Below are 55,590 nucleotides of genomic sequence, written 5' to 3'. Positions count from 1 at the left end.
GGCTATCGCGGCACCACCCATGACGGCCGCCTGGCGGACCTGGCGGAGCTGATCCGCGTGGTCGCCGCCGTCGACGGTATCGAGCGGATCCGCTACACCACCTCGCACCCGCTGGAGTTCTCCGACAGCCTGATCCAGGCCCACGCCGAGGTTCCGCAGTTGGTCAAGCACCTGCACCTGCCGGTGCAGTCGGGCTCGGACCGGATTCTTTCGGCGATGAAACGCAACCACACGGCGCTGGAATACAAGTCCAAGCTGCGCAAATTGCGCGCCGCCGTGCCGGGCATCTGCATCAGCTCGGACTTTATCGTCGGCTTCCCCGGCGAAACCGAGAAAGACTTCCAGCAGACCATGAAACTGATCGAAGACGTCGGTTTCGACTTCTCCTATTCGTTCGTCTACAGCCAGCGCCCCGGTACGCCTGCGGCGGATTTGCCGGACGAAACCTCGGAAGCGGTGAAGAAAGAGCGCCTCAACGCCCTGCAACATCGCCTGAACCAGCAGGGATTCGAGATCAGCCGACAAATGGTCGGTACGATCCAGCGCATCCTGGTGACCGATTATTCGAAGAAAGACCCCGGAGAATTGCAGGGCCGCACCGAGAATAACCGTATCGTCAACTTCCGCTGCGACAATCCCCAGCAGATCGGGCAGTTTATCGACGTGCACATCGACGCGGCACAACCCCATTCACTGCGCGGCTCGATGCTGTAATGAGAGCTTTCACCCCCGGGCTGCTAGCGTTATCCTTGATTTCATCTCAATTGCCGTCGGGCGGCTAAAAACGACCTTGAACGCACCCATCGAACCTCATCGTTTCATCCTCGAGCCTTTCGAGGCTCGCCGCTTCGCCAATCTGTGCGGGCAGTTCGACGAGCATTTGCGCTTGATCGAACAACGCCTGGCCATCGAGATCCGCAATCGCGGCAATCAGTTCGAACTGATCGGCGAACCCAAGCTCACCTCCTCCGCGGAAAACCTGCTGCGCCGCCTGTACCGGGAAACCAAGGGTACCGAGCTGTCGCCGGACATGGTCCACCTGTTCCTGCAGGAATCGGGCGACGAAGACCTGCGCAACAACCCGGTGGCCGAAGCCAGCGTGGCCCTGCGCACCAAGAAAGGCATGATTCGCCCCCGCGGCCTGAATCAGCAGCTCTACGTGAAGGAAATCCTCGGCAACGACATCAACTTCGGCATAGGCCCGGCCGGTACCGGCAAGACCTACCTGGCCGTGGCCTGCGCCGTGGATGCCCTGGAGCGCGAGCAGATACGCCGCATCCTGCTGGTGCGCCCGGCGGTCGAAGCCGGTGAAAAACTCGGCTTCCTGCCCGGCGACCTGGCCCAGAAGATCGACCCGTACCTGCGCCCGCTCTACGACGCCCTGTATGAAATGCTCGGCTTCGAATACGTGGCCAAGCTGATCGAACGCCAGGTTATCGAGGTCGCGCCGCTGGCCTACATGCGCGGCCGGACCCTGAACAACAGCTTTATCATCCTCGACGAAAGCCAGAACACTACCGTCGAACAGATGAAAATGTTCCTGACCCGTATCGGCTTCGGCTCCACGGCGGTGATCACCGGCGACATCACCCAGGTCGACCTGCCCAAGGGCACGAAATCCGGGCTGGCCCACGTGATCAAGGTCCTCAAGGACGTACCGGGCATCAGCTTCACCCATTTCATGCCCAAGGACGTGGTCCGCCACCCGTTGGTGCAGCGGATTGTCGAAGCCTACGAGCGCTTTGAAAACAGTGCCGAAGCAGACACCCAGGGTGCCCGCCGCGATGCTTGAGCTTGATCTGCAACGGGCCTCTGACGCCCCCGCTCCGACCGACGCCGAGTTTCGCCGCTGGTGCGAACTGGCCCTGCGCCAGCGCACGGCCGACTCCGAGCTGACCATCCGCCTGGTGGATGAAGCCGAAGGCCGCGAGCTCAACCACACCTGGCGGCACAAGGACTACGCGACCAACGTGCTGTCCTTCCCCGCCGACGTGCCGGACGAATTGCTGGATATCCCGCTGCTGGGCGACCTGGTGATCTGCATTCCGGTGGTCGCGCGTGAAGCCGGCGAACAAGGCAAGGCACTGGAGGCCCATTGGGCCCATCTGGTCATTCACGGCTGTCTGCATCTATTGGGCTACGACCACATAGATGACGAGGAAGCCGAGGAAATGGAAGCACTGGAACGAACGTTGCTTGCCGAATTGGGTCATCCCGACCCCTATATCGACGATGAACACTGATCACTCCACCACCAAGGGATACGAGTAAATCGCTATGAGCGAAGATCGATCGAGCAACGGGCAGAAGTCCTGGCTGGGTAAACTGACCCAGGCTTTTGCCCATGAGCCGAAAAACCGCCAGGAGCTGCTGGAACTCCTGCGCGAAGCCCACCAGAACAAATTGCTGGACAGCGAAGCGCTGGCCATCGTCGAAGGCGCCATCCAGGTCGCAGACCTGCAGGTCCGGGACATCATGGTCCCGCGCTCGCAGATGATCAGCATCAAGGCGACCCAGACACCCCGCGAATTCCTCCCGTCGGTCATCAACGCCGCGCACTCACGCTACCCGGTGATCGGCGAAAGCCATGACGATGTCATGGGTGTGTTGCTGGCCAAGGACCTGTTGCCGCTGGTGCTGCAGGAAAACGGCGACGCCTTCAACATCAGGGACCTGCTGCGCCCGGCGACCTTCGTCCCCGAGTCCAAGCGCCTGAACGTGCTGTTGCGCGAGTTCCGCGCCAACCATAATCACATGGCCATCGTCATCGACGAGTACGGCGGCGTGGCGGGCCTGGTGACCATCGAGGACGTGCTGGAACAGATCGTCGGCGATATCGAGGACGAGCACGATGTCGAGGAAGACAGCTACATCAAGCCCCTGCCCAGTGGCGACTTCCTGATCAAGGCGCTGACGCCGATCGAGAACTTCAACGAGTTCTTCGACAGCGAATTCTCCGATGATGAGTTCGACACCGTTGGCGGCCTGGTGATGAGTGCGTTCGGGCACCTGCCCAAGCGTAATGAAATCACCGAAATCGGCGCGTATCGTTTCCGCATCCTGAATGCCGACAGCCGTCGCATCCACCTGATCCGCCTGACCCCCATTAGCCGCTAAGGATTCACATGCTGCGCTTAACCCGCCCCGGCTGGCCCGGTAATCTGCTGGCCGTGGTGGCCGGCGCACTGACCACCCTGGCCCTGGCGCCGTACGATATCTGGCCCTTGGCGTTGCTGGCGGTGGGCGTCTTCTACGCCGGCCTGCGCGAGCTGTCGCCGCGCCAGGCACTGGGGCGCGGCTGGTGCTTCGGGTTCGGCCTGTTCGGCGCCGGTACCAGCTGGATCTACGTGAGTATCCATACCTACGGCGATGCTTCGGTGTTGCTGGCGGGTTTCCTGATGCTCGCGTTCACAGCGGCCATCGCCTGGTTCTTTGCCCTGCCCGCCTGGCTCTGGGCACGCTGGATACGCCGCAACGAAGCGCCGCTGGCCGATGCCCTGGCCTTCGCCGCCTTGTGGGTGGGCCAGGAAGCCTTTCGCGGCTGGTTCCTGACCGGCTTCCCCTGGCTTTATTCCGGCTACAGCCAGCTCGACGGCCCACTGGCGGGGCTCGCGCCGCTGGGTGGCATCTGGTTGATCTCCTTTGCCCTGGCCCTGACCGCGGCGCTGCTATACAACGCCCGCCGACTGCTCCAGGCCGGACGCATGGGCTTTATCGCCGTGGGTGTGGTGCTGCTGCTCGGTCCCTGGGTGGCGGGGATCGCGCTCAAGCATCACGCCTGGACCAGCCCGGCGGGCGAACCGCTGACGGTGGCGGCGGTGCAGGGCAATATCGAGCAGAGCATGAAGTGGGATCCTGCACAGGTCGATGCCCAGTTGGCGCTATACCGCGACCTGAGCTTTCGCTCCAAGCGCGTGGACCTGCTGGTCTGGCCGGAAACCGCCGTGCCGATACTGAAGGAGTCGGCCGAGGGTTATCTGGCGATGATGGGCCGCTTCGCCGCGGATCGGCATTCGGCGCTGATCACCGGCGTACCGATCCGCCAGGTGGTGGACAACGAGAAGCGCTACTACAACGGCATCACCGTGACCGGCGAAGGTGATGGCACCTATCTGAAGCAGAAGCTGGTGCCGTTTGGTGAATATGTGCCGCTGCAAGAGCTGCTGCGTGGGTTGATCGACTTCTTCAACCTGCCAATGTCCGACTTCGCCCGTGGCCCGGCTGACCAGCCGCTGTTGCAGGCCAAGGGTTACCAGATCGCCCCGTTCATCTGCTACGAAGTGGTCTACCCGGAGTTCGCCGCCAGCCTGTCGGCGCGCAGCGACCTGCTGCTGACCATCAGCAACGACACCTGGTTCGGCACCTCGATCGGCCCCTTGCAGCATCTGCAAATGGCCCAGATGCGTGCGCTGGAAGCCGGACGCTGGATGATCCGGGCGACCAACAACGGTGTCACCGGCTTGATCAACCCATTTGGCGAGATCACCACGCGCATCCCGCAGTTCGAACAGGGCATCCTGTACGGCGAAGTGGTGCCGATGCACGAGCTGACGCCTTACCTGCAGTGGCGTTCGTGGCCGCTGATCATCCTGTGTGGCTTGCTGTTCGGCTGGGCCTTGCTGGCCAGCCGCATTGCCAAGACGGTCTGAACCCGACCAAACACCGCATAACCTTGTAGGAGCAGGGCTTGCCCGCGAAGGCGGCCTCAAGACCGCTGAAAGCTTCGCGGGCAAGCCCTGCTCCTACAGGTTCGGTGTTTTCTTCAATACTGCGATCTAACGGTAGAACAGTCTGTATCCCACCTGCCCCACCGCTTCATTGATCAACTGCCCACTGCGCCAGATCGCCTTGAACTCCGGCATCCAGCCTCCTGCCGGCCTCGCATTGTCCTGCCCGAAAAAGCCCACCGGCGCCGGCACCACGGTAAAGCCGGCCTTTTCAAAGCTCCACATCGCCCGCGACATATGCGCGGCATGGGTCACCACCACCACGCGCTTGATCCCCAGCGGTGCCAGCAGCTCATAACTGAACTGGGCATTTTCCCAGGTCGTGGTGCTGCGCCCTTCTTGCCAACGCACCGCCACGTCGAAATCACTCTGCATCGACGCCGCCATCAACGCCGCCTCACTCGGCGGCGTACCGTAGTGCAGACCACCACTGGTCAGCACCGGCAACCCCGAAGCCTTCGCCAACCGCGCTGCATAACGCTGGCGCTCCAGACCGATGCCGGTCGGCTGATCGTCGCCCCACGCCGGATCACCGCGCTCACGCCCCGACCCCAACACCACAATGGCATCGGCCCGCTGCGCCAGCCCCGCCCACTCACTGCGCTCAAGCGGCGGCACCGTCTCCAGTGCCCGCGCGCCCCACTCCACCACCACCGGCAGGCTCATCAACCAGAACCCGCCCAGGCCAAGTGCAAAACACACACCCGCCAGGCGCGGCCGAGTGCGTCGAAACCACCAGGCGCACAACAGCAACAGCAACAGAAGGCCGGGAGGCATGAACAATTGTTTAAGGATGTAACGAACAGGCATCGGGCACCTCCAGAAGATGCCCGAAGCCTAAGTGCATCGGGGTCAATCAACAACCTCTGGAACAATGACTTCAAACCGAAGCCAGGTTAGCGACAGACAACAGCACGCCGCCGGGCGAACCTTACTTGACCCCCGCGGACTTGAACTTCGCCGAACCGGGATTGGGCATTTTGTCTTTCAACCAGATGATCTCGGCCGAACGGGGTGGCACCTTGTACTCCAAAACGGAAAACGGCACAGGCACATCCTGCCCACTGAGATCCAGATAGGCCCTGATCAATTCAAACTCGGCATGGCTCAAGCCACGCAACTCCAACTCGGCGGGCCGCTCATCACGCAAGCGCGCCGCCGTACTGGCTGCGTCCAGGGCATGCCCCAGACGGACGATCAAACGTTCGTACAACTCGGGTTTCATGACATATCGCTGCGACTCCACCATCCGCTCACCTCATTGAAGATAAGAATCACTCCCCCTCTTCCAAGCTTAGCGGTGTCCGGCAAACCAGCCGACCGCCGCGACCAACGGCTTGGGCGGTGCAATCAGGGTTTCCCTCGATAGAGCGGCGTCATGTATGCTACGGCGCTTCCTGTAACTCCACTTCCAGCACCGCCTGACGGATGCGTTGAAGAGGATTAGGCCACCCTTTCCAGTACAAGTAGCCATGCACGAACACTATCAGCCCCGTGAAATCGAAAACGCCGCCCAATCGTTCTGGGATGCGCAAAAGTCCTTTGAAGTCAGTGAACAGCCAGGCAAGGAGACGTACTACTGCCTGTCGATGTTCCCTTACCCCAGCGGCAAGCTACACATGGGGCACGTGCGCAACTACACCATTGGTGACGTGATCGCGCGTTATCAGCGCATGCAAGGCAAGAACGTCCTGCAACCCATGGGTTGGGACGCCTTCGGCATGCCGGCGGAAAACGCCGCGATGAAGAACAATGTCGCACCGGCCAAGTGGACCTACGAAAACATCGCCTACATGAAGACCCAGCTGCGCAGCCTGGGCCTGGCGGTGGACTGGTCCCGCGAAGTGACCACCTGCAAGCCGGATTACTACCGTTGGGAACAATGGCTGTTCACCCGCTTGTTCGAAAAAGGCGTGATCTACCGCAAGAACGGTACCGTCAACTGGGACCCGGTGGACCAGACCGTACTGGCCAACGAGCAAGTGATCGACGGCCGCGGCTGGCGTTCCGGCGCGCTGATCGAAAAGCGCGAAATCCCGATGTACTACTTCAAGATCACCGCCTACGCCGATGAGCTGCTGGAAGGCCTCGACGAACTGCCGGGCTGGCCTGAACAGGTCAAGACCATGCAGCGCAACTGGATCGGCAAGTCCCGTGGCATGGAAGTCCAGTTCCCGTACCACGTCGACTCCATCGGCGAAGCCGGCAGCCTGAAAGTCTTCACCACCCGTCCGGACACCCTGATGGGCGCGACCTACGTCGCCGTGGCCGCCGAGCATCCGCTGGCGAGCCTGGCCGCGCGCAACAACCCCGAGCTGCAGGCGTTCATCGCCGAATGCAAGGGCGGCAGCGTCGCCGAAGCCGACGTCGCCACCCAGGAAAAGAAAGGCCTGCCGACCGGCCTGTTCGTCGAGCACCCGCTGACCGGCGAGCAACTGCCGGTGTGGGTCGCCAACTACGTGCTGATGCACTACGGCGACGGTGCGGTCATGGCCGTACCGGCCCACGACGAGCGTGATTTCGAGTTCGCCCACAAATACAACCTGCCGATCAAGTCGGTGGTGCGCACCAGTTCGGGCGATACCAACCCGGCACCGTGGCAAGACGCCTATGGCGAGCACGGCAGCCTGATCAACTCCGGCGAGTTCGACGGCCTGGACTTCGCCGGCGCCTTCGACGCCATGGAAGTCGCGCTGATCAAGAAAAACCTCGGTGCCTCGCGCACCCAGTTCCGCCTGCGCGACTGGGGTATCAGCCGCCAGCGCTACTGGGGCTGCCCGATCCCGATCATCCACTGCGACACCTGCGGTGACGTGCCGGTCCCGGAAGACCAACTGCCGGTCGTACTGCCGGAAGACGTGGTGCCGGACGGCGCCGGTTCGCCACTGGCGCGCATGCCCGAGTTCTACGAGTGCAGCTGCCCGAAATGCGGCGCACCGGCCAAGCGTGAAACCGACACCATGGACACTTTCGTCGAGTCGTCCTGGTACTACGCCCGCTACGCCTCGCCGCACTACGAGGGTGGCCTGGTCGATCCGAAAGCCGCCGACCACTGGCTGCCGGTGGATCAGTACATCGGCGGTATCGAACACGCGATCCTGCACCTGCTCTACGCACGCTTCTTCCACAAGTTGATGCGCGACGAAGGCCTGGTCAGTTCCAACGAGCCGTTCAAGAACCTGTTGACCCAGGGCATGGTGGTCGCCGAGACCTACTACCGTCGCGAAGCCAACGGCGGCTACACCTGGTTCAACCCGGCGGACGTCGAACTCGAGCGCGACAGCAAGGCCAAGATCATTGGCGCCAAGCTGATCAGCGATGGCCTGCCGGTGGAAATCGGCGGCACCGAGAAGATGGCCAAGTCGAAGAACAACGGCGTCGACCCACAATCGATGATCGAACAGTACGGCGCCGACACCTGCCGCCTGTTCATGATGTTCGCCTCGCCGCCCGACATGAGCCTGGAATGGTCCGACTCAGGCGTGGAAGGCTCGCACCGCTTCCTCAAGCGCGTCTGGCGCCTGGCCCAGGCCCATGTGACCCAGGGCCTGCCGGGCAAGCTGGAACTGGCGACACTGAGCGATGAGCAGAAAGTCATTCGTCGCTCGATCCACCTGGCGATCAAGCAAGCCAGCCAGGATGTCGGCCAGCACCACAAATTCAACACCGCCATCGCCCAGGTGATGACGCTGATGAACGTGCTGGAAAAAGCCCCGCAAGGCACCGCGCAGGATCGAGCCCTGGTCCAGGAAGGTCTGGAAACCGTGGCCCTGTTGCTGGCCCCGATCACCCCGCACATCAGCCACGAGCTGTGGAACCGCCTGGGGCACGATGGCGCCATCATCGACGCCAGCTGGCCGGTGCTGGATGACAGCGCGCTGGTCCAGGACAGCCTGCAACTGGTGATCCAGGTCAACGGCAAGCTGCGTGGCCAGATCGACATGCCGGCCAGCGCCAGCCGTGAAGAAATCGAAGCGGCGGCGCGGATCAACGAAAACGTACTGCGCTTCACCGATGGCCTGACGATTCGTAAAGTGATCGTCGTGCCTGGCAAACTGGTCAATATTGTCGCCAGCTGAACAGGATCGGGCGCCTGCTGTTGCGGGCGCCTTGCAAGACTTCCGCGGTCGCACCGTCGACCCACAGGGTTTCAAGGGGAGCAACAAGATGATCAAACGCAATTTGCTGGTAATGGGCCTCGCCGTGTTGCTGAGCGCCTGCGGCTTCCAGCTGCGCGGCACCGGCACCAACCAACTGACCATCAAGGAACTGTCGGTCAGTGCCCGTAACGCCTATGGCGACACGGTCAAGCAGTTGACCCAGGTCCTCGAGCACAGCGGCGTCAAGGTCTACAGCGGCGCGCCTTACAAGCTGGTCCTGACCGACGAGCAGGAAACCCAGCGTGACGCGACCTACTCGGGCTCCGGCCGCAACGCCGAGTACGAGCTCAATACCGCGCTGTACTATGAAATCCGTGGCGACCACGACCTGCAACTGCTGACCGGCAAGCTGCAAATACAGAAGTACTACGTGCACGACGGCAACAACATCACTGCCGGCGACGCCGAGGCGGGTCAGCTGCGCAAGGAAATGCGTCGTGACCTGATTCAACAGATGGTCCTGCGCCTGCAACTGCTGACACCGGAGCAACTGGACGCCCTGCAACAGACCGCCGACAACAAGGCCAAGGCCGATGCCGACGCCCTGGAAGCCGCGCGCAAGTACGAAGCGTCGCAGCCGCAGCAATCGCCGCTGCAACTGCCTAAGCAATAAGCCTGTCGGGGCGCCCTGGGCGCCCCGCCGTTGCCCGCCTATGAAACTCGCCCCCGCCCAACTCGCCAAACACCTGCAAGGCAGCCTTGCGCCGGTCTACGTCATCAGCGGCGACGATCCGCTGCTGTGCCAGGAAGCCGCCGACGCCATTCGTGGTGCCGCTCGCCAACAGGGTTTCGACGAACGCCAGGTGTTCAGCGCCGACGCCAACTTCGACTGGGGCACGCTGCTGCAAGCCGGTGCCAGCATGTCGCTGTTCGCCGAAAAACGCCTGCTGGAACTGCGCCTGCCTTCGGGCAAGCCCGGGGACAAGGGCGCCGCGGCACTGATCGAATACTGCTCGCGTCCGGCCGAAGACACCCTGCTGCTGATCAGCCTGCCCAAGCTCGATGGCAGCGCCCAGAAGACCAAGTGGGGCAAGGCCCTGGTCGAAGGCCAGGACACCCAGTTCATCCAGATCTGGCCGGTGGACGCCGCGCAGCTGCCGCAGTGGATTCGCCAGCGCCTGTCCCAGGCCGGCCTTTCGGCCCAGCAGGACGCGGTGGAACTGATTGCCGCACGGGTCGAAGGCAACCTGCTGGCCGCTGCCCAGGAAATCGAAAAGCTCAAGCTGATGGCCGAGGGTGGACAGATCACCGTGGAAACGGTGCAGGCGGCCGTGGCCGACAGTGCTCGTTTCGATGTGTTTGGCCTGGTGGATGCGGTGCTTAACGGCGAAGCCGCCCATGCCCTGCGGATGCTCGAAGGGTTGCGCGGCGAAGGGGTCGAGCCGCCGGTGATTCTCTGGGCCCTGGCCCGGGAACTGCGGCTGCTGGCCAACCTGTCGCTGCAATACAGCCAGGGCACACCGCTGGACAAGGCCTTCAGCCAGGCCCGTCCCCCGGTCTGGGACAAACGCAAGCCGCTGATGAGCAAGGCCCTGCAACGGCACTCGGCACAACGCTGGAGCCAGCTGTTGCTGGACGCGCAACGCATCGACGCGCAGATCAAGGGCCAGGCGGCGGGCTCCCCATGGAGCAGCCTGAGTCGGCTGAGCCTGTTGATGTGTGGACAACGCCTGGCATTGCCAGCGGAATAACCGCCAGCATAGCCAAATGCCCCCACTGGACAGACAGCCACATCTGCCCGATGATTCGCACTCTTCAACACACCTCAAGAGTGCAAGTCCATGAGCAAGCCGTCCCGGCAGCGTCCCAATAAAGCCAAATCCATCATCGCCCAGCCACTGTTCCGCAGCCGTCAGGAACAACCGGCGAAGGGCAAAGGCAGCTACCGCCGCGAAGCCTTCCAGTCTAAAAGCTGGGAGGCTTCTTACTTTCTGGCGGCCTGAAAGCATAGAGCGCCATCACGACTCCACCCCCTCAAGCATGGTAAGGTCAGCACCTGATTCGCATTATCCGGACCCGCGCATGCCCTTTTGCCTTACCCTTCGTCGTCCCCTACGTCGACTGTTCGCCGCCACCAGCTTCATCCTGTTAGTTGCCTGCGCGGAAAAGCCGACCGCCGCCGATGCCGAGCCGCTGCAAACCCTCCCCGCAGCCCCGGTCACTACCCAACCACAGGTCAATGACGACCTGACTATCCAGCCTGCGCAAAGCTTCGATGAATGGATGTCCGCCTTCCGTATCGAAGCCCTGAGAGCCGGCATCACGCCCGCCATCTTCGATACCGCCTTTGCCGGTGTCACCCCGGACATGAGCGTGATCAAGGCCGACCGCAGCCAGCCGGAATTCACCCGTCCGGTCTGGGAATACCTCGACGGCGCCCTGTCCCCCGTGCGTGTGCGCAAGGGCCAGGCCCTGCTGGTACAGAACAGCGCACTGCTGGCGAGCATTGAACAACGTTATGGTGTCGACCGTGAGGCCCTGGTGGCGGTATGGGGCATGGAAAGCAATTTCGGCCAGTTCCAGGGTGACAAGTCGGTGATCCGTTCGCTGGCGACCCTGGCCTATGAAGGCCGCCGCCCGGGATTCGCCCAGGCCCAGTTGCTGGCGGCGCTGCAGATTATCCAGCATGGCGATATCCAGCCTGAGCAGATGCTCGGTTCCTGGGCCGGAGCCATGGGCCAGACCCAGTTCATCCCCACCACCTACAACAGCTACGCGGTGGACTTCGACGGTGACGGTCGCCGCGATATCTGGAACGACTCGGCCGATGCGCTGGCCTCCACCGCCAACTACCTGCAAAGCTCCGGCTGGCAGCGTGGGCAGCCGTGGGGACTGGAAGTGGTGCTGCCACAGGCCTTCGACTACGCCCAGGCCGACGGCACGATCCGCAAGACGGTGAACGAGTGGCTGCAAATGGGCATTCGCTTGCCAGCCGGCGCCGTATTGCCAAATGGCTCGGCCTCACTGTCCGCCGCCCTGCTGCTGCCGGCCGGTTATCGCGGCCCGGCGTTCCTGGTGCTGGATAACTTCCGCGCCATCCTCAAGTACAACAATTCGTCGTCCTATGGGCTGGCGGTGGGCTTGTTGTCCCAACGCTTCGGTGGTGCGGGTCTGATTCGTGGCGACTGGCCGAAGGATGACCTGCCGTTGAGCCGTTCCGAGCGGATCGAGTTGCAGACCCTGCTCAGCACCAAGGGTTATGACGCCGGCAATCCCGATGGGATTATCGGGGCGAATACCCGCAAGGCGATTCGTGGGGCCCAGCAAGTGTTGGGCTGGCCGGCGGACGGCTATCCGAATCACAAGCTGCTGGAGAGCTTGCGTAGCCGGTAGAAGCGCACTGCCCTCTCCTCTGTAGGAGCTGGCTTGCCGGCTCCTACAAGGAATGCGATCAGCCGTGAGATTGTGGATAAAACCAGGTTATTCGGCGCGCACTACATCCTGCTCCAACACCAACTGCCGCGCATCGGCATCCAACCTCACCTGCGCCCCCAGCGGCAACGTCAGGTTCGGGTCGCAATGCCCGCTGCGCCAACCCGCCAGCACCGGAATGCCCAAGGGTCCCAGTTCCTGCTTGAGCAAGCGCGCCAGCGCATCCGGGTCGACCCCGGCGAAATCCCCCACCAACACGCCCCTCAGGCCTTCCAGCTTGCCCGCCAGGCGCAGGTGTGTGAGTAACCGGTCAACCCGGTACAGCGGCTCATTGACGTCCTCGATCAGCAGGATCAAGCCATTGGTGTCGATTTCATAGGGCGTGCCCAGCGTGGAGCAGATCAACGACAGGTTGCCGCCTTGCAAGCGCCCCGAAGCGGCACCCGGAACCACGGTGGTCAGTGGAAACGCCGCGGGATGCTCGAACACGCTACCCGCGCGCACCTGCCCGGTCAGCAGGTTGAACAACGAGGACTCGGTCGGTGGCAGCTTGTCCCCGAGCAGATCCGCATTGAACAACGGTCCATGAAAGGTCATAAACCCCGCATAACGGGCAATCGCCAGGTGCAGCGCAGTGATATCGCTGTAACCGACCAAGGCTTTTGGATGTTTTTTAAGTAATTCGAAATCAATGTCGTCCAACAGACGCGGACAACCATAACCCCCGCGCAGGCAGAGAATCACATCGATTTCAGGATCGGCAAAGGCGTCGTGCAAGTCGCGCAGGCGGACTTCATCACTGCCGGCCAGGTAACCGTCCCGTTGCGAGACACCCGGAAAGATCCGCAGCTCATAACCGCGGGCCTGAACCCACGCCTGCGCCCTGAGCACGTCAAGGGCAGCAGGACCGGCAGGGGCGATCAAACCGATCACCCCGCCCTGCCGTAGCGCCGGCACCGCGCTCTGGACCTGATAGGAAGCCTGCACGGGTCGACGACGGTTCAAGGGTTACGCTCCCAGCAGTTCAGCCTTGACCAGCTTGGCCTGCTCGTCGGCATGGTAGGACGAACGCACCAACGGCCCGGAAGCCACGTTCTTGAAGCCCATCTTGTAGCCTTCCTCGGCGAACCAGGCGAAGACGTCCGGGTGCACGAAACGCTGCACCGGCAAGTGACTGCGGGACGGCTGCAGGTACTGGCCGAGGGTCAGCATGTCGATATCGTGCTCGCGCATGCGCTGCATGACTTCGATGACTTCCTCGTCGGTTTCGCCCAGGCCCAGCATCAAGCCGGACTTGGTCGGAATGTGCGGCATCATCTGCTTGAAGCGTTGCAGCAGGGTCAGCGACCACTGGTAGTCGGAACCCGGACGCGCGGCCTTGTACAGGCGTGGCACGGTTTCCAGGTTGTGGTTGAACACATCCGGCGGCTCGGCGGCGGTGATTTCCAGCGCGATGTCCATGCGCCCACGGTAGTCGGGGACCAGGGTTTCGAGCTGCACGTTCGGCGACAGCTTGCGGATCTCGCGGATGCAGTCGGCGAAGTGCTGGGCGCCGCCGTCACGCAGGTCGTCGCGGTCCACGGAAGTGATCACCACGTACTTCAGGCGCAGGTCGGCAATGGCGATGGCCAGGCTTTGCGGCTCGTTGACGTCCAGGGGCTTCGGCCGGCCGTGGCCGACGTCGCAGAACGGGCAACGACGGGTGCAGATATCACCCATGATCATGAAGGTCGCGGTACCGCCGCTGAAGCACTCGCCCAGGTTCGGGCAGGAAGCCTCTTCGCAGACGCTGTGCAGCTTGTGCTTGCGCAGCAGTTGCTTGATACGGTCGACTTCCGGCGAAACCGGGATGCGCACGCGAATCCAGTCGGGTTTCTTCGGCAGTTCGGTGGTCGGAATGATCTTCACCGGGATACGTGCGACTTTCTCGGCGCCACGCAGCTTGACGCCGGTTTCGACTTTCGCACGGGCCGGGCGCTCGGAAACGTCCAGCGCCGGGATCAGGGTTTGCACAGCGTCTTGCGCAGTAGTCATATCAATCGATTCCGCCCGTGAGGGTCGTCTGCTCAGCATAGTCGAGGTGTTTGACGAGCTGCGCGCGCAGCCGGGCACTTACCTCGGCAAATTCAATCGGTCCTGTGTGGTCGCGCAGCTGGGTCATCGCCAGCCCCGCATAACCGCAGGGGTTAATCCGTCGAAACGGCCCAAGGTCCATGTCGACATTCAGCGCCAGGCCATGGAACGAACAGCCGTTGCGAATCCGCAGGCCCAGGGAGGCGATCTTCGCCCCGTCGACATACACGCCGGGGGCGTCGGCCTTGGCCTCGGCGTTCACGCCATAGCCGGCCAACAGATCGATCAGGCAACGCTCCATCCGGCTGACCAGTTCGCGCACGCCAAAACCCAGGCGGCGAACATCCAGCAACAGATAGGCCACCAGTTGGCCGGGGCCATGATAAGTCACCTGGCCGCCGCGATCGACCTTGACCACCGGAATATCTCCCGGCAGCAGCACATGCTCGGCCTTGCCGGCCTGGCCCTGGGTGAACACCGACGGATGCTGCACCAGCCAGATTTCGTCCGGTGCGTCCGCGTTCTTGCGCCCATCGGTAAAGCGCTGCATGGCATGCCAGACCGGCTCGTAAGGGGTCTGGCCGAGCTCGCGAAAGCCCAGCACACCGCCCATCACAGCACCATGTGCACGAAGCCGGTAGCTCGCAGCTCGCTGTTGATGTCGTACAGCTGGTCCTGGCCGGTGGCCACGATATGCAGCTGGATCGTGGTGTACTTGCCGTTGGTGCTCTGGCGCTCGTCCACCCGATTATCGTTGATCGTGGCGTGTTTCTTGACGATCTCGAGGATCTTGTCCTTGTTGCCCACACCCGTGTCGCTGATGACCTTGACCGGGTAGTCGGTAACGGGGAATTCGATTTTCGGTGCTTTTACTTCAGTGTCTGTCATGACAATAACGGCCTCGTAAGCCCAGGCAACGGACATACCTCACGCCCGGGTCAGGCGCGAGGTACGCAAATCGACACTTTCTGTTAGCGGTCGACCTCAGTTGAACATGCCGTAGAAGAACATACGGATGCTGTCCCACAGGCGACGGAAGATACCACCTTCCTCGACCGCGTCCAGCGCGATCAGATCGGCGCTGTGTACCACTTTGTCGTCCAGTTTGACTTCGACTTTACCGATCACGTCACCCTTGGCAATCGGTGCGACCAGTTTCGGGTTCATGGTCATGCTGGCGGCGAGCTTCTTCAGCTGGCCTTTAGGCATGGTCATGGTCAGGTCTTCGGCCAGGCCGGCCTTGACCTGGTGGGTGGTGCCTTTCCAGACAGGTGCCTGGGCCAGTTCGGCGCCCTTCTGGTAGAAGGTCTGGGTTTCGAAGAAACGGAAACCGTAGGTCAGCAGCTTCTGGGTTTCAGAAGCACGTGCCGATTCGCTGTTGGTGCCGAACACCACGGCGATCAGGCGCTGGCCGTCACGTACCGCCGAGGCCACCATGCAGTAGCCGGCCTCTTCAGTGTGGCCGGTTTTCAGGCCGTCGACCGTTTTGTCACGCCACAGCAGCAGGTTGCGGTTAGGCTGCTTGATGCCGTTCCAGAAGAACTCTTTCTGCGAGTAGATCGCGTAGTGCACCGGGTCGAGACGAATGATCGCCCGAGCCAGGATCGCCATGTCGTGGGGCGAGGAGTAGTGATCCGGGTTCGGCAGGCCGGTCGGGTTCATGAAGTGGCTGTTGGTCATGCCCAGTTCGCCAGCCGTCTTGTTCATCATGTCGGCGAACGCGTCTTCGCTGCCGGCGATGTGCTCGGACAGCGCCACGGTGGCATCGTTGCCGGACTGGATGATGATGCCGTGCAGCAGGTCGCTGACGGTCACCTGGGAACCGACCTTGATGAACATCCGCGAGCCGCCGGTGCGCCAGGCGTTTTCGCTGACGGTCACCATATCGTTCTCGCCGATCTGCCCGCGACGGATTTCCTTGGTCGCGATGTAGGCACTCATCAGTTTGGTCAGGCTGGCCGGGGGCAGGCGCTGGTCGCCGTTGTTCTCGACCAGCACGTTGCCGCTGGCGGCATCCATGAGTACGTAGGCTTTGGCGGCCAGTTGCGGCGAGGCCGGCAGGGCCATTTCATCGGCGGCCCAGGCGGCAGGCGCAACGATCAGGGGTACAAGCAGGCACAAACGTTTGGCAAAGGTGGTGATGTTCATCCGTCTCTCGAAATCGCTAATGGAAACTTGCCCTCGCGGGCAAAAATAAATCCGGCAGTTTTCCAACTGCCCCGTGTCAGGTTGCTCGCTCCACCACCCTTTCCAGGCTTTTATTATCAAACGAACCAACAACCCAGGACCCGGCCCCTGAAAAGCAGCCTAATCCACAATTGTGCCTGTGTTACTCCGACGTCACCAGACTTGGCGAACCGAGATTGGCCAGACGTACGCTGTTCTGCACTTGCTGGACCTCACCCGGCGTGCCGATCGGCCCCATCCGTACCCGATGCAGGGTCTGCTGGTTGCGCACGATCGAGCTGACGAAGACCGGCGCTTTCACCATCGAGCTTAGCTTCGACCTCAACAGTTCGGCAGCGTCCGGGTTGGCGAAGGCGCCCACCTGGAGATACTGGCCAGAGGCTGGTGCAGAACCGTTTTTTTTTGCGTCAGCCTGTACGGGCACAACGTCGGTGGCGTGTTGCTGCGGTGGCGGCGTCCACTGCTCGATCGTCCCGGTGGACGCGGTCAGGGCTGGAACCTGGGACTGCGCCACTTGCGGTTCGTTGAGCATCAGCGGCGCCGGCCGCCCCTTCTGGGCCCACCATTCCTGCGGGTCGATTCCCTCGACCTTGACCCGCGCCGTGCCGATCTCGGCATAACCGAGCTTTTTCGCGGCGGCGTAGGACAGGTCGATGATCCGATCCGAATAGAACGGCCCACGGTCGTTGACCCGCAGGATCACGCTGCGGTTGTTGTCCAGGTTGGTCACCCGCACATAGCTGGGCAACGGCAGGGTCTTGTGCGCGGCACTCATGCCGTACAGGTCATAGACCTCGCCATTGGCGGTGTTCTGGCCATGGAACTTGGTGCCGTACCAGGACGCCGTGCCCTGGGCCACGTAGCGCTTGGAGTCGGTCAGCGGGAAATAGGTCTTGCCCAGCACCGTGTAGGGGTTGGCCTTGTACGGCCCGGTGTGCAAGGTCGGCGTGGCATCCGGGATCCGCGACACATCGACGTCCCACCACGGCGCGCCGTCTTTATGGGCACGGTTGATGTCCAGGCCCGGCTTGGCGCGGATGGTATTGGAGGAGGACGACGACTGATAGGGCGAGCGGCTGGTCGAACAACTGACCACCAGCACCGCCAACGCGGTGTAAGCCAACAGCTTCAGTGGTTTTGGAATCGGCAAAGCCTGCATTACTTGACGCCCCGTGCTTGGACCAACAGGTCAGACAGCTGATGCACGGCCATGGCGTACATTACGCTGCGGTTATAGCGCGTGATCGCATAAAAATTCTTCAGGCCCATCCAATATTCCGGGCCATTGTCGCCGTCCAGGCGAAACGCCGTCACTGGCATATCATCGCGCAACGCATCATGACTCGACCAGCCCAGCGCCCGCAACTCCCCAACGGTCTTGACCGGCTCGAGACCCGGGCTCAGGCCCTGGTCGACCTGGTCGCCGCGCACATCCGCGCGGCTGACCACCGGTTCCCCGGCGACCCAGCCGTGGCGCTTGAAATAGCTGGCCACGCTGCCGATGGCGTCGTCGGCGTTGGTCCAGATATTGATATGGCCGGTGCCGTCGAAATCCACCGCATAGGCGCGAAAACTGCTCGGCATGAACTGCGGCAGGCCCATGGCTCCGGCGTAGGAACCCTTGAGGCTCAGCGGGTCGAGCTGCTCTTCACGGGCCAGCAGGAGGAATTCACGCAACTCCTTGCGGAAAAAATCGGCCCGCGGCGGATAGTCGAAGCCCAGGGTCGACAAGGCGTCGATCACCCGGTAATTGCCGGTGTTACGGCCAAAAAAAGTTTCCACGCCGATGATCGAGACAATCACCTGGGCCGGCACGCCGTATTCCTGCTCGGCACGGGCCAGGGCCGCTTCATGCTGGCGCCAGAAATCGACGCCACGGGCCACCCGGGCCTCGGTGATAAAGATCGGCCGGTATTCCTTCCACGGCTTGACCCGTTCCGCCGGGCGGGAAATCGCGTCGAGAATGCTCTGCTTGCGCTCGACCTGACGGAACACCTCCATCAGTTGCTCACCGGCAAAGCCGTAGTCGCGGGTCATTTCCGCGACGAACTGGGCCACTTGCGGCGAACCTTCGTAGTCACCGGCCAGCGCGCCCGTTCCTGCCCCCAGACAGCCGACCAGGCCTATCCAGGGCGCACACCGAGCCGCCCAACCGCGCAATACTTGCATTGAATTGTTCACCTTGCTCAAACCTGTGCGATCCACTTGCGGTGGGTATGGATCGACATCAAAACCCCAAACGCTGACAGCAGTGTCACCAGCGAAGTTCCGCCATAGCTAATGAATGGCAACGGCACCCCCACCACCGGCAGCAGACCGCTGACCATACCGATGTTGACGAAAACATACACAAAAAACGTCATGGTCAGGCTGCCGGCCAGCAGTTTGCCGAACAGCGTCTGGGCCTGGGCGGTAATCACCAGCCCGCGCCCGATCAGCAGCAGGTAGAGCAGCAGCAAGGCGCAAATACCCACCAGGCCGAACTCTTCGCCCATCACCGCGATAATGAAATCGGTATGGCTTTCCGGCAGGAAGTCCAGGTGCGACTGGGTGCCCAGCAGCCAGCCCTTGCCGAATACACCACCGGAACCGATGGCGGCCTTGGACTGAATGATGTTCCAGCCGGTGCCCAGCGGATCGCTTTCCGGGTCGAGGAAGGTCAGGATCCGCTGTTTCTGGTAGTCGTGCATGATAAAGAACCACATGCCCACCGCCACCGGGATCGCCGCCGCCAGTACGCTGATGATCCAGCGCCAGCGCAGGCCGCCCATGAACAGCACGAACGCACCGCCGGCCAGGACCAGCAGCGAGGTGCCGAGGTCGGGCTGGCGGACGATCAGGATAAACGGCACGCCGATCAGCATCAGGCTGATGGCCACGTGCTTGAGCTGCGGCGGCAGGGTGCGCTTGGACAGGTACCAGGCGATGGTAGCCGGCATCAGGATCTTCATGAATTCCGACGGCTGGAAGCGGATCACCCCGGGAATATTGATCCAGCGCGTGGCGCCCATGGCGTTGTGCCCCATGACATCCACCACCACCAGCAGCATCACCCCCAGCACGTAGGTCAGTGGCACCCAGCGCGCCATGAAGCGCGGTTCGAGCTGGGCGATGACGAACATCGAGACCAGGCCGATGCCGAAGGAGGTGGCCTGCTTGATCAGCAGGTCCCAGCTCTTGCCGCTGGCCGAATAGAGGACGAACAGGCTGCCGGCCGCCAGGGTCAGCAGCAGGACCAGCAAGGGGCCATCAATGTGCATGCGTTGCAACAAGGTGGCCCGGCGGCGCATCACATCTTCACTGGAGAGGATGCGGTCGAAATTGGCGATCAAGGCATCACCTGCAAGGGGGTTGAGTCGGCATATTCGGGTTTGAGCTTGCCATCCGGGCCGAGCAACCAGGCGTCCATGACCTGGCGAACCACCGGCGCGGCGACGCCGGAACCGGATTCACCGTTCTCGACCATCACCGCCACGGCAATTTTCGGGTTGTTGGCCGGGGCGAAGCCGACGAACAGGGCGTGGTCGCGATGACGTTCCTGGACTTTCGAGCGGTCGTACTTCTCGCCCTGCTTGATCGCCACGACCTGGGCGGTCCCGCTCTTGCCGGCGATCAGGTACTGCGAACCGACGGCCGCCTTGCGCGCGGTGCCACGGGCACCGTGCATCACTTGCTGCATACCATGGCTGACCTTGTCCCAATCCGCCTGGTTACGCAGGACGATATCCGGCATCGGGTCTTTATCCAGCGGTTTCTGGCCTTCGATGGTCTTGGCCAGGTGCGGACGGTTCCACACGCCCTTGTTCGCCACCAACGCCGTGGCCTGGGCCAGTTGCAGGGGTGTGGCCTGCATATAGCCCTGGCCGATCCCGAGGATCAGGGTTTCGCCGGGGAACCAGGCCTGACGCCGGGTGGTGCGCTTCCATTCGCGCGAAGGCATCAGCCCCGGCGATTCCTCAAACATGTCCAGGGAGACCTTCTGGCCCAGGCCGAACTTGTTCATGTAGGTGGACAGCCGGTCGATGCCCAGCTTGTGGGCCAGGTCATAGAAGTAGGTGTCGTTGGAACGCATGATCGCCGTGTCCAGGTCCACCCAGCCATCGCCGGTGCGGTTCCAGTTGCGGTATTTGTGATCGTAGTTGGGCAGTTCGTAGTAACCGGGGTCGAAAACCCGCGTCGTAGCGTTGACCACGCCGCTGTCGAGCCCGGCAATCGCCACCGCCGGCTTGATGGTCGAACCGGGCGGATAAAGGCCGCGCAGCACCCGGTTGAACAGCGGCCGGTCGATGGAATCGCGCAACTCGGCGTAGGCCTTGAAGCCGATCCCGGTGACGAACAGGTTCGGGTCGAAACTCGGCTGACTGACCATCGCCAGCACCTCGCCGGTGGCCGGGTTCAAGGCCACCACGGCGCCACGACGGCCGCCGAGGGCCTCTTCGGCGGCCTCCTGCAGCTTGATGTCCAGACTCAGGACAATGTCCTTGCCCGGCACCGGGTCGGTGCGCTTGAGCACCCGCAGGATACGCCCGCGGGCGTTGGTCTCGACTTCCTCGTAACCCACCTGGCCATGCAGCTCGGCCTCGTAGAAACGCTCGATGCCGGTCTTGCCGATATGGTGGGTGCCGCTGTAGTTCACCGGGTCCAGGGCCTTGAGCTCCGCTTCGTTGATCCGCCCCATATAGCCCACCGAATGCGCGAAGTGCGCGCCCTGGGGATAATGGCGAACCAATTGCGCGACCACCTCGACGCCCGGCAGGCGGAACTGGTTCACGGCCACCCGGGCGATCTGCTCTTCGGTCAACTCGAACAGGATCGGCACCGGCTCGAACGGCCGCCGGCCCTGGCGCACGCGTTTTTCGAAAAGGACGCGATCTTCCGGGGTGAGCTGCAGGACCTCCACCAGCACATCCAGCACCTGGCGCCAGTCCCCCGAACGCTCACGGGTCACGCTCAGGCTGAAGCTGGGCCGGTTATCCGCCACTACAAGGCCATTACGGTCGTAGATCAGGCCACGGCTGGGCGGAATCGACTGGACATGGACGCGGTTGTTTTCCGACTTGGTCGAGTGATAGTCATACTGGATCACCTGGAGGAAATACAACCGGGCGATCAGCACGCCGATCAGCGCCACCACCACAATTGCGCCGACCACGACACGGTTACGCACCAGACGGGCGTCTTTCTCGTGGTCCTTGAGGCGAATCGGCTGGGTCATTCGGCAGGCTTATTTATGGTAAGGATGCCCGGACAGCACGGTCCAGGCGCGATACAGCTGTTCACCGATCAGGATCCGCACCAAGGGGTGCGGCAAGGTCAGCGGCGACAGCGACCAGCGCTGATCGGCCCGCGCACAGACCTCCGGCGCCAGCCCCTCGGGACCGCCGACCATGAAGTTGACCGTGCGCGAATCCAGCCGCCAGCGATCCAGCTCGACCGCCAACTGCTCGGTGCTCCACGGCTTGCCATGGACCTCCAGCGTGACGATCCGCTCGTTCGGACCGACCTTGGCCAGCATCGCTTCGCCTTCCTGACGGATAAAACGCGTCACGTCGGCGTTCTTGCCCCGGGTATTGAGCGGAATTTCCACCAGTTCCAGCGCCAGTTCGGATGGCAGACGCTTGGCATACTCGTGCCAACCCTCTTCCACCCACTTGGGCATGCGTGAACCGACAGCAATCAGGCGCAGGCGCACAACGCCACCTTATTCCTGGTCTTTGTTGAGCTTGATGAAATGCTCATGGGTGTTTTCCGGGCTGTGGTGCGCGGCGCTGGCCGAACGGCTCTGCTCGGCACCCTGCCACAAACGCTCCAGGTCATAGAACTGGCGAGCGCTGGCGGTCATCATGTGGACGATCACGTCGTCCATATCCAACAGTACCCAGTCGCTGTCGCCCTTGCCTTCTTCACCCAGCGGCTTGATGCCCAGGGCCTTGACCGCTTCGCGGACCTTGTCCAGCATCGCGCCGATCTGGCGGTTGGAGGTACCGGTGGCGATGATCATGAAGTCGGTGATGCTCTGCTTTTCACGAACGTCGATCACCAGGATGTCCTGGCCCTTGACGTCTTCCAGGGCGGCTACGGCAATCTTGACCAGCTCTTCACCCTTGAGGGGCTCACCGCTGAGGACTTTCTCCGGCAGCGGAGCACTCTTGAACGTGCCTTTGCGCTTTACTTTGTTTACGTCGTTGTTGGTCATAAAAAACTCGTTTTGCTCATATGTTCGGGCGCTTCAATACACGACTATTCGTGCTTTCAAGCGCGCCGTTTCAGTTCGACGCACGGTACAGCCCGTGCGCATCGATATAGGCCAGGACCGCGTCAGGCACCAGGTAACGTACCGACTTACCGCTGGCCAGCAGTTGACGGATCTGGGTGGCCGACACCGCGAGGGGTGTCTGCCAGACGAATGTAATATGCCCGCCAGGCCCCGGCAGGGCCTTCGGGTCGCTGACCGACCGCGCGGCCAGCAGGTTGCGCAAGGCATCCGGCGGTTCGCTGTCGGCATCCGGGCGTTGCAGCACCAGGATATGGCAATGCTGGAGCAATTCTTCCCAGCGGTGCCACGTGGGCAGGCCGCAAAATGCGTCCCAGCCCAACAACAAGAATAACTGGTCCTCAGCGGCCAGCTCGGCGCGCATCAGTTCCAGGGTGTCGATCGTGTAGGACGGCTTGTCCCGTTGCAGCTCGCGGTCGTCCACCACCAGCGGGCTGACGCCGGCCACCGCGCAATCGACCATGGCCAATCGATCAATGGCCGAGACCTGCGGTGTATCCCGATGGGGCGGCCGGGCACTGGGGGTCAGGCGCAACTCATCGAGGTCCATCAGCTCCGCGACTTCCAGGGCACTGCGCAAATGGCCGATGTGCACCGGGTCGAAGGTTCCGCCGAGCACGCCAATGCGCCGGGGCGGAACCTGGCGCGGGCTGACGACGGCTGGCGGACGTTTACTCACTCGCTCAGACCGCGGCCTGACCGCGCAACTGCCCGTCGCCGACCACGATGTACTTCTCGCAGGTCAGGCCTTCCAGCCCTACCGGGCCGCGGGCGTGCAGCTTATCAGTAGAAATGCCGATCTCGGCACCCAATCCGTATTCGAAGCCGTCGGCGAAGCAGGTCGGGGCATTGAGCATCACCGAACTGGAGTCGACTTCGGCCATGAAGGCCCGGGACTGCGCCAGGTTCTCGGTGACGATGGCGTCGGTATGGTGCGAGCCGTAGTGGTTGATGTGCTCGATGGCCGCGTCCAGCCCGTCGACCACCCGAATCGACAGGATCGGCGCCAGGTATTCGGTGCTCCAGTCTTCTTCGCTGGCGGCAATGGCCTCGATCACCGCCCGGGTCCGCTCGCAACCGCGCAGCTCGACGCCCTTGGCGCGCAGGCGCTCGGCCATGGCCGGGAGGAATTCGGCGGCGACCGCCTTATCCACCAGCAAGGTTTCCATGGCGCCGCAGATGCCATAACGGTAGGTCTTGGCGTTGAAAGCGATGTCACGGGCCTTCGCCAGGTCGGCGTGGGCGCTGACATAAACATGGCAGATGCCGTCCAGGTGCTTGATCACCGGCACCCGCGCCTCGCGGCTGACCCGCTCGATCAGGCCCTTGCCACCGCGCGGCACGATCACGTCGACGTACTCGGGCATGCTGATCAGCGCCCCGACGGCGGCGCGGTCGGTGACTTCCACCACCTGCACCACGGCCGCCGGCAGACCGGCTTCGTCCAGGCCGCGCTGGATACAGGCGGCAATGGCGCGGTTGGAATGAATGGCCTCGGAGCCGCCGCGCAGGATGGTCGCGTTACCCGACTTGAGGCACAGGCTGGCGGCATCGATGGTCACGTTCGGCCGCGACTCGTAGATGATGCCTATCACGCCCAGGGGCACGCGCATCTTGCCGACCTGGATCCCCGAAGGCCGGTAGCTCATGTCGCGGATCGCCCCCACCGGGTCCGGCAGGCTCGCCACCTGGCGCAGGCCGACGATCATGCCGTCGATGCGCTCAGGGGTCAGGGCCAGACGTTCAACCAGCGCCGGCTCCAGGCCATTGGCACGGGCGGCGGCCAGATCGAGTTCGTTGGCGGCACTCAGCTCGGCGCGGGCAGCGTCCAGCGCGGCGGCGGCGGCCAGCAGGGCGCGGTTCTTCTGCGCGGTGCTGGCACGGCCGATCACGCGGGAAGCCTCGCGGGCAGCGCGACCCAGACGGGTCATATAGTCGAGAACGGACTCAGTCATGGCTCTTAAGGGGGACTTGGCAAAGAGGAAAGCGGCCGATTATAGCTGTCGCGCCGCCTCACGGACAGCGGTGCCGGGCGGATGGTCGAAATGGAGGACAAATAGTCGCTGTTCAGACGCGATTAAGGCATAAAACGTTATGCTTGCCCCTCGATCAGCCATCCACAGTCTCGCGCCCACGATGTCCAGCCTTACCCCTGCGTCCTTGCCGAACGCCCTGCCCGACGCTTTTTTCGACCGTGATGCGCAGCTGCTCGCCCGTGAATTGCTGGGCAAAGTCGTCCGCCACAAGGTCGGCGATCTCTGGCTGGCAGCGCGGATCATCGAGACCGAAGCCTATTACCTCGAGGAAAAAGGCAGCCATGCCTCCCTCGGCTATACAGAAAAGCGTAAGGCTTTGTTTCTGGATGGCGGACATATCTATATGTATTACTCCCGTGGCGGCGATTCGCTGAACTTCAGCGCCCACGGGCCTGGCAACGCGGTGCTGATCAAATCCGCTTATCCGTGGGTCGACGAGCTCTCCGGGCCAGCCAGCCTGGCGCAGATGCTGCTGAACAATCCGGCGACCAATGGCTCCGCGCGCCCGACACAGAAGCTGTGCGCGGGGCAGACCCTGCTGTGCAAGGCCCTCGGGCTCAAGGTGCCGATGTGGGATGCCAAGCGCTTCGACCCGCAGGGACTGGTGGTCGAGGATGTCGGCACCCAGGTGACACAGATCATCCAGACCACCCGCCTGGGCATTCCGGACGGGCGTGACGAACAACTGATGTACCGCTTCGTCGATGCCAGCCATGCGCCGTATTGCACGCGCAACCCGCTGCGGCGGGGGCAGGTCGAAGGTCGCGATTACTTGCTGCATACCTGAGAACGCGCCTCCTGCAGGCACATGACCTGTAGGAGCTGGATTGCCGGCGATGGCGGCCGGACAGTCGGTGCAAGTCTTGCGGGCCTCATCGCTGGCAAGCCAGCTCCCACATGGGGAGTGCATGACTCAATGTTTTTGTTTGGCCTGAAAAAGGAAATCCTTCATGGGCCCATGGCTCGATAGCATCACCGGCTGGCTGACCGCCAACCCACAATGGCTGGGCCTGGCGATTGTCATCGTCGCCTGCCTCGAATGCCTGGCCATCGTCGGGAGCATCGTGCCAGGCACGGTCACGCTGTTCGCCATCGCCGTGCTGGCCGGCAGCGGCGCCCTGCCCCTGGGCGAAACCCTGCTGCTGGGGTTCATCGGTGGTTTGCTGGGCGATGTGATCTCCTACACCCTGGGCCGCCGTTTCCACCAGAACATCCGGCGCCTGCCCGGCCTGCGCAGTCACCCGCAGTGGATCGGCGGCGCCGAAAGCTACTTCCAGCGCTACGGCATCGCCAGCCTGCTGGTCGGACGGTTTATCGGCCCCCTGCGCCCGATGCTGCCAATGATCGCGGGCATGTGCGACATGCCGTTCCCGCGCTTTATCGGCGTCAGCCTGATCGCCGGCGCCGGCTGGTCGGTGGTCTACCTGCTGCCTGGCTGGGCCACCGGCGCGGCTATCCGCCTACCCTTGCCTGAAGGGTTCTGGTCACAGGCCGCCGTGGTCGCCCTCGGGCTCGTCGCCCTGATCGGGTTGTGCATCCATTGCAGCGTGAAGCGTCATCCCCGGACCACCCTGCTGATTTCAGGCTTGAGCCTGGCGTTGCTGGTCAGCCTGTTTATCGGCTACCCGTACCTCAAGGCCTTCGACCAGGGCCTGATGGCGCTGGTCCAGGAACATCGCGACCAGGCACTGGACGTGGCAGCGGTGATCGCCACCCGCCTCGGCGATTTCCGTATCCAGTTCATCGTCGCCGGGACTCTGACCACCCTGCTGTTTCTCGCCCGCCAATGGCGTCACGGGCTGTTTTTCGGCGCCACCCTGGCGGTGACGGCGCTGGGCAACACCGCCGCCAAATACTTCTTCGCGCGGATCCGCCCGGAAGTGCTGTCCGAGCCGATCACCAGTTTCAGCATGCCCAGCGGCCACAGTTCGGGCTCGTTCGCGTTTTTCCTGATGCTGGCGATACTGGCCGGGCGCGAACAACCGCCAAGGATGCGCATGACCTGGCTATTGCTCGGCTGCCTGCCAGCACTAGCGGTAGCGTCATCACGGGTATACCTGGGCGCACACTGGCCCACCGACGTCCTGGCCGGCGCCCTGCTCGCCATCACGGTGCTCGCCGCCAGCCTGAGTCTCAGCGAGCGTTTCATGCCGCTACCGGCCATGCCCCCCAGGGCCTGGTGGCTGATCCTGCCGGCCGCGGTGGCGATCTATGGCTTTTATGCAATGTGGCATTTGCAGCATGCAATCGGCCGATATGCCTATTGAGGCGTTTCGGGGGGATCACTTTCCACGACTTCAAGATTGATGGCATAAAACCGGCCGTCTTCGCCCTGCACGACTTCATAGGTCACGGTGTCGCCGGCCTTCAACTTCGGCCCACCGTCGGCAACGGATTTCACGTGAAAGAAAAGCTCTCGTCCGTCCACATGCGCTGTGATCACGCCTACTCCGCCCCGGGCGGAGTCGTAACGTTCTTCGCCGTGCTTATCCATGATTGCTTATCCCAAAAAGGAAGACGCACGCCGTGGCGCCGAACTGAATAAGGTTCGGTCATCCAAGGGATACTTGGACAGCTGTTTCCACGCAGCAGAACCTCAAAGTATTTGAACTTCGTCCGCTTGCAGACCCTTTTGCCCCTGGGTAGTTTTAAAGCTCACTTTCTGCCCTTCAGCGAGACTTTTAAAACCACTGCCCTGGATGGCTCTGAAATGCACAAAAACATCTGCTGCCCCATCGTCCGGCGTGATAAACCCGAACCCTTTTGCATCATTGAACCACTTGACCGTACCTTTTCTGGGCCCGGAGTGCGACGAGGGTTCCTTGTGTTCCGTATGCTCTGACATTTCAAATATTCCCAGTCACTGAATGACGAAAAGCTCGTCCGTGGACAACATTCGTCCTGCGAGCTTTCCATATTTCTGCCGTTCAATCCTGGATCCATTGCGCCTGTCGGCGCTACTGTCATTTCTGACAGGTTTTCAGATTATTTTTATATAACGGTTATTCCATGTCATTACATGGGCCCACTCAAGCAAACAACTCGCCTTGCAATTCGTCCAATAACACCTGAATCGCATCCAGGCGCTGTTGAGGATCATCCAGTTCCAACAGGTCGATCTTGTCCAGTTCGGAAAACGGCAGCAGATAGGCCAACTGATTGGCCAACGATTGCTGCCCGGTCGCTTCGGCCCCCATGTTCAGGGCCGCGACCATCGGGTGTTCGGCCAGCGCCTTGAGCAGGGCCACCAGGTCTTCGTCCTCGTCCTGCAACGGCTGCTCGGGAACCTCATCCAGCCACTCGACCTCGGCGACCGTCAGTTGATCGCGTTGCAGCTCACTGCTCAGCACGCGGAAACGCCGGCCGCCTTCGACCCGAATGCCCAGCAAGCCGTTGTCCTGCTGCTGGAAATCGCGGATCAACGCTTCACAACCGACCAGGGCAAAGCCCTCCGGCGCATCGCCGACCTCCTGCCCCTCGAGAATGCAGACCACGCCAAAACCGCTGCCCTGTTTCATGCAGCGACTGATCATGTCCAGGTACCGCGCCTCGAAAATCTGCAAATCGAGGATACAACCGGGAAACAGCACGGTGTTCAGGGGAAACAACGCCAGGCTCATAACGATTTCCTTAAACCACCAAAGTTACCGCCAACGGCAGCAAGACTGCCGTGGCCACGCCCATCAGGCTCATCGCCAGCGCCGCGAAGGCGCCGCATTCTTCACTTTCCTGCAAGGCGACCGAGGTCCCCACCGCATGGGCGGTCATGCCCAGGGCCATGCCCCGGGCTTCCGCTGCATGCACACCCAACCGCGTCAGCAACCAGGGCCCGGCAATGGCGCCGATGACCCCGGTGATCAACACGAACACCGCCGCCAGCGCCGCCACACCGCCGATCTGCTCGGCCACCAGCATGGCGATGGGTGAAGTCACCGACTTGGGCAGCAGGGTCATCAGGATCATGTGATCGGCCCCGAACAGCCAGCCCAGCAACACCCCCAGGCCTGTCGCCAGTATCCCGCCAATCACCAGCGTAGTAAAAATCGGCCAGAACAACTGCCGGATCCGCCGCAGATTCAGGTACAGCGGCACGGCCAGCGCCACCGTGGCCGGCCCCAGCAGAATACCGAGAATCTCGGTGCTCTTGCGGTACTCGGCATACTCCAGGCCACAGAGCAACAGGATGGCGACCACCAGCACCATCGAGGCCAGGACCGGTTGCAGGAACACCCAGCGGGTCTTCTCGAAACCCGCCAGCACCAGTTGATAGGCGCCAAGGGTAATACCGATGCCGAACAGCGGATGATGGATCACCGACGCCCAGGCCCCCTGCCAGTCGAAGTTCATGGTTACTCTCCGCGCCGGGCGTGGCGCTTGATCAGGGCGTTCATCAACACCCCGACAAATGCCATGGAGATCAACACCGACAACACCAGCGCACCGGCAATCGCCCAGAAGTCCGCGGCGATCTGCCTGGCATAGACCATCACGCCCACCGCCGGCGGTACCAGCAACAGCGGCAGATAACGTAACAAACTGGAGGCCGCCTCACTCAACGGCGCACTGACTTCGCCACGCACCATCAGAAACCCCAGCAGGAGCAACAGGCCGATAATCGGCCCCGGCAACACCGGCACACACAAATGATTGAGGGCGGTGCCGAGCAACTGAAACAGCACCAGCCAGGTCAGGCCGCGTAACAACATCCGAACTCTCCCCTGAAGATGCCAGCATTATAAGCACGCCCATATAGCGCCATTCACCAAAGGTAGGGTGCCTTGACCGGGCACATGTCCCATGATGATCTACAGTGGATGCCAAGGGCTGCAACCCGAGGCCCGATAACTCGATAGACCAAGGAGTGTGTCAATGCCCTATGTACCTGTAGCGCAGCTCAACGATTATGTCGGCAAGGAACTCGGACATTCCGAATGGCTCACCATCGACCAGGCGCGGATCAACCTGTTCGCCGAAGCTACCGGCGACTATCAGTTCATCCATGTCGACCCGGTCAAGGCCGCGCAAACCCCGTTCGGCAGTACCATCGCCCACGGTTTCCTGTCGCTGTCGCTGATTCCGAAACTGATGGAAGACATCTTCATCATGCCCGAAGGCCTGAAGATGGCGGTCAACTACGGCCTGGACAGCGTGCGCTTCATCCAGCCGGTGAAGGTCGACTCGCGGGTGCGTCTCAAGGTCGAACTGACCGAAGTCACCGAGAAGAAACCCGGCCAATGGCTGCTCAAGGCTACCGCTACACTGGAAATCGAAGGCCAGGAAAAACCCGCCTATATCGCTGAACCCCTGTCACTCTGCTTCGTCTGATACCCCGTACTCACGAAACAGAGTGCACTCTGTTTCGTGCAGGACACTGGACACGCCATATTGCTACGGCATACTCGGTCCCCTAATTATCCGGATCCCGTTATGCGCCCACTCGTACCCCTTGCTTTGACCCTGCTGCTCACCGCCTGCGGTGATGGCGAATCGCTATTGCCGCCGGACGCTCGTCTGCCGGACGGCGGTCGCTATCGCGGCGAAGTGATCAATGGGCTGCTGCAAGGCCAGGGTCGCATCGACTACCCCAGCGGCAGCTGGTACGCCGGCCAGTTCGACCATGGCCAGTGGCAAGGCGACGGCGAGTGGCACGGCAGCAATGGCGAGGTCTACAAGGGTCAGTTCCAGCAGGGCCTGTTCCACGGCCAGGGCACCTTGACCGTGCACGACAGCGTCTACACCGGTGGCTTCAAGCAGGGCCGGCGCGATGGCGAAGGCACGCTCAAAGAAGCCGGCATGACCTACCGCGGCGAATTCAAGGACGACCAGTACTCGGGCCTCGGCCATCTGGAACTGGAAGACGGCAGCCAATACCAGGGCGAGTTCGCCCACGGCAAGCCCAATGGCGAGGGGCAGCGCAGCGATGCCAACGGCAACCTGTTCACCGGCCACTTCGTCAACGGTCAACTGGAAGGGGTTGGCACCTTCAACAGCGCCGACGGCGACCAGTATGCCGGCGGTTTCAAGCGCAACCAGCTCAATGGCAAGGGCCGCTACGAAAATGCCGATGGCGATGTCTGGATCGGTGAATTCAAGGACGGCGTACTCAGCGGCAAGGGCCAACTGATCGGCGTCGACGGCAGCCACTATCGCGGCGAGTTCAGCGAGTGGCGCTTCAACGGCCAGGGGCATTTGACCCTGGGCGACGGCAGCGTCTATATCGGCGAATTCGCCAGCGACACCTATAACGGTCGTGGCAGCCTGACCCTGGCCGACGGCAGTGTGCAAAGCGGCACCTGGACCAACGGCCAGCGGGTCCGCGATGCCGACGGCAAGCTGCTGCCCGACCTGCTGGAGCTTGGCCTGCTGGCCCAGGGCCCGCTGCTGGACAAAGCCCTGGCCGCCGTGCCGGCCTCTACCCCGGCGATCGAACTCTACAGCCTGGTACTGGCCGGCGACGGCAAGCAAAGCGTATTCATGCGCGAGGCCGATTACGTCAACCAGATGCTCGCCACCCGCTTCGGCGCCTATGGCCAGATCAGCCTGGTGAACCATCGCGACCACCTGGGCGATCGGCCGATGGCCACCCGCGAGAACCTGCGCCGCGCCGCCCAGACCCTGGCCGAGCGCAGCGGGCCGGAAGACCTGATCTTCATCTACCTGACCAGTCATGGCACCCATGAACACGAGTTCGTGCTGGATCAGCCACGCCTGGAACTGGCCGACCTGCCGGCCGATGAACTGGCCTCGGCGCTGGCACCGCTGAAAAACCGCGACAAGGTCATCGTGATTTCCGCTTGTTACTCCGGCGGCTTCATCCCGGCGCTCAAGGATGAAAGAACCTTGATCATGACCGCGTCCCGCGAGGACCGGGTTTCCTTCGGCTGTTCCGAGGAAGCGGATTTCACCTATTTCGGTGACGCCCTGTTCGCCCAGGCGCTGAACCAGACCGACGACCTGCAGCAAGCCTTCGCCCTGGCCAAGGCCCATGTCGCCGAGCGCGAACAGGCGGATAATTTCGAGGCGTCGGAACCGCAGATCTGGGCCCCCAAGGGCGTGCTGGCACATTGGCAGGCGTTGCGTAAACAACAGGCACGAAAAGCGTTGCAAAGCGCTTCGCTAGACAGCAAGACTGCCAAGAGCAACTAAGCTGAACTGTATCAAGGGAGGTCTTTTATGTACTTGACGCCTCAGCATATCCTGCTCGCTGGAGCCACCGGCCTGACCGGTGAACATCTGCTTGACCGCCTGCTCAACGAGCCGACGGTTACCCGTGTACTGGCACCCTCGCGCCGACCGTTGGCCGAACATCCGCACCTGGAAAATCCGGTGGGCGATCCAGCGATTTTCCTGCCGCAGTTGAGTGGCCGTGTGGATCTGGCCATCTGCTGCCTGGGCACCACCATCAAGCTGGCGGGTTCCGAGGAGGCGTTTCGCGCCGTGGACCATGACATGGTCGTGGCCTTTGGCAAGCGCGCGCGGGAAATGGGCGCGCGGCACCTGATCGTGGTCAGTGCCATCGATGCCGATCCAAAATCCAAGGTGTTCTACAGCCGGGTCAAGGGCGAGATGGAGCAATCACTGCGGGCGCAGAACTGGCCGCAGTTGACCATCGCCCGGCCTTCATTGCTGCTGGGCGAGCGGGCCGAGCCGCGCCTGGCGGAACAGTTGGCGGCACCGCTGTCGAAACTGATTCCGGGGAAATATCGTGGTATCGAGGCCTGCCAGTTGGCGCGAGCGCTGTGGCGCCTGGCGCTGGAAGAGCAGGATGGGGTGCGGATTGTCGAGTCGGACGAATTGCGTCGGCTGGGCAAATAGCACCACCCTGCGTGAAGAGCAATGGAATGTATACCCTGTGGGAGCGGTGCTTGCCCGCGAAGACGGCGGTGAGGCCACTAAAAGCTTCGCGGGCAAGCACCGCTCCCACAGGTTAGGTTGTCACTCGGAGCTACAACCCGCCCGTCGCCTGATACCCCACGCCCAATACCGTCAACACCGACAGCGGCAACAACAGCGTATCCAGCAACGCACTGGCCGGCAGGTCCACCCCGGGATAGCTCGGCGCCTCAGCCCCAAAGCGGTCAAAAGCGCAACAACCACCCTGCAACGCATACAGATCCAGGCGCATCCCCGAATACACTATGGGTGCTCCGGCCTTGCCGGCGTCCAGGGTCCGCGCGGTCGCACAGCCGGCCAGTTGCAGCGCCAGCAGCAGGTACAGCAGCAGCCTACTCATCACTGCTCAAATGGTGTTCGCCCCAACGCGGCAGCATGTCCTGGGGGATATTCAACAGGTTGAGAATCCGCGCCACGACAAAATCCACCAGGTCATCGATGGTCTGCGGCTGATGATAAAAGCCCGGCGACGCCGGCAGGATGGTCACGCCCATATTCGACAGCTTGAGCATATGCTCCAGATGAATGCTCGAATACGGCGCCTCGCGCGGCACCAGGATCAACTGACGGCGCTCCTTGAGAGTGACATCCGCCGCCCGCTCGATCAGGTTGTTGCAGGCCCCCGTGGCAATCGCCGACAAAGTCCCGGTGGAACAGGGCACCACCACCATCGCCGCCGGCGCGCCGGAGCCCGAGGCCACCGGCGACATCCAGTCTTCCTTGCCATACACCCGGATCTGTCCGGCCGCCGCGCCGGTATATTCCGTGAGGAAAGCCTGCATCATCTGCGGCTTGGCCGGCAGCGCCACATCGGTCTCCGTGGCCATGACCAACTGCGCGGCCTTGGAGATCAGAAAATGCACCTCGCGGTCCTCGCGCACCAGGCAGTCGAGCAGGCGCAGGCCATAGGGCGCGCCGGAAGCGCCGGTCATCGCCAAAGTGATGCGTTCCGGTCCGTTGTTCATTGCAGCGCCTCGGCCAGTTTGCCGTGCAGGCCGCCGAAGCCGCCGTTGCTCATGATCACCACGTGGGTGCCGGGTTTGGCCTGGCTTTTCACCCGTTCGATAATGCCTTCCAGGGAATCGCTGACGATGGACGGCACCGAGCACAGCGCCGCGGTGGCACCCAGGTCCCAACCGAGATTGGCCGGCGCATACCAGATCACCTGATCGGCCTGGACCACGCTGTCCGGCAAACCATCACGGTGGGCACCGAGCTTCATCGAGTTGGAGCGCGGCTCGATAATGGAGATCAAGGGCGCGTCGCCGATTTTCTTGCGCAGGCCATCCAGGGTCGTGGCGATCGCCGTCGGGTGATGAGCGAAATCGTCATAGATCGTCACGCCGTGGACTTCGGCAACCTTTTCCATCCGCCGCTTTACGCTCTTGAACGCGCTGAGGGCGGCAATGCCCATGGCCGGCACCACACCGACATGCCGCGCCGCCGCCAGGGTGGCCAGGGCATTGGCAACGTTGTGCTGGCCGGTGAGGTCCCACTCGACCGTGCCTTGGGTCACGCCTTCGAACATCACCTCAAAGCGCGAACCGTCTTCGCTGAGTAGCCTGACCTGCCACTGGCCGCCAGCGCCGGTGGTCTGCACCGGGGTCCAGCAGCCCATATCGATGACGCGCTGCAAGGCCGGCTCGGTGGTCGGGTGAATCACCAGGCCTTCGCTCGGAATGGTCCGCACCAGATGGTGGAACTGCCGCTCGATCGCCGCCAGATCCGGGAAAATATCCGCGTGATCGAACTCCAGGTTGTTCAGGATCGCAGTGCGCGGGCGGTAATGGACGAACTTGGAGCGCTTGTCGAAAAAGGCGCTGTCGTACTCGTCGGCTTCGATCACGAAGAATGGCGTGCTGCCCAGGCGGGCCGACACCGAGAAATTCTGCGGCACGCCGCCGATCAGGAAACCCGGGCTCATGCCGGCGTGTTCCAGCACCCAGGCGAGCATGCTGCTGGTGGTGGTCTTGCCGTGGGTGCCGGCCACGGCCAGGACCCAGCGGCCTTGCAGCACATGGTCCGCCAGCCACTGCGGGCCGGACACATAGGGCAGGCCCTTGTTCAAGACGTATTCGACCGCCGGATTGCCACGGGACATGGCATTGCCGATCACCACCAGGTCCGGGGCCGGATCGAGTTGTGCCGGATCGTAGCCCTGGGTCAGTTCAATGCCCTGGGCCTGGAGCTGGGTGCTCATCGGCGGATAGACGTTGGCATCGGAACCGGTGACGTGATGGCCCAGTTCCTTGGCCAACACGGCCATCGAACCCATGAACGTACCGCAGATACCCAGAATATGAATGTGCATAGTCGACCTCGTAAAACCTGGCCGCAGGTTAGCCCAGGGTACGGAAATTCGCACGTGGTGTTTTGGCTGGCCGACCGGCACACATCATCCCCTCGGGGCCCCGAGTGATCACGGAAAAAATCAGATCCATCCCACAAACTTCGTAATATGTCTGCCGTGACAATCTATTGATAATAATGTCTCGTTTTGACCTGACGCTTGGACTCAAATGATGAAAAACACTTCCTCCGCACTCAACATCATGCCCGGTTCCGGCCCCCGGAAAAAATTGTCCGCCGGACAGCGAAAATTCAACACCCTGATCAAGAAAATCGAAAACCAGCGCGAGGTGCTTCAGGCTTGGGAAACAGCCATGCCCCTCTATCTGGAGCGCTGGAACAATGATTTCAAACCACTGCTCGATGAGTTCCATCAAGGTAACATCGAGCTGCTGCATATTCTGGACGAGGCCAGTACCCGGGTAAAACTGTCGAAAACCGATCGCCAGACCCTGAGCACCGAAATCCGCGAATTGGCTTCATCCTCGATGGATGGAGAGAACGACGAAGCCCTGAAGGCGCTGTACAACAAGCACAGCCATGGCGACTTCGATGAGATGTCCCGCGAGGAGGATGAGTTTCTCAAACAAGGGCTGCATGAAATTTTCGGTATAGAACTGGGCGACGATGTCGATTTGCGCGACGAAGAGGCGGTCGCCCAAAAAGTCCAGGAGCATTGGCAGGCCGAGCAGGCCGCTCAACAGCAAAAACCAGGCAAGAAAAGCGCGCAACAGCTACGCGAGGAAAAGACCGCTGACGAAGCCAGCCAATCGGTACGTGAAGTCTATCGCAAACTGGCCAGCGCCCTTCACCCAGACCGCGAAATCGACCCGACCGAACGCGAACGCAAGACCGCGCTGATGCAGCGCGTCAACCTGGCCTACGCCGAGCGCAATCTGTTGGAGTTGCTGCAATTGCAACTGGAAATCGAGCAGATCGACGCCGCTAATATCAACGCACTGCCCAGTGCCCGACTCAAGCATTACAATCAGGTACTGACGGAACAACTGAACGAGCTGGAGTTGGAAGTCCGTGCAATGGAATGGGCGTTCAAGGAACAGTTCAGTATCGAACCGTATGACAATGTCACCCCCAAGAACATGCACCGCAAGTATCAGATACAGTTCAATCGACTCCTTCTCGACACTCAGTCCCTGGAAAGTCTGTGCGAAGCAATCAAGGACCCCAAAACCTTGAAAGCCTGGCTCAAGGAACAGAGGGCCTACCAGATGGCCAGGGAGCAGGACGATGATTTCTTCGGGGACGATCTTCCTGACTTTCTGTTTCGCTGAGGCGCGGTCCTAACGCACAATCCCATGCTTGCGCAACTTGCGATACAGGGTGTTGCGACTGACCCCCAGTTGCTCGGCCGTGTGGGTCATGTGCCAGCGCTGCTGTTCCAGAGCGCTCTGCAAAGCCAGGCGCTCGGCGTCTTCGAGGAGATGTCCGGACGGCGTGTCAATCGCCATCGCGCCCAAGCTCGGTCGCGCCTGTCGGATCAGCACCGGCAGGTCCTCAAGACCGATCCGGCCGTCCTCGCACAACGCCGCCAGCGTGCGCAACACCGTACGCATCTGCCGCACATTGCCCGGCCATTCGAACGCCAGCAGCGCCTGACGCGCGGCAGCGTCGATCAGTACGGCCTGCTCACCGGCCTCCTCCGCCAGCAGGAAATCCAGCAATTGCGACTTGTCGCTGCGCTCACGTAACGCCGGCAAGCCGACTTCCAGCCCATTGAGCCGGTAGTACAAATCCTCGCGGAAACTGCCATCGCCGACCCGCTCCATCAGGTTACGGTGCGTGGCGCTGATAATCCGCACATTGACCGCCTCCGGCTCGCCGCCGATGGGCACCACCTGGCGATCCTCCAGCACCCGCAGCAAGCGGGTCTGCAAGGCCAATGGCATATCGCCAATCTCATCGAGAAACAGCGTGCCACCATCGGCCTGCTGCAGCTTGCCGCGCATGCCCTCCTTGCGCGCGCCGGTAAAACTGCCGCCGCGATAACCGAACAGTTCACTTTCGATCAGACTCTCGGGAATCGCCGCGCAGTTGAGGGCGACAAAGGCTTTCTCGGCACGCTGGCTGGCCTGGTGCACCGCCTTGGCGAAGGCCTCCTTGCCCGAACCGGTTTCGCCATTGATCAGCAAGGGCACATCGCGCTCGAAGACCCGTAGCGCCCGACGAAAATCCGTCTGCAAGGCCGGATCGCCCAGGCAGATGTTGGACGGCTTCGGCCGCTCCAGTGGTGCCGGCGTCGGCGCCAGCACCTTGGGCACGCTGCGTGGCTGACCGCGCAACACCGCGAACAGGGCACGGCCGTCACGGGTACGCAGTGGCCAACTGGCACTGGCCTGGGCACTGGCACGACCAAGCAGTTCATCCAGCGAGCAATCGAAGAACGCCTCCACCGGCTGGCCCAACAAACCGCTGCGCCCCTGCCCCAGCAGGTTCAGGGCACTCTGGTTGACGGCACTGATCCGACCTTCGCCGTCGAACGCCAACAATCCTTCACTGAACAGCCCCACCGACTCGGCCTGCAAATGAAAACGCAGCAGCCAATGGTTGTCGTAATGCCGGAGGAAATAGCAGCTCTCGATCATCTTCGCCGAAAGATTGACCAGCGCCATGGTGTGGAACTGGCTCTGGCGCGACACCTCCGGACGGGCCGAGGACACGTCAAGCACCGCCATCAATTCGCCATGAGGATCGAAGACCGGGCTGGCGGAACAGGTCAGGCCGGTGTGGCGGCCACGGAAATGTTCGTCCTGATGAATGGTCAGGGACTGGCGCTCCACCAGGCAGGTGCCGATGCCGTTGGTGCCTTCGCAGGCCTCGCTCCAGTCGGCGCCGAGCCAGAGGCCGGCGCGCTCGAATATCTTGCGTTCGGCGGGGGCAGTGACGCAATTGAGGATCACCCCGCGGGCGTCGGTGAGCAGCACCGCGTGGCCGGCACCGGAGAGTTGCTGGTGCAGACTGGTCATTTCATTACCGGCAATCTGCAGGACCTGACGCAGGTGCTCGCGGCTTTCCAGCAGTCGACCGTGTTCAAGCACAGTGGGTGCGATGCTCAGCGAGGGGTCGAGGTGATAGTCCTCCAGGCAGCGCAGCCAGGAGCGGGCGATGGACGGATCACTGCCGGGACCGCCCGGGTGGGCCTTGCCCTGGGTCACGGTCAGCACCTGCTGGGCATGGCGACTCAGATGGTTGTTCTGCATTTCTTATTATTCTCCCCACCCCTGTAGGAGCGAGCTTGCTCGCAATGATGGTCCAACCACTGAGGGTGTCAGGGCGCCCGCGTCATCGTTGACGTCCATCGCGAGCAAGCTCGCTCCTACAGGGGTGTTCAGCCGTTGATGCACGTTCGTCTGGATGCCCAGCATCCTCCAGCACCGCGAGCAATGCAATCACCCCGCGACCGCCGAGTCACAGGCTGTGCCAATCACGGTACAAACTGTCACCCTGGCTGTGTCATCCCTGTTGCAACACCCCCGCCATCTGTCACCGGAGACACCCGGCAAGCGCTCTGGAACCCGGACCTCGACGCACTGGCCCGACCTTTGCTCTACGCTTATGAAGCGCTCAAGCGCGTACTCCCTTATAAGCACAATAGCCAAGGAGACACACACCATGCGTTACGCCCACCCTGGTACTGCCGGCGCCATCGTTACGTTCAAGTCCAAGTACGGCAACTACATCAATGGCGAATTCGTCGCGCCTGTCGACGGCCAGTATTTCACCAACACCTCCCCGGTCAATGGCAAGGCCATTGCCGAATTCCCCCGTTCCAACGCCAAGGATATCGACAAGGCCCTCGACGCCGCCCATGCCGCCGCCGATGCCTGGGGCGCCACCTCGGTCCAGGCGCGCTCGCTGGCCCTGCTGAAAATCGCCGACCGTATCGAACAGAACCTCGAACTGCTGGCCATCACCGAAAGCTGGGACAACGGCAAGGCCGTGCGCGAAACCCTCAACGCCGACATCCCTCTGGCCGCTGACCATTTCCGTTATTTCGCCGGTTGCCTGCGGGCCCAGGAAGGCAGCGCCGCGGAAATCGACGGCAACACCGTGGCCTATCACATCCACGAACCCCTGGGTGTGGTCGGGCAGATCATCCCGTGGAACTTCCCGATCCTGATGGCCGCCTGGAAACTCGCTCCGGCCCTGGCCGCCGGCAACTGCGTGGTACTCAAGCCGGCCGAGCAGACCCCGCTGGGCATCACCGTGCTGATGGAACTGATCGGCGACCTGCTGCCACCTGGCGTGCTGAACGTGGTGCAAGGGTTCGGCAAAGAAGCCGGCGAAGCCCTGGCCACCAGCAAGCGCATCGCCAAGATCGCCTTTACCGGCTCGACTCCGGTCGGCTCGCACATCATGAAATGCGCGGCCGAGAACATCATCCCGTCCACCGTGGAGCTGGGCGGCAAGTCGCCGAACATCTTCTTCGCCGACATCATGAAAGCCGAGCCGAGCTTTATCGAAAAGGCCGCCGAAGGCCTGGTCCTGGCCTTCTTCAACCAGGGCGAAGTCTGTACCTGCCCATCCCGCGCCCTGATTGAAGAGTCGATCTACGACGAGTTCATGCAAGTGGTGATGAAGAAAGTCGAGCAGATCAAACGTGGCGACCCGCTGGACACCGACACCATGGTCGGCGCCCAGGCTTCCGAGCAGCAGTTCGACAAGATCCTCTCCTACCTGGAAATCGCCAAGCAGGAAGGCGCGCAGTTGCTGACCGGCGGCCAGGTGCAGAAGCTCGAAGGGGATCTGGCCACCGGCTATTACATCCAACCGACCCTGCTCAAGGGCACCAACAAGATGCGCGTGTTCCAGGAAGAAATCTTTGGCCCGGTGGTGAGCATCACCACCTTCAAGGACGAAGCCGAGGCCCTGGCGATTGCCAACGACACCGAGTTCGGTCTCGGTGCGGGCCTGTGGACCCGTGATATCAACCGCGCCTACCGCGTGGGCCGGGCGATCAAGGCCGGTCGCGTCTGGACCAACTGCTACCACCTGTACCCGGCGCATGCGGCGTTCGGCGGCTACAAGAAGTCCGGCGTGGGTCGCGAAACCCACAAAATGATGCTCGATCATTACCAGCAGACCAAGAACCTGCTGGTGAGCTATGACATCAATCCACTTGGGTTCTTCTAAACCCTGAGGCCGCCTTCGCGGGCAAGCCAGGCTCCTACAGGTTTCGTGTTGTACGCCCTCTCGGGTACGACACTACATTGTAGGAGCAGGGCTTGTCGGGGCGCCGAACCGCCGCGAAGAGGCCGTCACTGACACCCTGAAAATAACGCCTGGCCGCTCTGGCACGGGCTTTGCGTGCACGCTGTACCGAAAATCGATACCCGCAAGTCCAACACCCAAACAATAAAAATGACAAGCGAGGACTTATGACAACCCAAACCGAACTCAAACCCACCCTCGGCACCCTGCACCTCTGGGGCATCGCCGTGGGCCTGGTGATCTCCGGCGAATACTTCGGCTGGAGCTATGGCTGGGGGACCGCCGGCACCATGGGCTTCCTCGTCACCACCCTGCTGGTGGCGACCATGTACACCTGCTTCATCTTCAGCTTCACCGAACTGACCACCGCGATTCCCCATGCCGGCGGGCCTTTTGCCTATAGCCGCCGGGCCTTTGGCGAACGCGGTGGCCTGATCGCGGGGATCGCCACCCTGATCGAGTTCGTCTTCGCCCCGCCGGCCATCGCCATGGCCATCGGCGCCTACCTCAACGTTCAGTACCCGGACCTCGACCCACGTCTCGCCGCCGTCGGCGCCTATGTGGTGTTCATGGGCCTGAATATCCTCGGCGTCAGCATCGCCGCCACCTTCGAACTGGTGGTGACGGTGCTCGCGGTGGCCGAGTTGCTGGTGTTCATGGGCGTGGTCGCGCCGGGCTTCAGCTTCAGCAATTTCGTGCTCAACGGCTGGTCCGGCTCAACCAACTTCAGCATCGACTCGATCCCCGGCATCTTCGCCGCGATCCCCTTTGCGATCTGGTTCTTCCTCGCCATCGAAGGCGCGGCCATGGCCGCCGAAGAGGCCAAGGACCCCAAGCGCACCATTCCCAAGGCCTATGTCGGCGGCATTCTGACCCTGGTGTTCCTGGCCCTCGGCGTGATGGTGATGGCCGGCGGCGTCGGCGACTGGCGCCAGCTGTCGAACATCAACGACCCGTTGCCCCAGGCAATGAAAGCCGTGGTCGGCAATAACTCCAGCTGGATGCATATGCTGGTGTGGATCGGCCTGTTCGGCCTGGTGGCCAGCTTCCACGGGATCATCCTCGGTTACTCACGGCAGTTCTTCGCCCTGGCCCGGGCCGGTTACCTGCCACGCTCGCTGGCCAAGCTGTCGCGCTTCCAGACCCCGCACCGGGCCATCCTGGCCGGCGGTGTGATCGGCATCGCGGCGATCTACAGCGACGGGCTGGTCAACCTGCAAGGCATGAGTCTGACGGCCGCGATGATCACCATGTCAGTATTCGGTGCCATTGTGATGTACATCATCAGTATGCTGAGCCTGTTCAAGCTGCGTAAAACCGAGCCGAACCTGGAGCGCAGCTTCCGCGCGCCGGGCTACCCGATCATCCCGGGTATCGCGCTGGTCCTGGCGGTGGTGTGCCTGATCGCGATGGCCTGGTTCAACACCCTGATCGGCCTGATTTTCCTCGGTTTCATGGCGGTGGGCTTCATCTACTTCCAGCTGACCGCCAGCCAGCGCTCGGACGCACCGGCGGACGCTATGCTCACAGGTAACTGATTGCACCAGCACGGGGCGCCCTGCGCCCCGGCGCTGTACATATGAACACCGCTGAACTGTAGGAGCCGGCTTGCTGGCGATGAGGCCAGCAAGACATGCATCGCCTGGTCGGCCGCCATCGCCAGCAAGCCGGCTCCTACAAGGAAGGGTTATCGTTAAAGTTCAGGAGGACACCGCCCCATGGCCACATTCGCCCATTCCGTCGGCGCCCAGACCTACCGCTTCGACAGCCTCAAGGATGTCATGGCCAAGGCCAGCCCCGCCCGCTCCGGTGATTTCCTGGCCGGGGTCGCCGCCCTCAATGACGGCGAACGGGTCGCGGCCCAGATGGCCCTGGCCAATATTCCCCTCAAGCATTTCCTCGAGGAAATGCTGATCCCCTACGAATCCGATGAAGTCACCCGGCTGATCGTCGACACCCACGATAAACAGGCCTTCGCCGTCGTCAGCCACCTGACCGTCGGCGGCCTGCGCGACTGGCTGCTCAGCGACGCCGCCGACGAACAGAGCCTGCGCGCCCTGGCCCCGGGCCTGACCCCGGAAATGGCCGCCGCCGTGTCGAAGATCATGCGTGTGCAGGACCTGATACTCGTCGCCCAGAAGATCCGCGTGGTGACGAAATTCCGCGGCACCCTGGGCCTGCGCGGTCGCTTGTCGACCCGCCTGCAACCCAACCACCCCACTGACGACCCGGCCGGCATTGCCGCCAGCGTCCTCGACGGCCTGCTCTACGGCAACGGCGACGCGATGATCGGCATCAACCCGGCCACCGACAGCCTGAGCTCGATCTGCGACCTGCTGAACATGCTCGACGCGGTCATCAAGCGCTACGAAATCCCCACCCAGGCCTGCGTGCTGACCCACGTCACCACCTCCATCGAGGCGATCAACCGTGGCGTGCCCCTGGACCTGGTGTTCCAGTCGATTGCCGGCACCGAAGCGGCCAACGCCAGTTTCGGCATCAGCCTGAGCGTCCTGCAGGAAGGCTACGACGCCGGCCTGAGCCTGAATCGCGGCACCCTCGGGCAAAACCTGATGTATTTCGAAACCGGCCAGGGCAGCGCGCTGTCGGCCAACGCCCACTTCGGCGTCGACCAGCAGACCTGCGAAACCCGCGCCTATGCCGTGGCCCGACACTTCAAACCCTTCCTGGTCAACACCGTGGTCGGTTTTATCGGCCCGGAATACCTCTACAACGGCAAGCAGATCATCCGCGCCGGCCTCGAAGACCACTTCTGCGGCAAGCTGCTGGGCGTGCCCATGGGCTGCGACATCTGCTATACCAACCACGCCGAAGCCGACCAGGACGACATGGACACCCTGCTGACCCTGCTGGGGGTGGCCGGGATCAATTTCATCATGGGTATTCCCGGCTCCGACGACATCATGCTCAACTACCAGACCACCTCGTTCCACGACGCCTTGTATGCCCGCCAGACCCTGGGCCTCAAGCCCGCGCCGGAGTTCGAACAGTGGCTGGCGAAGATGGGCATCTTTACCCAGGCCGACGGCAAGGTGCACTTTGGCAACAGCCTGCCCCCGGCGTTTCGCCAGGCACTGGCGCAGCTTGGATGAACGACATGGCCAACGAGATCGACAACGACAACCCCTGGCTGCAACTGCGTCGCCTGACCCCGGCGCGTATTGCCCTGGGACGTACCGGCACCAGCCTGCCCACCCGCGCACAACTGGATTTCCAGTTCGCCCACGCCCAGGCCCGCGACGCCGTGCACCTGCCGTTCGACCACGCCGGCTTGAGCGCCCAACTCGCCGAGCGTGGGCGGGAAACACTGCTGCTGCACAGTGCTGCCGACGACCGCCACAGCTACCTGCAACGCCCGGATCTGGGTCGCAAGCTCAACAGCGCGTCGGCCCAACAGCTACGCGAGCATGCCCTGGCCCATCCCGGCGGTATCGACCTGGCCATTGTCGTGGCCGACGGTCTCTCGGCGCTGGCGGTGCATCGGCATACCCTGCCCTTCCTCAACCGCCTGGAGGAGCAGATCCAGGCCGAAGGCTGGTCGACGTCGCCAGTGATCCTGGTGGAACAGGGACGAGTCGCGGTGGCTGACGAAATCGGCGAATTGCTCGGTGCGAAAATGACCGTGATCCTGATCGGCGAACGCCCCGGTCTGAGTTCGCCGGACAGCCTGGGTTTGTATTTCACCTATAATCCAAAAGTCGGCCTGACCGACGCCTACCGCAACTGCATCTCCAACGTGCGTCTGGAGGGCATGAGTTACGGCATGGCCGCGCACAAACTGCTGTACCTGATGAAAGAAGCCTGCCGCCGACAATTATCGGGGGTCAATCTCAAGGACGAGGCTCAAGTGCAAACGCTGGAGAGTGATTCGGATGTCCATTCAAACGGCAACTTCCTACTGGGCCCGCCCCAAGACTGACCGTCATCCGGATTGCGCTTTTCCCGCGCTTTGGGCAGCATCGACGCTGCGGCTGCCCGAGTGAACCGTTTGCCGTCATATCTACGAAGTTGAGGCCTGATCTATGCGGATTACTCAAGCGACCCTGGAACACCTGGACCTGCTGACGCCCCTGTTCGTCAAATACCGTGAATTCTACGGTGCACTGCCCTTCCCTGATTCGTCCCGTAGCTTCCTGGAAAAACGCCTGCGCCGCAAAGAGTCGGTGATTTACCTGGCGTTGGCCGACGATGACGACAAAAAGGTGCTCGGTTTCTGCCAGCTGTACCCAAGCTTTTCTTCGCTCTCACTCAAGCGCGTGTGGATCCTCAACGATATCTACGTCGCCGAGGACGCCCGTCGCCAGCTGGTGGCCGACAACCTGATGCGCACGGCGAAGAAAATGGCCCGTGACACCCACGCCGTTCGTCTGCGCGTGTCCACCAGCAGCAACAACCTGGTGGCGCAGAAAACCTACGAATCCATTGGTTTTCGCGAAGACAGCGAATTCAAGAACTACGTGTTGCCGATCGACGAAAAGTGATCATCACACGCGCTCTGTAGGAGCTGGCTTGCCAGCGATAGCGGTAGTGAATACCACATCGCCATCACTGGCAGTCGAGCGTCGACCGACGCTCTCACGGACCCGTGCATAATCTTCGCCCGACATCCCCCGCTACAAACTCAGCAGGCAGAAATCTCCCCAACTCTTATAATCCCGCTTTCCCACGGAATGTACGAAAAAACTACATTCCTTGTAGTTAACTACGCCTATCTATTTTCCTTGCACGGGTCCGCCGAGTCGGACCGTCCACACAGGTGCCACCCATGGATTTCAACCCGATCGACATAGTCCTGCATCTCGATGTCTACCTCGACATGCTGGTGAACAACTACGGGCTCTGGATCTACGCCATCCTGTTCCTGGTGATCTTCTGCGAAACCGGCCTGGTGGTGATGCCGTTCCTGCCGGGCGATTCGCTGCTGTTCATCGCCGGCGCGGTGGCCGCGGGCGGTGGCATGGACCCGGTACTGCTGGCCGGCCTGCTGATGCTGGCGGCGATTCTCGGCGACAGCACCAACTACATCATCGGCCGAACGGCGGGCGAGAAGCTCTTCAGCAACCCGAACTCGAAGATCTTCCGCCGCGACTATCTGCAGAAGACCCACGACTTCTATGATCGCCATGGCGGCAAGACCGTGACCCTGGCGCGCTTCCTGCCGATCCTGCGGACCTTCGCACCGTTCGTCGCCGGCGTTGGCAAAATGCCTTACCCGCGTTTCTTCATGTTCAGCATCCTCGGCACCATTTTCTGGGTCGGCGGCCTGGTCACCCTGGGTTATTTCTTCGGCAACGTACCGTTCATCAAGAAAAACCTGTCGCTGCTGGTCGTTGGCATCATCCTGCTGTCGCTGCTGCCGATGATCATCGGCGTGGTCCGCAGCCGCTTCGGCAACGCCGCGTCCAAAGCCGGCACCCACTGATCCCGTGTGGTCGCTGAGTGCCTGGCGTCGCCGGCGAACCCTGGCCCGCCACCCCGTTGCCGATGAAACCTGGCAACGGGTCCGCGAACACCTGAGCTTCCTCGACGGCCTGAGCGATGCCGAGGATCGCTGGCTGCGAGAACACAGCGTGCTGTTCCTCGACGACAAGCACCTGAGCGCCTTGCCGGGCGTCGAGCTGAACCAGGAACGCCGCCTGCTGCTGGCGGCCCAGGCACAACTGCCCCTGTTGCACCTGGGGGACTTGAACTGGTACCAGGGCTTCCATGAAATCGTCCTCTACCCGGACGACTTCCTCAGCCCCCAGCGCCATCGTGACGCCAGCGGCGTGGAGCACGAATGGGATGCCGAGCACAGCGGCGAAGCCTGGCAACAGGGCCCGATCATCCTGGCGTGGCCCGGCGTACAGGCCAGCGGCGGCTGGGAAGGCTACAACCTGGTGATCCACGAACTGGCGCACAAGCTCGATATGCTCAGCGGCAGCGCCAACGGCCTGCCACCGTTGCACGGCGACATGCGCGTAGGCGAATGGGCCAAGGTCATGCAACACGCCTACGACGACCTCAATCGCCAACTGGACCGCAACCCCGACGCCGATACCGCGATTGATCCTTATGCCGCGGAAAACCCGGCGGAATTCTTCGCGGTGACCAGCGAATATTTCTTCAGTGCCCCGGATATCCTGGCCACGGCCTACCCGCAGGTGTACGAGCAATTGCGCGCGTTCTACCGCCAGGACCCGCTGGCGCGGCTGCAGCATCTGCAAGCCCACGACCCACGCTACCAGCCCGAAGCACAAGGCCCGAGCGCCACTCCCCGCCTCTAGGAGCCGGCTTGCCGGCGATAGCGGTCGTCGGCACACCACAGGACTTCAGGACCTCACACTACCCAGCAGCCCCCGACCAAGGTGGTATTCCACACGTCCCGCCGCCCGTGGCATCGGCCCCGGAATATGCCTATAATCCCCGCCACTTTTTGGTCAAACCGGCCAAGTTTTCTGATCAACCAACGGGGGCATCGCCCAATGAGCTACAGCAAGATTCCGGCTGGCAAAGACCTGCCGAACGACATCTACGTCGCGATCGAGATTCCGGCCAACCACGCGCCGATCAAATACGAAATCGACAAAGACAGCGATTGCCTGTTCGTTGACCGTTTCATGGCCACCCCGATGTTCTACCCGGCCAACTACGGTTTCATCCCCAATACCCTGGCTGACGACGGCGACCCCCTCGACGTGCTGGTCGTGACCCCGTACCCGGTCACCCCAGGCTCGGTCATCCGTGCCCGTCCGGTCGGCATCCTGCACATGACCGACGACGGCGGCGGCGACGCCAAGGTCCTCGCGGTCCCACACGACAAACTGTCCCAGCTGTACGTCGACGTGAAGGAATACACCGACCTGCCACCACTGCTGCTGGAGCAGATCAAGCACTTCTTCGAGAACTACAAGGATCTCGAAAAAGGCAAGTGGGTGAAGATCGAAGGCTGGGGCGATGCCGAAGCCGCCCGCGCCGAAATCATGAAGTCGGTCGCCGCTTACAAGGGCTGATCCGCCGCGCCCTGGCGCGAACTGAAAAACCCCGGCTTGCCGGGGTTTTTTTGTGCCTGTTTACCAATAAACAAACAAGAGTTTTAATGAATAAACACAACGACTCAGGTTCAGCTATTTGAGTGTAGGAATTCTGAACAAACCCAATCAGCTCGTGTGCTGACCAGGGCGATTTTTGAACACCTCGTTTATTTAAACAGGTGTAGCACGCCAGTAAACTCCGTGTTCATGAATACATCAGGCGATCGCTTAAGGGCCCTCCTGCGGGAGTGCCACCTATCTGCTTCGGACTTCGCTGCCAACCGGCAAGTGACGCCGCAGCACGTCAACAACTGGTTCAAGCGCGGCATTCCCATGGCGCGACTGGACGAGATAGCCGAGCTGTTGTGCGTCAATAGCCGCTGGCTGCGCAACGGCGACGGACCCAAGCACCCCGGCAGCTCGAGCAATGAGGCGCAGGATGAAGAAGCGCAGCCTCTCCATGGCAAGGAGCCCTACTCGGCCCGTGACGAGCTGGCAGCAACCGAGCGCAACGATGTGCAAGTGCCGCTGTACAAGGAGACGCCAACGGCCCCCGGATCAAGCCTGACCCAGGTTGCGATCATCCCTGGGCGCAAGGTACGCCTGCCCTATCGCATCCTGCAGGCCATGGGTGTCGAGCCGGACCAGGCCATCTGCGCGCCCATGACCGGCAACAGCATGGCGGAAAAGATCCAGGACGGCTCCACCATTGCCATCGACCGCAGCCTGACCCAGGTGGTGGACGGCGAAATCTACGCGCTGGAGCACGACGGCATGCTGCGGGTGAAGTATGTCTATCGCCTGCCGGCGGGGGCCTTGCGGCTGCGCAGCCATAACAGCGCCGAGTACCCGGACGAAGTGTTCACGGCGGAACAGATCGACGAGCAGAACATCCGGGTACTGGGTTGGGTGTTCTGGTGGTCGACATTGAACAAGCGACGGCCGCCGGTGCCCTCAAAATAGGGGACAAGACATCTCTTGTCTGAAAACGACAGCTCTGGCGTGTGGTTTTCGCTGGGAATCTGTCGTAAATGCCGGTATCCTGCGCGGCACATTTGGGCAGCGTCCTGCTTCCAGCAGGCCACATTGCCCACGACACGGCGCAAGACAACTGCGTGGTGTCCCACAACCAGATTTGCTCTGGATGTACATTTTGAAGGCGAGCGAGGCTTACCAAAAATAAGCCAAACCCGTCCCCGAGAAGCCGGCCACAAGCCGGCTTTTTAATTGTCCGAAATAAGCCTATCCCATCCGAGAATTCTGCCGATAGCCTAGCTATTCCGGGGGGTTCAGGCAGGCCCCTGCCCGATGGTGTTCAACACCATTTGACCTCATCCGACGATGAAGTGGGGGGGGTAAAAGGGACGACAGAGGAAAATCAACGGGTAAGCTGAATCCGAAACAAGTCGAAAACCTGACCGAACCCGGCACCTACGAAGATGGTGATGGGCTTCGCTTGGTCGTCAAACCTACCGGGCGTAAATCCTGGCTGCTTCGCTTTCAACTGGCAGGCCGTCGTAGGGAGATGGGTTTAGGCTCGTTTCCTGAAGTGAGTCTCAAGAAAGCCAGACTTGAAGACAGCGTCAAATGCAGCCAGTTGAGCGACGGTGTAGATCCTCTAGCCGCTCGCGACATCGAACGTGCGGCTCAACGTGAAGGTGAAAAACCCGCTCGCCGGCGCAATAGCTGGATGCAACGCTATAACTGCGTTTGCCCAGGACGTGCAGAAATATCAGTTCAGCCACTACGACTGTCTCTGTTTACGCAGTGGTGCCAGGTTCGATCAAGGGGCGGGCGCAGAAAGTCCCCCTTACAACGACTCACCCTTCTTCAGTCGCTCAGCCAGGCATTCAACCAACTCCACGACCATCTGTCGGTCCTCATCATCCAGCTGCGATAGCAACCGACCAATCCGGGCTGCCTGATCATCTGGGCATGGACTGGCCTCAGTCAGCAGATCCGCCCCTTCGCAAATGCTTGCGAACTCCGCCAACCTCTCAATATTGGGCACGACCACACCTCGCTCAATGCGGGAAACGGCTTCGTTGCCGATGCCCAAACGTTCGGCCCACACCTTCTGCGTCAAGCCACTGCGAATGCGCTGCTTAGCAATCGCACGACCTACCCCGCCAGCCAAAGACTTCTGATCAGTATCTATCACAGCACCTTCCAATCTCAACCTAAATAGTTGTTAATCACCCCATTGACACGGATAACTCAACAGACTAAAAATCAACCTAAAAGGCTGTTAATCATCTATTTATGCCCATACCAAAACCAAGGAACTTTCCATGCCGGAAGCAACAAGCAGTGAGCAATGGTTTTACGAAGAGAAAGGCCAGCGTCAGGTCGCCAATGAACAACAAATAATCGCCCTCATCCGCTCAGGCAAGCTGACCTACGGCAGCCTCATTTGGAAAAAGGGGCTGGATAACTGGATTCAACTCGAAAGGACGGAGTTTCTACAGCACCTCCAAACGGCTTCCCCACCCCCGCTCACAGGCGCGAGCGTCAACAACACGCTGGTGTGGCTACTGGCTTTCGGCCCGCTGCTCGGCTACTTGCTGGAAGCCTTCGTTGCGGGCGCCACGGGAGGTGGTCAGAGAGCGCTGAGCGAAGGCCATTACTGGTACCTCACCGTAATATTGAATGTCGCGCTGAGCCTGTTCGATGAAAAACGCCTGAAAAAAGCTGGGCACGACACCCGTCGTTTCAAGGGTTGGGTATTTATCGTACCGGTCTACCTGTACCAACGCGCCAAGATGCTGAATCAGAACCTAGCGTATTTCATCGTGTGGATTGGCAGTTTCGCACTTACGTTACTCGTCTGACCTTAGCCAACTGAACTTTCGGTGCTTCCGGCTAGCGCTGGAAGTGCCCCAAGGCACGACTTAGCTATTCATTGGAGGACCTTCGCGCCGACAACGCTCGGCCATCTATCGAAAGGTTCAACCATGAAAAGCATCAAAGCACCACTCTACTAATTATATTAACCAGTATTACCGCACATGCAGCCAGCTACTGCGATAGCAAACCGACTCAGCAAGCAGCAAACGACTGTTACAGACATTCAATACTGATTTACAAGATACTGAGCGGGAAAGCTGGTGTAGTGAAGGCAAGCAGCCTTAAGAAGCATGACCTGTATGACATCCAAGAACAGTAAACGCATCTTCGCTTAACAAAATTACCAAGTGGTAATGGGGTAAACCGTGTTACCCCATTTCACGCGCCCATACGTACCTGATACTGCTGCCATGGCTTTGGGGATTTCTGAGAAGTGCCATCCTACGATTGCGCCTGATCTTATCTTTAAAGGACTCAATGAAGCGGTCAATTACTGGATTCGTATAAGCGCAGGCAGGTAATTGCACATTAATTTGAAGATGAAGGTGCACTCTGAACGCAAAAAACCTTGAATGCGCATCAAGAGCCCGTTTAGTCGTCTCATTCAGACGTTTCAAATACTCATAAACAAAAGGGCCTTTATCTACCTATATTGGCTTCCCTAAAAATTCTGAGCCGTAGTGATGGTTGAGATTCGTATTGATAGATAGGATGGCGCTAAACGCGGTCACGGCTTAAATTAGCCATACAACCAGGGTTCTAACTCATCCAGGTTCTTAACCACAATCTGCTGTGCCGCTGGCTTAGTTTCCATTTTTTTTGGATCAATCTGATATCGCTGCAATACATACTTCACGAGCGCCCTGCGGCTTGGGATCACTAATTGACCGTCCACCATGCCGAAATCGGTTTCGATTATCGCTTTCTGAGCAGCCGTCAGGCGCAAATCAGGTTCGATGATGACCGCTACCTCTGAATTCCAGGCGGTATCTTCAACAATCACATTCTCAGCCTTGCCCAATAGCTCTGGTTCGCCACGCAAACGGCTGAGCACAAAGTCGCGGAACTCCCGATTCCTCTCGCAGTAAGCGCGTACGTGCCAACGCATCCCTGTGTAGATCAGCGTGTGGGGCGCGATCAGACGGATCTCAGGTACAGGGTTTGCCAGCGATACATACTCAGTTTCCAGACGCAGGCTCTCCCGACAGGCTTTAAGCAGAGGACGAAGAATCTCCGGACGAATCGTCCGATCTGGGACCTCCAGCACCTTGGTGTGGGCATAGGCCAACGCCAACCCTTCGATGTGTGGAGCTCTCTCATTATTCTGAGAAAGCAGGTGTAGGTAGGCACTGGCGCTGTCGTCTATGAACAGAGGCTTGAACATCTTGCTCGGTACATAGCCTTTAATCTGTTTGTCATATGTAAGGTTTCTGGGCGCATGCTCATTGATGTACGTATTGATGTCCTTCGATGCCTGTTGCCGGCTGATGCCGAAGCTCTGAATCAGATGTCCCGTGGTCAGACGGCCTTCCCACCAGGCCACCGTCTCAATCAAACGATAGCGAAGTGCCAGATCCCAGCGTACATGCTCAACGGATTGCTTGCGTTTCATGTCCCCTCCATGTGCGTGAATACTTTACCTGTATAAGTCTACATTGTAGACCTGTCGCTTAACACTACATATTGTACCCCTGTCTTCGAGGCTTCTCGAAATCAACAAGGATGCAGGCATGAACACGTCGGACATCGTTTCTACAGGCTCACTGGCAGGGCTTGGGTTGATCCTGCTGGTGCTGTTGATACAGCTCCTCAAGCTACGCGATATCTGGCAGATGCTGCTGGAAAATCAGAAGGCAGCACGCTGGGCACGCATTTTGGAAATGGAAAATAAAGAGCTGCGCTCAGCCTTGCGGGCAGAGAAAGGTCATGTCGAGCAACTGAGAGGAAAGCTGGTGATTTTGCAGGAACTGATACCAGCAGCGTGAAGGGGAAGGACATGAGCAGACTTGAAAGAATCAAAGGCTATCTGCTGGGTGGTGCTGTTGGCGACGCCCTGGGTGCCCCGATGGAATCACTCGGATGGTCCGCCTTGAAGCGAAATTCGGTCCGCGCGATGTCATCGATTACCCACAAGCCTAAGGTATCACCGACGATGCGGCTCACCGCCGAAGGTCGGCTGCGTACCTTAGCGCGTGGCGACCCCAGAAATATTGACCACATTCCCAGCGCTATTCGCCCCCCCCTGCTGCGTTGGCTAACGCTATCAACACGTCCGGCACTGAGCCCTTATGAGGGGAGCCCCACGCCCCCGTTATCCATACACATTATCTCAGTGGTTTAACCCTGTCACAGGAGTTCCAACATGAACACATGCTGCCTGATCTGCGATTCAAAGGCTGTAATTTCCAAGGATGCCGCCAACGCTGCGGTCATGCTGATTGGGACCATTGATAGCTTTCTGCTCGCTGTTCGCCAGGCATATACCCAGGGGCTGGAAATCGACCAGGAGACCAGAAATGAAAGTCTGCTCGTGCGGATGCTCGAGCTGATCGGCAAGGGATTTTCCGGTGCGACATCCGACCACATCGCCATGACGGCATTTGCCCAGGACGTGCAGAAATATCAGTTCAGCCACTACGACTATCTCTGTTTACGCTGTGGTGCCAGGTTCGATCAGGGTTCCCCCCCCTAAACGCCCCAAAGTCAATCAGGGCGATCAGATCATGCCTTCCTTAGGCGTTCTACCAAGCGCTCAACGAGGTCCACGATCAGCTGCCGATCATCATGACCCAGCTGCATCAATAACCGACTGATCCTGTTGGCTTGGTCGTCCGGGCGCGAACTCGCCTCAGTCAACAGTTCCGCCACCTCGCAACCAAAGATCCCTGCGAACTCCAGCAACCGCTCAATGTTGGGCACGACCACACCTCGCTCAATGCGGGAAACGGCTTCGTTTCCCACGCCAAGGCGCTCGGCCACTTCCTCCTGCGTCAAGCCACTGCGAATGCGTTGCTTAGCAATCGCTCGACCCACCACACCAGCCAGGTATTTCTGATCAGTTTTTGGCATGCAACCCCCTAGTCAACCTAGATGGTTGTTCATCACCCCATTGACATGAAGAGCCTTAAAGGTTGAAACTCATCATTAAAGGTTGATTGTCGTCCATTTATGCTCACAGGGAAATGCAAAGGTATTTTTCATGCAGGAAATGAATGGCAGTGACCAATGGTTCTGCGAAGAAAAAGGCGAGCGCAGAGGCGTAGATACACAACGGATGGTCTCCCTTATCCATTTAGGGAAGCTGATCTATGGACGCATGATCTGGAGGAAGGGACGGGATGGTTGGAATCAGCTAGAAATCGGCAACACCTCCAAGCGGCTTCGCCGCCCCTCCCACCTAACAGGTGCGAGCATCAATAACACATTGGTTTGGTTACCGGCCTTCGCTTCTATTCGCTGCTATCTCATCGAAGTATTTGGCGCCGGCGCCGTTGATGGCAGCAATTGCCAAGTGAAGAAAACCATGAAGGAAAACCGTCACTGGTACATCCCCCTGGTCTTGAACATTGCCCTCAGTCTACTCGCTGAAAAGCGCCTTAAAGCGCTAGGCACGACACCTGCCGTTTCGAGGGTTGGGTAACCAGGTTCGTTACACGCACAAAACTAAATCATTAAACCATTAGCAGGGACATACCATGAGTTTGCCTGAAGACTTTTCTCCCGAACAATATCTAAAATTACATCCCGATGTCAGAATGTCAGGACTTGACCCAGCACAACACTATTTGGCTTGGGGCCGTGGAGAAAATCGCAACTACAAACGAGACCCTAACTCCCTTTACCCAAAGGTAGAAGGACGTTATGCCTCGGATGGATTGTCTTCGGTGCATAACCACGACTTCATGAGCGACGAGAGCTATATCACAGCGTATGCACGCGGAGTAGAAGCCGTCGGTTCTGACTACAAATGGTTTTGGCGTGTGCACATAGGGCTGTGGGCGGCGCGGACAGCCGCAAAACACAACGGTGACTTTGTTGAGTGCGGAGTCAACTATGGCTTTCTAAGCTCAGCGATTATGAAAGATCTGAACTGGAACAATACAGGCAGAACTTTTTATTTACTTGATACATTTTCCGGCATTGATGACAGGTATCTGTCCGAGCAGGAAAAAATTGGTGGTGTCGCGGACAAGAACCGAAAATTAGTTGAAGACGGAACATATACATCAAACATTGAATCTGTGAGGGCTAACTTTTCAGAGTGGCCAAATGCAAAGGTCATACAAGGGTCCATTCCCGACACTCTCGCTCATATCGACTCAACCCAAATTTCTTATTTGCACATCGACCTGAACTGCACCATTCCTGAAGTTGCTGCGATTGAGTTCTTGTGGGACCGATTGGTATCCGGAGCAGTAATTTTACTAGATGACTATGCTTACTACGGATACCAGCCTCAGAAAGAGGGTATGGATCAATGGGCAGCAAAAATGAACATAGCAATAGCGAGCTTACCTACAGGACAAGGGCTTCTAATAAAGCCTTGACACTTATCCGCATTGCGCTATGGCTCGCTCTATAGCGCATACAGCTCCTACTTAGGTTTTCACACCGAAGCTTAAGTGCCAGAAAAAAACTTGGTCAACTCCACGAAGCCAGCATAGAGCTAAGACATACCAACCTAGAGGCTAGCAGCATGAGTAACGAACAGACAAAAAAAGAGCCCATGCAAGAGGCCGCAGCCCCAAAGCTTGTAAAGTCCGCATCAAAGCGAAAACAAAAAATACTATTTCTAGGGTACTCCGAAAAACAAACAACACTACTCGACGAACTCATTAAGCTTAACTGTGAAGTTTGGCATACAGAAGAAAAAATAAAAACCACATCTGGCTACGACCTGGTAATCAGTTACGGATACAGGCACATCCTTCCAAAATACGTCATAGAAAGCTCTCCAGCACCTATCGTCAACCTGCATATCTCATATTTGCCATGGAATCGTGGAGCCCACCCTAACTTCTGGTCTTTTTATGATTCTACTCCAAGCGGTGTGTCTATTCACCTGATAGACGAAGGCATAGATACTGGACCTATCATCTACCAAAAATACGTAAATTTTGGCGCCGAAGAAAAAACATTCGTCCAAACGTACAAGAAATTAATACAAGAGATAGAACAGCTTTTCAAAGAGAACATTGAAAATATCGTGACCAAAAATTTTGTCGCTATGCCGCAAAGGAAAAAAGGCTCTTATCATCGAGTATCTGACTTACCCAAAGACTTTAGTAGCTGGGATTCTGAATTTCAAATCGAGGTAGCCAGGCTGGATAGAATCCTGTTGCAGAAATAAGGAAAAACCACACATTCAAAACCAACAGCAATCACATCAACGAAGCTTGAAAAAATCAC

At 60.6% G+C, this 55,590-nt stretch carries 58 protein-coding genes and 1 pseudogene (1 of these 59 only partly in view); 32 read left to right on the top strand and 27 right to left on the bottom strand.

The window, feature by feature from the left end; all coding sequences use genetic code 11:
* The 5 genes from miaB to lnt all read left to right on the top strand — a co-directional run.
* Positions 1-714 carry the 3' portion of a tRNA (N6-isopentenyl adenosine(37)-C2)-methylthiotransferase MiaB gene (gene miaB / locus M5C01_RS27475; RefSeq protein WP_152741745.1) on the top strand. It extends 612 nt beyond the left edge of the window, so the window shows 714 of its 1,326 coding nt (coding positions 613-1,326); its start codon lies off the left edge, out of view; its stop codon occupies positions 712-714.
* 76 nt (positions 715-790) lie between these two features.
* Complete coding sequence (locus tag M5C01_RS27470) at positions 791-1,792, top strand: PhoH family protein (protein WP_152741744.1); 1,002 nt, start codon at positions 791-793, stop codon at positions 1,790-1,792.
* Entirely contained in the window at positions 1,785-2,243 is a 459-nt protein-coding gene (gene ybeY / locus M5C01_RS27465) for an rRNA maturation RNase YbeY (protein ID WP_103495825.1), read from the top strand. Before M5C01_RS27470 ends, ybeY begins: the two co-directional genes overlap by 8 nt.
* 34 nt (positions 2,244-2,277) lie before the next feature.
* Positions 2,278-3,117: an HlyC/CorC family transporter gene (locus M5C01_RS27460; RefSeq protein ID WP_103495824.1), complete on the top strand. Its 840-nt coding sequence runs from the start codon at positions 2,278-2,280 to the stop codon at positions 3,115-3,117.
* Between the two features lie 8 nt (positions 3,118-3,125).
* Positions 3,126-4,649 carry an apolipoprotein N-acyltransferase gene (lnt, locus tag M5C01_RS27455; protein ID WP_103495823.1) on the top strand — a complete coding sequence of 508 codons (1,524 nt, stop codon included), beginning with the start codon at positions 3,126-3,128 and terminating at the stop codon, positions 4,647-4,649.
* Positions 4,650-4,775: 126 nt separating this feature from the next.
* Here lnt and M5C01_RS27450 read toward each other — a convergent pair whose 3' ends face one another.
* Together M5C01_RS27450 and M5C01_RS27445 are read right to left on the bottom strand one after the other, a co-directional pair.
* Complete coding sequence (locus M5C01_RS27450; protein ID WP_152741743.1) at positions 4,776-5,537, bottom strand: YdcF family protein; 762 nt, start codon at positions 5,535-5,537, stop codon at positions 4,776-4,778.
* Positions 5,538-5,658: 121 nt separating this feature from the next.
* Positions 5,659-5,976 carry a hypothetical protein gene (locus M5C01_RS27445; protein WP_152741742.1) on the bottom strand — a complete coding sequence of 106 codons (318 nt, stop codon included), beginning with the start codon at positions 5,974-5,976 and terminating at the stop codon, positions 5,659-5,661.
* A gap of 223 nt (positions 5,977-6,199) precedes the next feature.
* Between M5C01_RS27445 and leuS the strand changes: the two genes are divergently transcribed.
* From leuS to M5C01_RS27420, 5 genes are all read left to right on the top strand, one after another.
* Positions 6,200-8,806, top strand: a complete 2,607-nt coding sequence (leuS, locus tag M5C01_RS27440; RefSeq protein WP_152741741.1) for a leucine--tRNA ligase — start codon at positions 6,200-6,202, stop codon at positions 8,804-8,806.
* Between the two features lie 88 nt (positions 8,807-8,894).
* Positions 8,895-9,500 (top strand): LPS assembly lipoprotein LptE, encoded by a 606-nt coding sequence (gene lptE, locus M5C01_RS27435; protein ID WP_152741740.1) that lies wholly within the window; start codon positions 8,895-8,897, stop codon positions 9,498-9,500.
* Between the two features lie 40 nt (positions 9,501-9,540).
* Complete coding sequence (holA, locus tag M5C01_RS27430) at positions 9,541-10,578, top strand: DNA polymerase III subunit delta (RefSeq protein WP_152741739.1); 1,038 nt, start codon at positions 9,541-9,543, stop codon at positions 10,576-10,578.
* Between the two features lie 90 nt (positions 10,579-10,668).
* Positions 10,669-10,830, top strand: coding sequence for an alternative ribosome rescue factor ArfA (gene arfA, locus M5C01_RS27425; protein ID WP_103495818.1), 162 nt, complete (start codon positions 10,669-10,671; stop codon positions 10,828-10,830).
* A 79-nt stretch (positions 10,831-10,909) separates the two neighbouring features.
* Complete coding sequence (locus M5C01_RS27420) at positions 10,910-12,220, top strand: lytic murein transglycosylase (RefSeq protein WP_103495817.1); 1,311 nt, start codon at positions 10,910-10,912, stop codon at positions 12,218-12,220.
* Between the two features lie 87 nt (positions 12,221-12,307).
* Here M5C01_RS27420 and M5C01_RS27415 read toward each other — a convergent pair whose 3' ends face one another.
* From M5C01_RS27415 to M5C01_RS27355, 13 genes are all read right to left on the bottom strand, one after another.
* Positions 12,308-13,264: an LD-carboxypeptidase gene (locus M5C01_RS27415; RefSeq protein ID WP_103495816.1), complete on the bottom strand. Its 957-nt coding sequence runs from the start codon at positions 13,262-13,264 to the stop codon at positions 12,308-12,310.
* A gap of 3 nt (positions 13,265-13,267) precedes the next feature.
* On the bottom strand, positions 13,268-14,293 hold the full coding sequence (lipA, locus tag M5C01_RS27410; protein ID WP_103495815.1) for a lipoyl synthase: 1,026 nt from the start codon (positions 14,291-14,293) through the stop codon (positions 13,268-13,270).
* A 1-nt stretch (position 14,294) separates the two neighbouring features.
* Positions 14,295-14,945, bottom strand: a complete 651-nt coding sequence (lipB, locus tag M5C01_RS27405; protein ID WP_103495814.1) for a lipoyl(octanoyl) transferase LipB — start codon at positions 14,943-14,945, stop codon at positions 14,295-14,297.
* Positions 14,945-15,220 (bottom strand): DUF493 domain-containing protein, encoded by a 276-nt coding sequence (locus M5C01_RS27400; protein WP_103495864.1) that lies wholly within the window; start codon positions 15,218-15,220, stop codon positions 14,945-14,947. The genes lipB and M5C01_RS27400 overlap by 1 nt, the downstream gene beginning before the upstream one ends.
* Before the next feature lie 96 nt (positions 15,221-15,316).
* Entirely contained in the window at positions 15,317-16,480 is a 1,164-nt protein-coding gene (locus M5C01_RS27395; protein WP_152741738.1) for a D-alanyl-D-alanine carboxypeptidase family protein, read from the bottom strand.
* A gap of 181 nt (positions 16,481-16,661) precedes the next feature.
* Entirely contained in the window at positions 16,662-17,678 is a 1,017-nt protein-coding gene (locus M5C01_RS27390; RefSeq protein WP_152741737.1) for a septal ring lytic transglycosylase RlpA family protein, read from the bottom strand.
* Positions 17,678-18,688, bottom strand: coding sequence for a lytic murein transglycosylase B (gene mltB / locus M5C01_RS27385; RefSeq protein WP_152741736.1), 1,011 nt, complete (start codon positions 18,686-18,688; stop codon positions 17,678-17,680). The genes M5C01_RS27390 and mltB overlap by 1 nt, the downstream gene beginning before the upstream one ends.
* 17 nt (positions 18,689-18,705) lie before the next feature.
* Positions 18,706-19,809 (bottom strand): rod shape-determining protein RodA, encoded by a 1,104-nt coding sequence (gene rodA, locus M5C01_RS27380; protein WP_177099602.1) that lies wholly within the window; start codon positions 19,807-19,809, stop codon positions 18,706-18,708.
* Between the two features lie 38 nt (positions 19,810-19,847).
* A complete protein-coding gene (gene mrdA / locus M5C01_RS27375) occupies positions 19,848-21,734 on the bottom strand; it encodes a penicillin-binding protein 2 (RefSeq protein ID WP_103495810.1) in 1,887 nt (628 codons plus the stop codon).
* Positions 21,735-21,743: 9 nt separating this feature from the next.
* The gene (rlmH, locus tag M5C01_RS27370; protein ID WP_040071182.1) at positions 21,744-22,211 is read right to left on the bottom strand and encodes a 23S rRNA (pseudouridine(1915)-N(3))-methyltransferase RlmH; all 468 of its coding nucleotides are present in this window, start codon (positions 22,209-22,211) and stop codon (positions 21,744-21,746) included.
* 9 nt (positions 22,212-22,220) lie between these two features.
* Positions 22,221-22,715, bottom strand: coding sequence for a ribosome silencing factor (gene rsfS / locus M5C01_RS27365; RefSeq protein WP_103495809.1), 495 nt, complete (start codon positions 22,713-22,715; stop codon positions 22,221-22,223).
* 70 nt (positions 22,716-22,785) lie between these two features.
* Complete coding sequence (gene nadD, locus M5C01_RS27360; protein WP_177099273.1) at positions 22,786-23,472, bottom strand: nicotinate-nucleotide adenylyltransferase; 687 nt, start codon at positions 23,470-23,472, stop codon at positions 22,786-22,788.
* Between the two features lie 4 nt (positions 23,473-23,476).
* Positions 23,477-24,748 carry a glutamate-5-semialdehyde dehydrogenase gene (locus M5C01_RS27355; RefSeq protein ID WP_152741735.1) on the bottom strand — a complete coding sequence of 424 codons (1,272 nt, stop codon included), beginning with the start codon at positions 24,746-24,748 and terminating at the stop codon, positions 23,477-23,479.
* Positions 24,749-24,929: 181 nt separating this feature from the next.
* Here M5C01_RS27355 and M5C01_RS27350 point away from each other — a divergent pair, with 181 nt between their 5' ends.
* Positions 24,930-25,616, top strand: a complete 687-nt coding sequence (locus M5C01_RS27350; RefSeq protein WP_152741734.1) for a DNA-3-methyladenine glycosylase — start codon at positions 24,930-24,932, stop codon at positions 25,614-25,616.
* Positions 25,617-25,779: 163 nt separating this feature from the next.
* Positions 25,780-27,096 carry a bifunctional DedA family/phosphatase PAP2 family protein gene (locus M5C01_RS27345; RefSeq protein WP_152741733.1) on the top strand — a complete coding sequence of 439 codons (1,317 nt, stop codon included), beginning with the start codon at positions 25,780-25,782 and terminating at the stop codon, positions 27,094-27,096.
* Here the strand turns inward: M5C01_RS27345 and M5C01_RS27340 are convergent.
* The 5 genes from M5C01_RS27340 to M5C01_RS27320 form a co-directional block, all read right to left on the bottom strand.
* Positions 27,090-27,323: a cold shock domain-containing protein gene (locus M5C01_RS27340; protein WP_152741732.1), complete on the bottom strand. Its 234-nt coding sequence runs from the start codon at positions 27,321-27,323 to the stop codon at positions 27,090-27,092. The two genes, M5C01_RS27345 and M5C01_RS27340, sit on opposite strands and share 7 nt — an antisense overlap.
* Positions 27,324-27,425: 102 nt before the next feature.
* Positions 27,426-27,674, bottom strand: coding sequence for a cold-shock protein (locus M5C01_RS27335; RefSeq protein ID WP_152741731.1), 249 nt, complete (start codon positions 27,672-27,674; stop codon positions 27,426-27,428).
* A 184-nt stretch (positions 27,675-27,858) separates the two neighbouring features.
* Positions 27,859-28,449 carry an LON peptidase substrate-binding domain-containing protein gene (locus M5C01_RS27330; protein WP_103495802.1) on the bottom strand — a complete coding sequence of 197 codons (591 nt, stop codon included), beginning with the start codon at positions 28,447-28,449 and terminating at the stop codon, positions 27,859-27,861.
* A gap of 10 nt (positions 28,450-28,459) precedes the next feature.
* Positions 28,460-29,176, bottom strand: a complete 717-nt coding sequence (locus M5C01_RS27325) for an LrgB family protein (protein ID WP_103495801.1) — start codon at positions 29,174-29,176, stop codon at positions 28,460-28,462.
* 2 nt (positions 29,177-29,178) lie between these two features.
* Complete coding sequence (locus tag M5C01_RS27320) at positions 29,179-29,535, bottom strand: CidA/LrgA family protein (RefSeq protein WP_152741730.1); 357 nt, start codon at positions 29,533-29,535, stop codon at positions 29,179-29,181.
* A 163-nt stretch (positions 29,536-29,698) separates the two neighbouring features.
* Between M5C01_RS27320 and M5C01_RS27315 the strand changes: the two genes are divergently transcribed.
* The 3 genes from M5C01_RS27315 to M5C01_RS27305 all read left to right on the top strand — a co-directional run bounded on the left by M5C01_RS27315 (position 29,699) and on the right by M5C01_RS27305 (position 32,644).
* On the top strand, positions 29,699-30,154 hold the full coding sequence (locus M5C01_RS27315; protein WP_103495799.1) for a MaoC family dehydratase: 456 nt from the start codon (positions 29,699-29,701) through the stop codon (positions 30,152-30,154).
* 102 nt (positions 30,155-30,256) lie between these two features.
* Positions 30,257-31,975 (top strand): C13 family peptidase, encoded by a 1,719-nt coding sequence (locus tag M5C01_RS27310; RefSeq protein ID WP_103495798.1) that lies wholly within the window; start codon positions 30,257-30,259, stop codon positions 31,973-31,975.
* A gap of 27 nt (positions 31,976-32,002) precedes the next feature.
* The gene (locus tag M5C01_RS27305) at positions 32,003-32,644 is read left to right on the top strand and encodes an oxidoreductase (protein ID WP_152741729.1); all 642 of its coding nucleotides are present in this window, start codon (positions 32,003-32,005) and stop codon (positions 32,642-32,644) included.
* 130 nt (positions 32,645-32,774) lie between these two features.
* Here the strand turns inward: M5C01_RS27305 and M5C01_RS27300 are convergent, their stop codons facing one another.
* From M5C01_RS27300 to mpl, 3 genes are read right to left on the bottom strand one after another with little or no spacing between them, the layout of a single operon-like run.
* On the bottom strand, positions 32,775-33,062 hold the full coding sequence (locus M5C01_RS27300; protein ID WP_152741728.1) for a YceK/YidQ family lipoprotein: 288 nt from the start codon (positions 33,060-33,062) through the stop codon (positions 32,775-32,777).
* Positions 33,055-33,687 carry a flavin prenyltransferase UbiX gene (gene ubiX, locus M5C01_RS27295; protein ID WP_103495795.1) on the bottom strand — a complete coding sequence of 211 codons (633 nt, stop codon included), beginning with the start codon at positions 33,685-33,687 and terminating at the stop codon, positions 33,055-33,057. The genes M5C01_RS27300 and ubiX overlap by 8 nt, the downstream gene beginning before the upstream one ends.
* Complete coding sequence (mpl, locus tag M5C01_RS27290; protein WP_152741727.1) at positions 33,684-35,033, bottom strand: UDP-N-acetylmuramate:L-alanyl-gamma-D-glutamyl-meso-diaminopimelate ligase; 1,350 nt, start codon at positions 35,031-35,033, stop codon at positions 33,684-33,686. The genes ubiX and mpl overlap by 4 nt, the downstream gene beginning before the upstream one ends.
* Before the next feature lie 211 nt (positions 35,034-35,244).
* Here mpl and M5C01_RS27285 point away from each other — a divergent pair, with 211 nt between their 5' ends.
* The gene (locus M5C01_RS27285; RefSeq protein ID WP_152741726.1) at positions 35,245-36,363 is read left to right on the top strand and encodes a molecular chaperone DnaJ; all 1,119 of its coding nucleotides are present in this window, start codon (positions 35,245-35,247) and stop codon (positions 36,361-36,363) included.
* Positions 36,364-36,372: 9 nt separating this feature from the next.
* Here the strand turns inward: M5C01_RS27285 and M5C01_RS27280 are convergent, their stop codons facing one another.
* Positions 36,373-38,289 carry a sigma-54-dependent Fis family transcriptional regulator gene (locus tag M5C01_RS27280; RefSeq protein ID WP_152741725.1) on the bottom strand — a complete coding sequence of 639 codons (1,917 nt, stop codon included), beginning with the start codon at positions 38,287-38,289 and terminating at the stop codon, positions 36,373-36,375.
* A 412-nt stretch (positions 38,290-38,701) separates the two neighbouring features.
* Between M5C01_RS27280 and M5C01_RS27275 the strand changes: the two genes are divergently transcribed.
* The 10 genes and pseudogenes from M5C01_RS27275 to M5C01_RS27230 form a co-directional block, all read left to right on the top strand.
* On the top strand, positions 38,702-40,222 hold the full coding sequence (locus tag M5C01_RS27275; RefSeq protein WP_103497281.1) for an aldehyde dehydrogenase family protein: 1,521 nt from the start codon (positions 38,702-38,704) through the stop codon (positions 40,220-40,222).
* 245 nt (positions 40,223-40,467) lie between these two features.
* Positions 40,468-41,838 carry an ethanolamine permease gene (gene eat, locus M5C01_RS27270; protein WP_152741724.1) on the top strand — a complete coding sequence of 457 codons (1,371 nt, stop codon included), beginning with the start codon at positions 40,468-40,470 and terminating at the stop codon, positions 41,836-41,838.
* Positions 41,839-42,018: 180 nt separating this feature from the next.
* Complete coding sequence (locus tag M5C01_RS27265; RefSeq protein WP_152741723.1) at positions 42,019-43,413, top strand: ethanolamine ammonia-lyase subunit EutB; 1,395 nt, start codon at positions 42,019-42,021, stop codon at positions 43,411-43,413.
* A complete protein-coding gene (gene eutC, locus M5C01_RS27260; RefSeq protein WP_152741722.1) occupies positions 43,410-44,240 on the top strand; it encodes an ethanolamine ammonia-lyase subunit EutC in 831 nt (276 codons plus the stop codon). Before M5C01_RS27265 ends, eutC begins: the two co-directional genes overlap by 4 nt.
* A 103-nt stretch (positions 44,241-44,343) precedes the next feature.
* Positions 44,344-44,802, top strand: a complete 459-nt coding sequence (locus M5C01_RS27255; protein WP_152741721.1) for a GNAT family N-acetyltransferase — start codon at positions 44,344-44,346, stop codon at positions 44,800-44,802.
* Positions 44,803-45,086: 284 nt separating this feature from the next.
* On the top strand, positions 45,087-45,743 hold the full coding sequence (locus M5C01_RS27250; RefSeq protein ID WP_152741720.1) for a DedA family protein: 657 nt from the start codon (positions 45,087-45,089) through the stop codon (positions 45,741-45,743).
* 4 nt (positions 45,744-45,747) lie between these two features.
* A complete protein-coding gene (locus M5C01_RS27245) occupies positions 45,748-46,587 on the top strand; it encodes a zinc-dependent peptidase (protein ID WP_178129989.1) in 840 nt (279 codons plus the stop codon).
* 198 nt (positions 46,588-46,785) lie between these two features.
* The gene (ppa, locus tag M5C01_RS27240; RefSeq protein WP_100941554.1) at positions 46,786-47,313 is read left to right on the top strand and encodes an inorganic diphosphatase; all 528 of its coding nucleotides are present in this window, start codon (positions 46,786-46,788) and stop codon (positions 47,311-47,313) included.
* A 228-nt stretch (positions 47,314-47,541) separates the two neighbouring features.
* Positions 47,542-48,297: an XRE family transcriptional regulator gene (locus M5C01_RS27235; RefSeq protein WP_177099259.1), complete on the top strand. Its 756-nt coding sequence runs from the start codon at positions 47,542-47,544 to the stop codon at positions 48,295-48,297.
* Between the two features lie 427 nt (positions 48,298-48,724).
* Positions 48,725-49,000: pseudogene (locus M5C01_RS27230) on the top strand (Arm DNA-binding domain-containing protein); the annotation flags it as partial.
* 144 nt (positions 49,001-49,144) lie between these two features.
* Here M5C01_RS27230 and M5C01_RS27225 read toward each other — a convergent pair.
* Positions 49,145-49,495: a helix-turn-helix transcriptional regulator gene (locus M5C01_RS27225; RefSeq protein WP_178129988.1), complete on the bottom strand. Its 351-nt coding sequence runs from the start codon at positions 49,493-49,495 to the stop codon at positions 49,145-49,147.
* A gap of 130 nt (positions 49,496-49,625) precedes the next feature.
* Here M5C01_RS27225 and M5C01_RS27220 point away from each other — a divergent pair, with 130 nt between their 5' ends.
* The gene (locus M5C01_RS27220) at positions 49,626-50,165 is read left to right on the top strand and encodes a GYF domain-containing protein (protein WP_152741717.1); all 540 of its coding nucleotides are present in this window, start codon (positions 49,626-49,628) and stop codon (positions 50,163-50,165) included.
* A gap of 755 nt (positions 50,166-50,920) precedes the next feature.
* Here the strand turns inward: M5C01_RS27220 and M5C01_RS27215 are convergent.
* Positions 50,921-51,793, bottom strand: coding sequence for a WYL domain-containing protein (locus tag M5C01_RS27215; protein WP_152741715.1), 873 nt, complete (start codon positions 51,791-51,793; stop codon positions 50,921-50,923).
* 118 nt (positions 51,794-51,911) lie between these two features.
* Between M5C01_RS27215 and M5C01_RS27210 the strand changes: the two genes are divergently transcribed.
* Entirely contained in the window at positions 51,912-52,166 is a 255-nt protein-coding gene (locus M5C01_RS27210) for a hypothetical protein (protein WP_152741714.1), read from the top strand.
* 377 nt (positions 52,167-52,543) lie between these two features.
* Positions 52,544-52,873 carry a hypothetical protein gene (locus M5C01_RS27205; protein ID WP_152741713.1) on the top strand — a complete coding sequence of 110 codons (330 nt, stop codon included), beginning with the start codon at positions 52,544-52,546 and terminating at the stop codon, positions 52,871-52,873.
* A 29-nt stretch (positions 52,874-52,902) separates the two neighbouring features.
* On the opposite strand, the gene M5C01_RS27200 is transcribed toward M5C01_RS27205, so the two are convergent.
* A complete protein-coding gene (locus M5C01_RS27200) occupies positions 52,903-53,250 on the bottom strand; it encodes a helix-turn-helix transcriptional regulator (protein ID WP_152741712.1) in 348 nt (115 codons plus the stop codon).
* A 130-nt stretch (positions 53,251-53,380) separates the two neighbouring features.
* On the opposite strand from M5C01_RS27200, the gene M5C01_RS27195 reads away from it, so the two are divergent.
* From M5C01_RS27195 to M5C01_RS27185, 3 genes are all read left to right on the top strand, one after another.
* Positions 53,381-53,821, top strand: a complete 441-nt coding sequence (locus tag M5C01_RS27195) for a DUF4339 domain-containing protein (RefSeq protein ID WP_152741711.1) — start codon at positions 53,381-53,383, stop codon at positions 53,819-53,821.
* 55 nt (positions 53,822-53,876) lie between these two features.
* On the top strand, positions 53,877-54,728 hold the full coding sequence (locus M5C01_RS27190; RefSeq protein WP_152741710.1) for a class I SAM-dependent methyltransferase: 852 nt from the start codon (positions 53,877-53,879) through the stop codon (positions 54,726-54,728).
* 149 nt (positions 54,729-54,877) lie between these two features.
* Positions 54,878-55,531 (top strand): formyltransferase family protein, encoded by a 654-nt coding sequence (locus M5C01_RS27185; protein WP_152741709.1) that lies wholly within the window; start codon positions 54,878-54,880, stop codon positions 55,529-55,531.
* The last annotated feature ends 59 nt before the right edge of the window (positions 55,532-55,590 follow it).

Origin of the sequence: Pseudomonas sp. MWU12-2319, from assembly GCF_023242525.1 — a bacterium.
Classification (GTDB): domain Bacteria; phylum Pseudomonadota; class Gammaproteobacteria; order Pseudomonadales; family Pseudomonadaceae; genus Aquipseudomonas; species Aquipseudomonas gingeri_D.
The sequence above is the reverse complement of the archived record's forward strand: the minus strand, read 5'-3'. Positions and strand labels throughout refer to the sequence as shown.

Excerpts from the sequence above, each read along its gene's own strand:
- M5C01_RS27205 (WP_152741713.1), top strand. The coding sequence starts at position 52,544 with ATGAACACATGCTGCCTGATCTGCGATTCAAAGGCTGTAATTTCCAAG.
- M5C01_RS27460 (WP_103495824.1), top strand. The coding sequence starts at position 2,278 with ATGAGCGAAGATCGATCGAGCAACGGGCAGAAGTCCTGGCTGGGTAAA.
- M5C01_RS27445 (WP_152741742.1), bottom strand. The coding sequence starts at position 5,976 with ATGGTGGAGTCGCAGCGATATGTCATGAAACCCGAGTTGTACGAACGT.
- mltB (WP_152741736.1), bottom strand. The coding sequence starts at position 18,688 with ATGCAAGTATTGCGCGGTTGGGCGGCTCGGTGTGCGCCCTGGATAGGC.
- eat (WP_152741724.1), top strand. The coding sequence starts at position 40,468 with ATGACAACCCAAACCGAACTCAAACCCACCCTCGGCACCCTGCACCTC.
- M5C01_RS27325 (WP_103495801.1), bottom strand. The coding sequence starts at position 29,176 with ATGAACTTCGACTGGCAGGGGGCCTGGGCGTCGGTGATCCATCATCCG.
- M5C01_RS27300 (WP_152741728.1), bottom strand. The coding sequence starts at position 33,062 with ATGAGTAGGCTGCTGCTGTACCTGCTGCTGGCGCTGCAACTGGCCGGC.
- M5C01_RS27310 (WP_103495798.1), top strand. The coding sequence starts at position 30,257 with ATGCGCCCACTCGTACCCCTTGCTTTGACCCTGCTGCTCACCGCCTGC.
- M5C01_RS27355 (WP_152741735.1), bottom strand. The coding sequence starts at position 24,748 with ATGACTGAGTCCGTTCTCGACTATATGACCCGTCTGGGTCGCGCTGCC.
- lipA (WP_103495815.1), bottom strand. The coding sequence starts at position 14,293 with ATGACTACTGCGCAAGACGCTGTGCAAACCCTGATCCCGGCGCTGGAC.
- M5C01_RS27350 (WP_152741734.1), top strand. The coding sequence starts at position 24,930 with ATGTCCAGCCTTACCCCTGCGTCCTTGCCGAACGCCCTGCCCGACGCT.
- holA (WP_152741739.1), top strand. The coding sequence starts at position 9,541 with ATGAAACTCGCCCCCGCCCAACTCGCCAAACACCTGCAAGGCAGCCTT.
- M5C01_RS27235 (WP_177099259.1), top strand. The coding sequence starts at position 47,542 with ATGAATACATCAGGCGATCGCTTAAGGGCCCTCCTGCGGGAGTGCCAC.
- M5C01_RS27305 (WP_152741729.1), top strand. The coding sequence starts at position 32,003 with ATGTACTTGACGCCTCAGCATATCCTGCTCGCTGGAGCCACCGGCCTG.
- leuS (WP_152741741.1), top strand. The coding sequence starts at position 6,200 with ATGCACGAACACTATCAGCCCCGTGAAATCGAAAACGCCGCCCAATCG.
- M5C01_RS27285 (WP_152741726.1), top strand. The coding sequence starts at position 35,245 with ATGAAAAACACTTCCTCCGCACTCAACATCATGCCCGGTTCCGGCCCC.
- M5C01_RS27250 (WP_152741720.1), top strand. The coding sequence starts at position 45,087 with ATGGATTTCAACCCGATCGACATAGTCCTGCATCTCGATGTCTACCTC.
- rodA (WP_177099602.1), bottom strand. The coding sequence starts at position 19,809 with ATGCGCCGCCGGGCCACCTTGTTGCAACGCATGCACATTGATGGCCCC.
- lptE (WP_152741740.1), top strand. The coding sequence starts at position 8,895 with ATGATCAAACGCAATTTGCTGGTAATGGGCCTCGCCGTGTTGCTGAGC.
- M5C01_RS27345 (WP_152741733.1), top strand. The coding sequence starts at position 25,780 with ATGGGCCCATGGCTCGATAGCATCACCGGCTGGCTGACCGCCAACCCA.
- M5C01_RS27390 (WP_152741737.1), bottom strand. The coding sequence starts at position 17,678 with ATGCAGGCTTTGCCGATTCCAAAACCACTGAAGCTGTTGGCTTACACC.
- M5C01_RS27265 (WP_152741723.1), top strand. The coding sequence starts at position 42,019 with ATGGCCACATTCGCCCATTCCGTCGGCGCCCAGACCTACCGCTTCGAC.
- rsfS (WP_103495809.1), bottom strand. The coding sequence starts at position 22,715 with ATGACCAACAACGACGTAAACAAAGTAAAGCGCAAAGGCACGTTCAAG.
- M5C01_RS27395 (WP_152741738.1), bottom strand. The coding sequence starts at position 16,480 with ATGAACATCACCACCTTTGCCAAACGTTTGTGCCTGCTTGTACCCCTG.
- M5C01_RS27420 (WP_103495817.1), top strand. The coding sequence starts at position 10,910 with ATGCCCTTTTGCCTTACCCTTCGTCGTCCCCTACGTCGACTGTTCGCC.
- ubiX (WP_103495795.1), bottom strand. The coding sequence starts at position 33,687 with ATGAACAACGGACCGGAACGCATCACTTTGGCGATGACCGGCGCTTCC.
- M5C01_RS27185 (WP_152741709.1), top strand. The coding sequence starts at position 54,878 with ATGAGTAACGAACAGACAAAAAAAGAGCCCATGCAAGAGGCCGCAGCC.
- M5C01_RS27210 (WP_152741714.1), top strand. The coding sequence starts at position 51,912 with ATGAACACGTCGGACATCGTTTCTACAGGCTCACTGGCAGGGCTTGGG.
- eutC (WP_152741722.1), top strand. The coding sequence starts at position 43,410 with ATGAACGACATGGCCAACGAGATCGACAACGACAACCCCTGGCTGCAA.
- M5C01_RS27255 (WP_152741721.1), top strand. The coding sequence starts at position 44,344 with ATGCGGATTACTCAAGCGACCCTGGAACACCTGGACCTGCTGACGCCC.
- lnt (WP_103495823.1), top strand. The coding sequence starts at position 3,126 with ATGCTGCGCTTAACCCGCCCCGGCTGGCCCGGTAATCTGCTGGCCGTG.
- lipB (WP_103495814.1), bottom strand. The coding sequence starts at position 14,945 with ATGGGCGGTGTGCTGGGCTTTCGCGAGCTCGGCCAGACCCCTTACGAG.
- M5C01_RS27335 (WP_152741731.1), bottom strand. The coding sequence starts at position 27,674 with ATGTCAGAGCATACGGAACACAAGGAACCCTCGTCGCACTCCGGGCCC.
- M5C01_RS27450 (WP_152741743.1), bottom strand. The coding sequence starts at position 5,537 with ATGCCTGTTCGTTACATCCTTAAACAATTGTTCATGCCTCCCGGCCTT.
- M5C01_RS27195 (WP_152741711.1), top strand. The coding sequence starts at position 53,381 with ATGCAGGAAATGAATGGCAGTGACCAATGGTTCTGCGAAGAAAAAGGC.
- arfA (WP_103495818.1), top strand. The coding sequence starts at position 10,669 with ATGAGCAAGCCGTCCCGGCAGCGTCCCAATAAAGCCAAATCCATCATC.
- M5C01_RS27200 (WP_152741712.1), bottom strand. The coding sequence starts at position 53,250 with ATGCCAAAAACTGATCAGAAATACCTGGCTGGTGTGGTGGGTCGAGCG.
- mpl (WP_152741727.1), bottom strand. The coding sequence starts at position 35,033 with ATGCACATTCATATTCTGGGTATCTGCGGTACGTTCATGGGTTCGATG.
- M5C01_RS27275 (WP_103497281.1), top strand. The coding sequence starts at position 38,702 with ATGCGTTACGCCCACCCTGGTACTGCCGGCGCCATCGTTACGTTCAAG.
- mrdA (WP_103495810.1), bottom strand. The coding sequence starts at position 21,734 with ATGACCCAGCCGATTCGCCTCAAGGACCACGAGAAAGACGCCCGTCTG.
- M5C01_RS27280 (WP_152741725.1), bottom strand. The coding sequence starts at position 38,289 with ATGCAGAACAACCATCTGAGTCGCCATGCCCAGCAGGTGCTGACCGTG.
- M5C01_RS27340 (WP_152741732.1), bottom strand. The coding sequence starts at position 27,323 with ATGGATAAGCACGGCGAAGAACGTTACGACTCCGCCCGGGGCGGAGTA.
- M5C01_RS27400 (WP_103495864.1), bottom strand. The coding sequence starts at position 15,220 with ATGACAGACACTGAAGTAAAAGCACCGAAAATCGAATTCCCCGTTACC.
- M5C01_RS27315 (WP_103495799.1), top strand. The coding sequence starts at position 29,699 with ATGCCCTATGTACCTGTAGCGCAGCTCAACGATTATGTCGGCAAGGAA.
- ppa (WP_100941554.1), top strand. The coding sequence starts at position 46,786 with ATGAGCTACAGCAAGATTCCGGCTGGCAAAGACCTGCCGAACGACATC.
- M5C01_RS27320 (WP_152741730.1), bottom strand. The coding sequence starts at position 29,535 with ATGTTGTTACGCGGCCTGACCTGGCTGGTGCTGTTTCAGTTGCTCGGC.
- M5C01_RS27190 (WP_152741710.1), top strand. The coding sequence starts at position 53,877 with ATGAGTTTGCCTGAAGACTTTTCTCCCGAACAATATCTAAAATTACAT.
- M5C01_RS27215 (WP_152741715.1), bottom strand. The coding sequence starts at position 51,793 with ATGAAACGCAAGCAATCCGTTGAGCATGTACGCTGGGATCTGGCACTT.
- ybeY (WP_103495825.1), top strand. The coding sequence starts at position 1,785 with ATGCTTGAGCTTGATCTGCAACGGGCCTCTGACGCCCCCGCTCCGACC.
- M5C01_RS27330 (WP_103495802.1), bottom strand. The coding sequence starts at position 28,449 with ATGAGCCTGGCGTTGTTTCCCCTGAACACCGTGCTGTTTCCCGGTTGT.
- M5C01_RS27220 (WP_152741717.1), top strand. The coding sequence starts at position 49,626 with ATGCCGGAAGCAACAAGCAGTGAGCAATGGTTTTACGAAGAGAAAGGC.